Source organism: Corynebacterium sp. 239_CJEI, from assembly GCF_001055995.1.
Lineage (GTDB): Bacteria > Actinomycetota > Actinomycetes > Mycobacteriales > Mycobacteriaceae > Corynebacterium > Corynebacterium jeikeium_D.
In genome coordinates, this window is the sequence record NZ_JVOW01000006.1 from 57,672 (window position 1) to 115,342 (window position 57,671).

Below are 57,671 nucleotides of genomic sequence, written 5' to 3' on the forward strand. Positions count from 1 at the left end.
CCGAGCAGCATGCGCGGGTAAATCCGCTTGAAGCGCAGGTGAATACCGTAGAGGGACGGCTCGGAGATACCACCGAAGAGACCGGCAGCGAGTGCCCCCGTTGCAGTTTGGCGCATCTGAGTGTCGTGGTCGCGCATGGAAAGAACCAGCACACCGGCAGTTGCTCCGAAGCAGGCGAAGTTCCAGGCACCCATCGGGCCTTGGATGAAGTCGTAGCCGAGAGTCTGGATATTGACCAGCATCAGCGCATTCAGTGGCCAGTGCAGGCCAAGCGGTACGAGGAACGGGTAGAGCATCGGGATGAGAATTGCGAACACAAACGGTGCGTTCGAGTTCATCCATGCCAGGCCGGAGCCGATGCCGTTACCAAGCCAGATGCCCAGCGGGCCGATGAGGAAGGCCGTTAGCGGAATCATGATCAGCATGGAGATAAACGGCACGAAGACCATCTGCACATTCTCCGGGAAGATCTTCTTCAAACCGTGGTAGACCACTGCCAGGATGGCGACCATGATCAGCGGTACAAAGACCTGTCCGCCGTAGTCATTGAGCTGCATTGGCAGGCCGAAGATGTTGGCGGTGAAAGTTTCGGTACCGAGTTCCTCGTTGACTGTCTTGATGGTGTCCGAGAAGCGATCGGTATCCTGCAGACTCATAAACTCCGGCGTCATTAGGGCAGCCATGATGGCTGCGCCCAGCCATGGATCTACCCGCAGCTTCTTCGCTGCGTTGTAGGCGACCATGATTGGCAGGAAGTAGAAGACGCTGCGCCACATGGCATCGACGAAAATCCAGGTGGCGGACTTATCCTCAGCGCGGAAGTCGACGATGTTCAGGCCGTCGAGTACAGCCGCAATCGCGATAATCAGCGATGCACCCAACAGCACGCCCAGGATTGGGCGGAAGGAATCCGAGAGGTACTCGAAGAAATTGTCCAGCCAGGAGTACTTGCCGCGTGCCTTCGAGCGAGCTTCTGCCTTAACGTCTGCGTCGGACTTAGTGGCGACTGCGCCGGCACCCTTCATTTCCGGTAGGTGCTTAATGGCCGTGTACATCGATTCGACGCCACCGCCACAGATGACCTGGTAGCGGTTATCGCCCTGGTGAACGACACCGAGTACGCCCGGCACCTTGTCAATCTTGTCCTCGTTGATCTTGGAGACATCACCGAGTTCAAAACGCAGACGCGTCGCACAGTGCGTCATGCTTGTGATGTTTCCGGGTCCACCGAGGTTTTCAACTATTGCCCTCGCGCTGGAATCTTTTGACGACCCCATCGTGACCTTCCTTCACAGTAAGCAGGGCCGTTAAACGCAAAAAGACCCGAGGCGCCACAAACTGTGGGCCTCAGGTCTTGCCTCAAAAGAGTAACAACCCTGGGTTGATATCTATTAATTTCGACCCTACTCCGCTTTACATAGTTTTGACAAGGTAGTAATTCAAGCTCAAATTTCACATTTGGGGATAGCCTGGATTGCCTGTGGACAACCGCATGCAACCTATTTCGCGCTCAGTGCGGAAGTCGTAAGGTGGCAGCTATGAGGATTGGAGTTTTAGGTGTAGGAGCTGTCGGCGGCTGGTTTGGCGGTCGCCTCGTGCAAGCGGGTTATGATGTCGTCTTTCTCGCCCGCGGCGAGACCCTGACACGTCTTCGTGAGGTGGGGCTCACGCTTATCGACGAGCACGGGGAACGCAGCATTATCCCCGTCAAAGCAGCCGACAATTGGGGTGAACTCACTGCCGATGGCGTCGACGTCGATGTTGTGATTGCGGCAACCAAGGCGCTGCCGGGCAACGATCCTTTCCCGCAAGTTCCGGCTGGTGCAGCAGTGGTGACCACCCATAACTCGGTGGAAATCCCTTATTTGGCAGCGGGGCGGTTCGGTGAGGACAAGGTGTTCCCGGGTGTTATCCGCGGTTTCTTTATCCACACTGGCCCGGCAGAAGTCACCTTCCGACCAGGACCGATGAGCCTGAACATCGGCACATTCGATGACTCCACTAATGACCTGGTCGGGGCAGTTATCGAGGCATTGCACATGGCTGGGCTCGGTGGCGAACAGCTCCCGGATATCTGGGTCGATATCTGGGCAAAAGCGATGTTCGTGGCTAACCTCGGTGCCCTAGGTGCCCTGGCTGATAGTCCGATTGGTTACTTGCGTTCGGAAATGCGCGACAGCTTGACGCGGATGTTTGAAGAAACCGAGGCAGTCGGTCGAGCCTGCGGCGTTGCGCTGCCAGAGGACATCGTGTCGCGGACCTTGGCCTTTACTGATGATCAAGGGTACGACAACACCTCGTCGATGCAGCGCGACTACACCGCGGGACTTACCAATGAGCTCGATGCCCAGATTGGCGCAATCCGCCGGATGGGGCAGAAGGCGAAAGTGGAAACGCCGACGCTGGATCTGGTGTATGGCGCTCTGGTTGGGCGTCAACACAAGCATAAGAATTAAGAGCTGCGGTGCTCAGCTAAGTCAAACCGGAATTGGGGGATTGGAAAGACTGATGAAAATTGGATCGGACTACACGGAAAACAATGGGCTCATCATCGGTGAGGATGGATTGGCTCGACCGGCATGGGCTGCTCACAGTGAGCTGCTGAGAGAGTACTACGACACCGAGTGGGGGATGCCGGTGCGCGATGAGCAAGGACTATTCGAACGGCTCAGCCTGGAGGTATTTCAGGCGGGGTTGTCGTGGGAGACAGTGCTGAAGAAGCGGCCCGCGTTTCAGGAAGCCTTCGCGAACTTCGACCCCGATGCGGTTGCTGATTTCGATGACGAAGATGTCGAAAGATTGATGAATGATGAACGAATCATTCGGAATCACAGGAAGATTACCGCGGTAATCAATAACGCCGTGGCGACGATTGCTCTGCGTGAAAACGGCGGCTTAGCCGAGTTGATGTGGTCGTTTAAACCGGAGAAGTCTCCCGAGCCACGTTCAATCGAAGAGGTGCCCAGCTACTCCGAGGAGTCCAAGGCGCTTGCCAAGGCATTGAAGAAAGCTGGTTTTAAGTTCGTAGGCCCCACCACGGTCTTTGCATCAATGGCTGCCGTGGGGATTGTCGATATCAACATTGTTGGCGCACATCGGCGCGGTGCCTCTGGCGTTTTTGACTAGGGGAAAGGGGGATTTAACTAGCTAGGGGGAAAGAAAAAGAGCGTGCCACCCGGCACGCTCAAAATCTTTCGGTTCGTGTAGAACTACTTGTTCTCGTAGGAGTCGGAGTAGTTCTGGCCGTCCTCAGAGGTCCACTTCATGGTGTCCTTAGTGAACGGCTGCTCCCAGCCGTTTTCAATCTCCGACTCCGGTGCGGTCGGCAGACCAATCTCGTTTTCCAGTGCACCGTTGGCAACCCAGGTCTCGCGAATCTTACCGATCAGCGGCTGTGCACCATTAGTCTCTGGGGACTCAACGAAGGTGACGTTCTCGTATTCAGCGGCAACCGCGTCGCCGACCTTCTTAGCGGACTTGAACTCGCCAGCCTCAGAATCGTACGGGGAGGTGAAGGAAGAAGCTGCCTCGGTGATGGACTCAGGCAGGTCAGCCTCTGCCACATCCTCGCCAGCAGCGTCGCCCAGCCCCAGACCGTTCATAGCCTCGCCAGCCTTGTCCTTAGCGCCATCAGCAGCCTCGCCGGCCTTGTCCTTAGCGCCGTCCATAGCGTCGCCAGCCTTATCAGTGGCGTCGGTTGCTACCTGGCCAGCCTGATCCTTGGCGTTGTTAGCAGCATCCTGTGCATCATCGGAAGAACATGCAGCCAGGCCGCCGAGTAGGGCGGCGGAGCCGACGATTGCGGTAGCGATACGGGTCATCTTCTTGTTCTGCATTTCAAAACCACTTTCTTGAGAGCTAACTAAGTTACCTATTCAATTATTGGCATCTTCCACTATTCGCCAGAATTAAATTCAAAGAGAAATTGACAATTCTTTTGAATATCAGGCATTGGAAGAGGGCGTGGCTTTAAAGCCGTACAGAAGGAACACTAGGTAATTCTGAGGCTTGCGCAAGTCAAATAGCGTGAATCTGTGCACTCTATGCACTATTTGTTACCGAATTTGCGTGATTGCGAAATTGGAATAGTGCTGGTGAGGGCGTTGCGAGTAACGGAAAGGTATCAATCTTATTAAGCTTGACGTTTATTGCTTATTTTCTTTCCCTGCGGGGTTGGAGCCGCGAGCATCGTCGTCAAGCGTGTACTCGCCATCTGGCAGGACGAACCAGGCCAAGAGGTAAAGAGCTAGGAACCCAGCGCCAATCTTCCAGCCAATCATCGATCCAACGCAGGGAAGGATGATGTAGACCATTCGTGTGAAAGTGATATCCCAGCCTTGGCTTTCCGCGATTCCTGCGAGGACGCCACCGAGGAGGCGGTCATTACGCGAGCGGTAAGTTTTCTTGGTGGACTTTTCGGGAGCGGCGTCGCTCATCAGATAAAAACTCCAAGGTATGGCTATTTAGGCATTTTTCGGTCGACCGCGCTTATACGTAAGTTTCCTTCGGCATGATAATCCATGCTGCGAGGTAGAGAAGAAACTGCGGACCAGGCATCAGGAAAGACGCGACAAATATAACGCGCAGCAAAGTCGCATCCCAGTTGAAATACTCAGCGAATCCACCGAGCACACCTGCAACCATTTTGTTATTGGTGGAACGGGTCAGTGACATGTTGTTCATAACAATCAAGGGTAGCCCCAATCCGTTTAGTTCGCAGTGGTGCTAGCTCTACTAAATGTGCCGACTAAAAACAGCGTGTCCCAGCTAAAAACACCGCTACCCCAATACGGTTAGGTGGGGTAGCGGTGTGGGCGTCGTCAAGCGAGCTTTACGGGGCGAATGCTAGCAGTCGTAGTAGAGCTCGAACTCCTGCGTCGTCGGGCGCAGACGTGCCGGCATAATCTCCTGATCGAACTTGTAGCGGATATGCGCGTCGATGAGATCCTGTGTGAAGACATCGCCGGCGAGCAGGAACTCGTGGTCCTCCTCCAGCGCCTTCAGCGCACCCTCCAGCGAATGCGGGACGGTAGGGACGTCCTTGAGTTCCTCTGGTGGCAGCTCGTAGAGATCCTTGTCAATCGGCTTGCCAGGCTCGATACGGTTCTTGATGCCGTCGAGACCAGCCATCATTGCGGCGGTGAAAGCCAAGTACGGGTTGCCCGACGGGTCCGGAGCGCGGAACTCGATGCGCTTGGCCTTCGGGTTTGCGCCGGTAATCGGGATTCGGATGGCGGCCGAGCGGTTCTCCTGGCTGTAGACCAAGTTGACGGGAGCCTCGAATCCCGGAACCAGGCGGTGGTAGCTGTTCATCGTCGGGTTGGTGAAAGCCAGGACTGCACCGGCGTGCTTCAGGATGCCGCCAATGTAGTAGCGCGCCATGTCGGACAGGCCACCGTAGCCGTTCTCATCGTGGAATAGTGGCTTGCCATCCTTCCACAGTGACTGGTGGATGTGCATACCAGAGCCGCCATCGCCGGCCAACGGTTTCGGCATGAAGGTAGCGGACTTCTGGTTGAACTTGGCGGTGTTCTTCACCACGTACTTGAAAGTCTGCATGTCATCGGCGGCGTGCAGCAGAGTATTGAAACGATAGTTAATCTCCTGCTGACCGCCCGAACCCATCTCGTGGTGGGAGCGCTCAACATGGAAGCCAACATCCTGCAGGTGCTCGCCGATTTCGTCACGAAGATCCTGCATGTGGTCATACGGAGCAGTAGGGAAGTAGCCGCCCTTGGTACGCACCTTGTGGCCGAGGTTGCGCGATCCGTCCGGGTTTACCTTCACCCCGGAGTTCCACCAGCCCTCAACCGAATCCACCTCGTGGAATGACTTGTTTGAACTGGAGTCGTAGCGGACGGAGTCGAAGATGTAGAACTCTGCCTCAGCGCCAAAATTACAGGTATCGGCGAAGCCCAGTTCGTTCAGGTAGTTCTCGGCCTTACGGGCAATATTGCGCGGGTCGCGACTAAACGGCTCGCGGGTGTGCGGGTCATGGACGAAGAACTTCATGTTCAGCGTCTTCGACTTACGGAACGGGTCGATGAAAGCCGTGTCCAGGTCGGGCAGCAGCATCATGTCGGAGTTATCCACCGAGGTGTAACCCGCAATGGACGATCCGTCGAAGGCGAGGCCCTCATAGGCTGAGTCCTCATCAAACTCGGATACCGGAACGGTTAGGTGCTGTTCGATGCCGGGAACGTCGGTGAACTGGACGTCTACCCAGCGAATGTCATTGTCCCGGATGTATCGTTGGATTCCTTCCGGAGTTGTCTGGTCACTGCTGGGTTTGAACTTACCCATTGGTAAAACTCGCCTACTTCGCGTCTAGCTTGTTGAGCTTACTAATCGTGTTATCGAACTTGCTGGTCACTACTACTTCAGCAGCGGAACATCCCACAGGTTCAGCTTGGTGCCGATGCCCTTTGCCAGGGCGTTGTCGTAGACATCGGTGGCCCAGGCGACGTCCTCGACTGGCATGCCTCCGATGGAGTAGCAGAAGATTTCCTCGTCGTTCTGGCGACCCGGGGCCTTACCGGAAGCGATATCGCCGATGTTGACAAGCTTCTCGGCGGGAAGAGTGCCCTCTTCCTTCATATCCCACCAGCGGTTACCCGGAATACCGAGCAAGCGCTCATAGGTCACGTCTGGGCCGTTCTCGTTGAACCACTCTTCGTACAGGCCGGTGTAGTCAACGACGAGGTTGCAGTCGTCGGAACGCACGAAGTCGTCGTCGAGGCGTGCAGCGGCCGGCATGAGCAGCAGCGCGCCGGGCTTCAGATACTCCTTCTTGAAGTACGGGAAACCGGACGGGCCATCGGAGGAAGTCGAGGTGCCGGCGATGAGGATGTCGGAGTCGCGGATGGCCTCTTCTTCGGTCTCGACGATACGGACCTCTTCCAGCTGCGGGAACTCGTTCTTAATCCAATCCACAGCCTTCTGGGTCGAAGCCTGGGAGCGGCCCTTGACCTTAACCTTCTTAATGCTCGGACGCTGCGACATAGCGGAGCCGAGAATGGTGCGGCTCATAACACCCGGGCCAATGATGCCAACGACCTCGGCGTCTTCGACGGCCAGGTGCTTGACGCCGACACCCGGAACAGCGCCAGTGCGGTAGGCCGACAGGAGGTTTGCCGACATGACAGCCTTCGGGGCACCCGTAATTGCATCGTTGAGAATGAACAGGTGGATCGAACGTGGCAGGTCGTTCTGGCGGTTATCGGCATTGGAGCCGTACCACTTCACACCTGCGCCGTTGAAGCGACCACCGAGGTAAGCGGGCATTGCCATGAAACGACGGTCAGGGCCATTTGCCGGCATACCCTCATGGATTGGGTTATCCGGGAAGTTGATCTGGGCACCGTGGGAGTTAGCGGAAGCGCCGGCCATCCGGTAGTCGCCGTCGGCCAGCAGAATCAGGGTTTCTTCCATGGTCTCAACACACTTGGCGAAATCCGTGACACCAGCTTCAACCATGTCAGGTTCGCTGAGGTAGAGAAAATCAATGCGAGTTGAGTTTTCTGGGTTGGCAGCGTTTTCGTTAGTCAAGAATGCTCAAATCCTTCTTAATGTTCATCGGCCACCCTATGCGGCGGCTGGGCTTAAGTTATTCCAGATGCATGCTCTCCAGAATCAATCAAATCGCCTCGGCGTGGGCTCTCGAGTCGCCATTTCCGAGGGGTATGGCGTACCACCATACGGAAAAACCACAGCGTAGGGGCGTTTACGCAGTTTTCAGCACGACATTCCCGCTTTACGACGGTCACAGCGACAGAGCCCAACTTCCGTCAATAAGTTGCCCGTAATAACTACTTCGACATGCACAATTGATACTTTTTGAGAACGATTACAGATGAGTGAATTATCCTCCCACGCATCAATGTTTATGAACTTTGTCACATGTCATTAAGTTGCGACACATTTCTGGTTCAACGGGCGTGATTGCCTGGCGTCCTACCTTCGCAGCATGCCCCATCCGCTCTTGGTGTCCGCCCCCTTGCGGTGTCCCTCGCATCCGTCCCTCGTGTTGTCCCTAGCGCCCCTCGCACTTATGGCCAGTTTTCTGGCACTATCGATGATTTTCCTTGACTTATCGACGATTTTTCGTCACTTATCGACGGCTGTCCGGCACTTATGCGCACGGTATCCTCCCCACCCTGTCACTTGTCGATGCGCTGTTCACTTATGGCCACGCTATAGCGCATCGACAAGTGAATATTGCATCGATAAGACTGGGGCGGAGAGTGTGCAACTCTACTCGTGCAGGGGTCGCGGCCCTTTTGTGGTGGTGTATGACCCTGTTCAGGGGAGTGGCCCGGAACCGCGCACAAATTCGTGCTCACATACGCGCGCGTATGCGGGCCCAGGCGCCCGCAGCCAGCATGACCGCAATGAAAAACCGCCTGACCACATTAACTGTGGTCAGGCGGCATCTAACAAGCTCGTTGGGCGGCCATGAGGAGCAATGGGGGGGGTGCTTGCTGTGGCCGTCGTGAAGCGAAAACTTTAGCAGTCGTAGTACATTTCGTATTCCTGCGGAGTCGGGCGCAGGCGAACCGGTTCGATCTCGTTTTCGTACTTGTAGTCGATGTAGGTCTGGATGAGGTCCTCGGTGAAGACATCGCCCTCGAGCAGGAACTCGTGGTCATTGCGCAGGGCCTCGAGTGCGGCCTCGAGAGAGGTCGGAGCCTGCGGGATGTCGGCAGCTTCCTCCGGCGGGAGCTCGTAGAGATCCTTGTCGACCGGAGCGTGCGGCTCGATGCGGTTCTTCACGCCGTCCAGTCCGGCCATCATCATGGCAGCGAAGCCAAGGTACGGGTTGCCCGACGGGTCCGGGGCGCGGAACTCGATGCGCTTTGCCTTCGGGTTGGAGCCGGTGATCGGAATGCGAACAGCGGCAGAGCGATTGCGCTGCGAGTAGACCAGGTTAATCGGAGCCTCGAAGCCCTTGACCAGGCGGTGGTAGGAGTTCAGGGTCGGGTTGGTGAAGGCCAGTACCGCACCTGCGTGGTGAAGGATACCGCCGATGTACCAGCGAGCGATGTCCGACAGACCTGCGTAACCGGCCTCATCGTGGAACAGCGGCTTGCCGTCCTTCCACAGCGACTGGTGAGCGTGCATGCCCGAGCCGTTGTCGCCAGCCAGCGGCTTCGGCATAAAGGTGACGGACTTGCCCTCTTCCCAGGCGGTGTTCTTGATGATGTACTTGAAGGTCTGCAGGTCGTCTGCAGCGTGCAACATCGTGTTGAACTTGTAGTTGATCTCCTGCTGGCCACCAGTGCCGACCTCGTGGTGGGCGCGCTCCAGGTCGAAGCCGGCGTCAGCGAGCTTCAGGCACATCTTGTCGCGGAGGTCCTGGTAGTGGTCGTACGGAGCGGTAGGGAAGTAGCCGCCCTTCAGACGGGTCTTGTAACCCAGGTTTGCAGAGCCGTCCGGGTTCTGGTCCTTGCCGCGGTTCCACCAGCCTTCGATGGAATCAACTTCGTAGAAGCCGCGGTTGGTGTCGGTCTCGAACTTGACGTTGTCGAAGATGTAAAACTCCGCCTCAGCGCCGAAGAAGCAGGTGTCGGCGATGCCGGTAGAGATGAGGTATTCCTCCGCCTTCTTCGCGACGTTACGTGGGTCGCGGGAGAACGGCTCGAGGGTAAACGGATCGTGGACGAAGAACTTTACGTTCAGAGTCTTTGCCTTGCGGAACGGGTCAATGCGCGCGGTGCTCAGGTCGGGCAGCAGTGCCATGTCGGACTCGTCGATGGAAGTGAAACCACGAATCGAGGAACCGTCGAATGCCAGGCCTTCGGCCATCGCGTCCTCGTCAAATGCGGATGCCGGGATGGTGAAGTGCTGCTCGATGCCGGGAACATCCGTGAAGCGGACGTCTACGAACTCGACGCCCTCTTCCTTGATATACGCGACTACTTCCTCGGGAGTTTTGAAGGACATGTGCGGTCTCCTTAGTTGGCCTTGTTTAGTACGCAGCAGGGAATTCTTGCACGCTGTTTCGTGCACCTGCCGCGCTGTCAAGGACTGGCCGGTTGACGCCTTCAAGCTTAACGAACCACGCATTCATTCTGGAATTAGAACCACGAATTTCTGGCATGGCGCGTGAGGAATTCGCCAATACGGAATGGGTTACGCAAATAGGGAGCGGATTATCTGTTTATGGAAACACGGCAATATACTGCGCATTCATGTCACACACGCTTTACGACGAGCCTTTAGCTCCCATGCTGATAAGAAAATGGAAAAGGCGACGCAACATCGCCCCCGGATTACCCCCGCACGCGCTGAATGGCTGTCCCAGCCCGTGATTTGATAGCCGGATTGCTGCACTAGACTATGAACCCATGGAAGAAAAGCACAGTTGGCTAGATGGCCCTCAGATTCCGGGAGAGTTCGATAATCCGGACAAGCTCTCGGACTATCCCGGCCAGGCATTGGGTCTTGCCCCCGATGGCCCAGGATCGCAAGCGACGTTGATGCGTCGCGTCGGCGGCATTCTCATTGACTGGATTATTTCCTTGATGATTGCCGGCGCTTTTTCGATGTTCTTCGGCCCGAGCGAGGCGCAGATTGACCAGTTCGGGGATTCGTTTATCGCCTGGCAGTCATTCCTTGCGACCTATTCGCCAGTTGTCTTCCTCATTATTGGCACGGTGTCGGTTTGGCTGTTCGCCCGCACTCCGGGCCAGTGGATGATGAAGATGGGTGTCGCTCGCGTGGACAAGCCCGGCGAGCGAGTTGGCTTTGTTCGTGCCTTCTTCCGCAGCTTGCTTACTCTTTTCTTGCTGCCGCCAGCAATCACCGACTCGGATATGCGCGGCATGCACGACCGTGCCACTGGCACGGCCGTCATTTTGGGTTAGCGCTATAGCACCAACACGACCAGGACCTGGGCGAGAATAATCTTCATGATCATGGCCATTGGATACACCGTTGTGTATCCCATTGCCGGCAACTCGTTCTTGGCCTGGTCGTTGACGTATGAGAGCACTGCCGGGTGAGTCTGCAAGCCCGAGAGGATACCCGCAGTTTGGCCGAATGGAATCTTCAGCACACGGTGACCGACAATGAGGGTCAACAGTGCGGAGCTAAACGCGATGATGGCGGCAAGACCCAGAACTGTCAGTGATGCCGGGTCAGACAACGCAGCCTGGAATCCCTTACCGGCAGTGGTGCCGATACCAGCCAGGAACAGTGCTAGACCCATGGTGCGGAACGCCAGGTTGGCCGAGTAGGGGATAGGCCAAACCAACGGGCCAGTGCGACCGACAGCACCCAGAATCAGCGCCACAACCAGTGGACCACCAGCGGATCCCAGGGCTAGCGAGCTGCCGCCCGGAAGCGGAATCTTGATGAGACCCACCAAGACACCCAGCGTAAGCCCAAGGGTGAGCGGCAAGAGGTTGACGTCGGAAAGCTTCTTGTAAGAGTCGCCGAAGAACTTTGTTGCGTCCTTGATTTTCTCTGGCGGTGCAACTACGCGGACGCGATCACCAAGCTCTAGGCGCATGTTTGGTTCCGCGACGATGTCGTGGTCGCCGCGGCGAATACGCGTAATGATCATGCCGTCCATGCGAGTCTGAAGTTCCGCAATGGGGACACCGACCACGTCAGATGCAGAGACGAAGATGCGACGGAAGTCCAGGCGACCGTCGTGTGTCGGATCGCCTGGCATAAGCTCGCCAAGGTACTCGGCGGCACGAGCAATTTCTTCCTCTGTACCGACGACGGAAATAATATCGCCGACGGAGACAGTGTCACCCGGTGATGGAATGTAGAGGTGGCCCTTGTACTCAATGCGTGAAACCGTAATGTCCAAACCGAACTTCGACGGAAGGTCAGTGATGGAAGGCAGGTCGTCCTTGAGAATCTTGATGTCCCGAGTATGCAGCGGAAGCGCGGCAACACCTGCGTCAATAGCTTCCTGGTCGTGATCGACGCGGAAGACCTTCGACATAATACCGATAGAAGCAATCACTGCCAGCACGCCGATTGGGTAGGCCAGGGAGTAACCAATCACCGGCATATCGTGCGCAGCGGCCAGCTCGCCCTTATCCGAAATGAGGCTAGGAAGAGCATCGACGATTGCTGCCATAGCCGGGGTGTTGGTCAGGGCGCCTGTGAAGGCGCCTGCGCCTTCCACCGGATCGATAGGCAAAAACTTGATCAGCAGGAAAGACTCGATGGTGACAACTGCGAGCACACCAATGCCGAACAGGTTGTGCTTGATGCCGCGCGAGCGTAACGAGCTGAAGAACTCGGGGCCCGCCTCCAACCCGATGGTGTAGACGAATAATGCCAGGCCCACGATGTAAATCAACGGGGAGATTTGAATTTCCGGCTCAATAGTCGCGAGGATAAGGCCGACGAAGAGGACGGCAGCCACGCCAAGCTTGAAGCCGAAGATCTTGATCTGGCCAATTGCCAGGCCAAGAAACAAAATCACTAGAAGCGCTAAGAGTTCATTTTCAGCCAAGAGTTGCACATATCCCATGGTGGCACAACTAGCAGTAATCTTCATTAAGCATTGTTTCCAGCAAGGATACGACCTTTGCTGACAGCGTGATAAGTGAGAGCAATCACTTCAACAAGACATCAATAACTGTGTGTGAAGACATGGCTTTAGGCATCGTTTTAAAGCTTTAAAGCACAAAAAAGGGGGCCCGAAAGCCCCTTTTTTCTGCTTCAACCTAGATTGCCCCTCGGCGGGTTGCCCGAGCAACCGACCCTGGTGAAACCTAGCTAAAACCTCTAGTGCTTCTTGCCGCGATTGGCGGCACGGCGCGCACGACGGTTCATGCCGGCCTGTGGGTTAGCGCCCTTCGGCATTGGACCCTTGGGCATGTTCGCGCGCGCATCGCGAATACGGTCCATCGACTGGATGCGCTCATTCAGAGCGTTGGCCTGATCCTTATTCAGGTTGCGCGGCAAACGCATGAGTTCGCGCTGCAGCTTCTTCGGCGGGACCTGGCCCTCGTCGCTACCAGCAATCATGTCGTAAATCGGCGCTTCGCCCGCAATGCGTGCCAGCGACTTCTTCTCACGAGCAATCATCTGCTTGACGCGGTTCGGATCACCTTCACCGACCAGCACAACACCGGCGTTACCAATAACACGGTGAACAGCATCCATGTGCTGATTAGCGACAACACCGGTCTTGACGTGCCAGACATAGCCAACGCCCTGACGCATATTGTCCAGCGTCCACGCTGCAGCGCCGGCCTGGCCTTCCGCCTCTGTGTAGAAGGACGCCTCAAGACGCTTAGAGAAGATGTACATCGCGACCATAAAGCCGATCGAGATACCAATAATCGTCAGAATCCAGGGCCAGACTCCACCAATGAGCAGACCAATCAGTAACAGCAGGATGATCGGACCGAAGAAGCCCAGTGCCATGTAAGGCACGAGCTTGTTGTCCCGCGAGCGCTGCAGCTTAAACGCCTGCCACATCTGGCTACGAGTCTGCTTACGCTGAGCGCGCTTGGCGGCGCGGTTCGCCTTCTTCATTTCTTTCGCATCATTGGTCGCCATAATCACCAACTTTAGGGCATGCGATGTAGTTTTAGGCAATAGACCGCGCCGTAGCGCCGTTTCGCTTTACGACGGCGCTGCGGCCGTCAGCCTCTAGGAAGCCGGAATAGCCGAAGTGACTGGCGTATCCTCCGATGCGCCATAGCGGTCAAGCAGAGTCGAGGCTTCCTGAAGTGCGAGGTTGTTGTCGTTTTCGTCGGCAAGCGCGGACAGATGCGCAGGCAGCTCCTGACCGCGGTGCGCCAGTGCGCGGGCGTAGAGCCGTCCAGCGCGGTAGGAAGAGCGGACCAGCGGGCCGGACATGACGCCGGCAAAGCCCATCTCTTCAGCGGTCTTGGAGAGCTTGACGAACTCCTCTGGCTTAACCCAACGTTCAATTGGATGGTGCAGTGGAGTGGGGCGGAGGTATTGAGTAATCGTCAGAATATCGCAGCCGGCATCGTGCAAATCCTGCATAGCGGAGATGATCTCGTCATAGGTTTCGCCCATGCCCAGGATGAGGTTGGACTTGGTAACTAGCCCAGCTTCGCGAGCGCGAGTGATGAGTTCCAAGGAACGCTCGTAGCGGAATGCGGGGCGGATGCGCTTGAAGATACGCGGCACCGTTTCCAAGTTGTGGGCGAAAACCTCGGGCTTGGCGTCGAATACCTGCTGTGCTGCAGATTCGTCGCCACGGAAGTCATCGACAAGGAGCTCGACTCCGGTATTCGGGTTGAGTTCGTGGATCTGGCGGCAGGTCTCAGCGTAGAGCCAGGATGCACCGTCGGGCAGATCGTCGCGGGCGACACCGGTGATAGTGGCGTAACGAAGACCCATCTCGCGGACGGATTCCGCAACACGACGCGGCTCATCCTTATCCAATGGGTCGGGCTTGGCTGAGTTAATCTGGCAGAAGTCGCAGCGGCGGGTGCACTTATCGCCGCCGATGAGGAAGGTGGCCTCGCGGTCTTCCCAACATTCGTGAATGTTCGGGCAGCCAGCCTCCTGACAGACCGTGTGCAAAGAGGCACCCGAGACACGGTTTTTCATGTCCTTGTAGCTGGGGCCCGGACGAACCTGGTTGCGAATCCACCGGGGCTTGTTCTCGATAGGGGTCTCGGCATTTCGTGCCTCGACGCGCAGTAACTTACGTCCTTCTGGCTTAACAGTCACAGTTTCATCCTACTCTTTTGTTGATGAGTACTCGAATATGCCGGTGGTGGAGTTGTGCTTCACCCGGTGTGGCAGGTCCTTCGTGGGGTCGGGCGCGGAGCCGAAGGAATGGTCGGCAACGGTCAAACGGCCTTCCAAAGCATCTTGCAAATCTGCCAGAAGCGGCTCTGTCATCTCTGACACGCTAACATTTCGGTCAAGCTCCCGGGATAGGGTGGTCACTCCAGCATCGGAGATGCCACACGGGATGATGTAGTTGTAGAACTCCATAGAGTTGTCGCAGTTCAGACTGAGTCCGTGCATGGTTACACCATGGGTCACGCGGATTCCCAGTGCCGCAATCTTTCGGTCGCTCAGTCCGTTTGATGCGGGAACCCATACCCCCGAGCGGCCATCGATGCGGCCAGCAGCCGCGATGCCGGCTCGGCGAACGGTTTGAATGAGGGCTTCTTCCAGTCTGCGGACGTAGTCCACCACATCGACCGGCTGAGCGAGCTTGATGATGGGATACATCACAAGCTGGCCCGGGCCGTGCCAGGTGATGCGGCCACCGCGGTCGACATCGACGACCGGCAACCCATTGGTAGGACGGTCCTCCGGCTGGGTGCGCTTTCCTGCTGTGTAAAGACTCGGGTGCTCAAGCACGAGAACCTGATCTGGAATTAGGTCTTTCGCACGCTTGGCAGCAAGGTCTGCCTGTAGGTGCCAGGTCTCTTCGTAGTCGACAAGGCCGAGATGTTGAATCTCGATGTCGGAGCTTGATTCCCGAATGGATTTATCTGCGCGAGTAAAAGGTTTTCTTGGGGCAGTCATGGTGGCCTATAGGATACGCCGAAATTCTGTAGGCCTCAGATTACTTGTTACTTGGATAGCGCCAAACTTACTTGGATAGCGCCAGACGTAAAAATACCCCGGTGGTCACTAGAAAGTGACCGCCGGGGTAAAAGTGGCGTGCTTTTGTGGGCTTAGCCGAAGACGACGCGGAGGATGGAAACGGTGATTGCCGAGATACCTGCAGCGGCCGGAAGGGTAATAACCCAGGCCAAACCAATCGGCTTCATCAGGTTCCAGTTAGCGGCACGGTTAACGATACCGACACCGAGAACGGCACCAATCAGAATGTGGGTGGAGGAAACCGGCAGACCCAGCAGGGAAGCAATCATAACGACCACAGCAGCGGAAAGCTCTGCGGCAAAACCCGATGCTGGGTGGATCTCAGTCAGGCCGGATCCGACGGTCTTGATAACGAAGCGGCCGATAAACCACAGACCGGAGATGAGAGCGACACCCATGGTGGTCATGACTGCCAGCGGGACGCCGGACTCGGAAGAGATCTCGTTGGTACGGAGAACATCCAGAATTGCCACGAACGGGCCAAGCGCGTTAGCGATGTCGTTCGAGCCGTGGGAGAAAGCGAACGCAGCAGCGGTGAAGACCTGCATCCAGCTGAACAGCAGGAAGGTGGAACGATCCAAATCCTGACGCTTCAAAGTACGCGCGAAGATGTAAACGGCAAGCCACACTGCGGTGGCGATCATGCCCATAATCAGGAAGTTGTCCAGGCTGGAAAGCCCTAGGTGAAGGTTCTTCAGACCCTTGAACAGCATCATCGCGGAGATGACAATAGAGCCCAGGGCTGCTAGACCCGGAACCCAAGCTTCCAGCGCACGGTGAGCGCGGACATCATCAACCTTGGATTCGATGTGGACGAGCTTGCGGAAGTACTCAGACTCCAGGTCATCCGGGGTCCAGTCATTGTCACGCATCGTCGTAGCGTCGCGAAGCATCGCGTTGGTGTACGAGATCTGATCGTGCTCAGGGAGCTTTTCGAAGTCGTCGCGGTGCTGCGCCTTGAGGTCCGCCTTTTCCTGGTGGATGGCCTGCAGCTGCTTGGAAGCCTTGTCGTTGTAGACGAGAATCGAGTTCTTAATACCGCTGAACAGAAGGAACGCAACCAAACCGCCGAGGAGCGGAGAGAGGACCCAGGAAACGGCGATCTGACCAATCTGATCCCACTGGACCATGCTCCAGCCACCCTTGCCGGTGATGAAACCGACCGTCAGTGCGGCACCGACGATACCGCCGACGATGGAGTGGGTAGTGGAGACTGGCCAACCCATGCGGGTGGCAACGAGGAGCCACACTGCCGCGCCGAGAAGCGCGGACATCATGATGAAGGCGAACTCCATCGGGTCCAAACCGTGGATTGCGTTCAGGTCCACAATGCCGGAACGGACGGTGTCAGTAACCTCGCCACCAGCGAGGACGGCGCCCGAAACCTCAAAGACTGAAGCGACAACAAGCGCCTGCTTCATGCTCAGGGTGCCGGCACCGACTGAAGTACCGAAGGAGTTAGCAACGTCGTTACCGCCGATGTTGAACGCCATGAAGACGGCGAACGCGATGGTAATCAGAAGGATTGCCGTATTTGCCTGCGGGCCCACAAAGTCATAAGCCCAGAAGACAAAAATTACGATGTTGATTGCGAGAAGCCCGCCGAAGAAGAGGTGCCACCACTTATCTGAGGAGCTCGATTGCTCAGATGATGTGGTCCCGGTCGACGAACTAGTATTCGCTGGAGCCGAGGACATGCTCCACCTTTCTAAGTTACGTACAGAGAGCAAAAATAGGCACGCCAAAGAAGCCTGCTGTCTAATGATTTCTTAGATTGGTAAAGGCTAATTGCTAACTAGGTGACGGCGAGGTTAACAAATAATGAATTTAATTATCGCTATCTTCAGCTCTCGTCGGTGTAGCTGAAAGCGATAGCCGGAACTGTGTGCGGGGGTGTGTGGTGTTCTCGCATTTCGGCAGGACAAAAAGTATGCGCATTTGCTACTTGCAGCTTTGCTTTCGGTTCGACCCTCCCGCTGTCTGCTAATGGCTTAACGGCGCAATAACAGCACGTTAATTCTTTGTGCCGATGGAGCCTTTGCTAGCTATGTGTGGCTACGTGAAATCTGAGCACTAGCCAAGAATAGGGGGCCTGCGCATTTGAAGGAATCGCTGATTAGGTTCAACTGCGGGACGAATGCGGCAAAAGAAATACCCGCGTCAGCCGCAAAGTGCGACTAACGCGGGCAGGGAAGAGGCAGAACCTCCTGCTAGCAAGCCAGCTAGATTCCCGCGGCGCTACTACCCCAGGAGGGGAGCAAGCTGCTTAGAGCTGCAGATCCGATTCGAAGTTAGCAACCTCGAGGCGGTCAACAACGGTCGTCATGAAGCGACCTGCATCAGCGCCGTCGATCAGGCGGTGATCGTAGGTAATTGGCAGGAAGACCATGGCGCGAATACCAATGGCATCTGCCTCATTCTCGGTGACGACTACTGCGCGCTTCTTAATCGCGCCGGTGCCGACCATTGCGGCCTGCGGCGGAACCAGAATCGGAGTGTCGGTCAGAGCGCCCTCGGAGCCGATGTTGGTAATGGTGAAGGTGCCGCCGGACAGGTCGTTCGGGGTCAGCTTGTTGTTGCGAGCGCGGTCTGCGATGTCCGCAATAGCAGCAGCCAGCTCCGGCAGGGACATATCCTGAGCGTTGTGGATGACCGGGGAGAGCAAACCACGCTCGGTATCGACAGCGATACCCAGGTTGACCTGCTCGTGGTAGGTAATCTCCTTGGTCTCTTCGTTCCAGGAAGCGTTGACGTTCGGGTGGCTGACCAGAGCCTCAACGATTGCCTTTGCAAAGAATGGCAGGAAGGTCAGCTTTGCGCCGTGCTTCTTCTCGAACTCAGCCTTCTTAGTAGCGCGCAAATCCCAGATGGCAGTCATATCGGCCTCGTGGACCTGGGTCAGCTGTGCGGAAGTCTGCAGAGACTCGAGGGTCTTGGCAGCGGTGATCTCGCGGATGCGGTTGACACGCTGGGTGGTGCCGCGCAGCTCAGCGAGCTCAGGGCGAACGCCCTTGGTGGACCAGTTGGAGCCGGACTCAGCAGTAGTCTCCTGGCCGCCCTCGGCAGCGCGCAGAACATCCTGCTTACGAATGCGGCCGCCGATTCCAGAGCCCTCGACCTTAGTCAGGTCAACGCCGTGCTTGTCAGCCAGCTTGCGGACCAGCGGGGTGACGTAAGGAACGTCCTTGTTAGCGGAAGGCTTGGATTCAGCCTTCGGAGCCTCAGCCTTCGGAGTCTCCTTCTTCGGCTCTTCCTTCTTTGGCTCCGGCTTGGACTCTGCCTTTGGAGCTTCCTTCTTTGGCTCCGGCTTGGATTCAGCCTTTGGAGCTTCCTTCTTCGGTGCAGCCTTCTTTGGCTGGCCACTGCCAACGCGAGCGATGACCTCGCCGACGTCAACGGTGTCGTCTTCGTCGTAGAGGACCTCGAGCAGGGTGCCTGCGACTGGGGAAGGAATTTCGGTGTCGACCTTGTCGGTGGAAACCTCGAGCAGTGGCTCGTCGACCTCGACGGTGTCGCCGACCTTCTTCAGCCAGGTGGTGATGGTGCCTTCGGTGACGGATTCGCCGAGCTCCGGCATCTCAACGTCAGTTGCGTCGCCAGCGTCAACGTCGGTGGAGTCTTCCTCAGTCTCCTCGTTAGCCTTTACTGGCTCCTCGTCCTTCTCGACTGCGGCAGATGCCTCCTCGGCCTCTTCCTTGGCGGCCGGAGCAGTGTCTGCATCGCCAACGCGAGCGATGACCTCGCCGACGTCAACGGTGTCGTCTTCATCGTAGAGGACCTCGAGCAGGGTACCTGCGACCGGGGAAGGAATTTCGGTGTCGACCTTGTCGGTGGAAACCTCGAGCAACGGCTCGTCGACCTCGACGGTGTCGCCGACCTTCTTCAGCCAGGTGGTGATGGTTCCTTCGGTGACGGACTCGCCGAGCTCCGGCATCTCAACGTCAGTAGCGGAACCGGAGGCAGCCTTCGGTGCTTCCTTCTTTGGCTCTTCAGCGTCTTCCTTCGGAGCCTCTTCCTCGGTCTCCTCAGCGCCTTCCGGCTCTTCGCCCGGCTCGCCGACCTTTGCGATGACCTCGCCAACATCGACGGTGTCGTCTTCTTCAAAGAGAATCTCGGTGAGAACACCGGCGACCGGAGATGGAATTTCGGTGTCGACCTTGTCGGTGGAAACCTCGAGCAACGGTTCGTCGACCTCGACGGTGTCGCCGACCTTCTTCAGCCAGGTGGTAATGGTGCCTTCGGTAACTGATTCACCGAGCTCCGGCATCTCAATAGAGGTCGCCATGTTTGTGCACTCCTCGAAAAGTTAAGAAATCTCGTTTTAAGACGGTTATTACAAATTAGCTTACAGGTTGAAAACTCTGCTTGCCCCGTGGGCTGCGCCCGCTTTCGACTGGTGCGTGGAATAGCTCATTCCAGCCAGGATTCCAGCCGGGCGGGGCGCAGTCGGATGACCGGCTACTTCGTTGCCAAATCCTCAATCACAGAGAACATCGTCCGAACCGGAACACCAGTGCCCCGCTTCGGGGTATAACCATACTCCCCGGTGGTGTTGAAGGCCGGACCGGCAACGTCGATGTGAACCCATTCAACATCCTCGCCAACGAATTCGCGCAGGTATGCAGCTGCAACGCTCATGCCACCAAAGCGAGAGTTCGTGACATTCCGCAGGTCAGCCACCGGCGACTTCAGGGCCTCTGCTAGCTCAACTGGAATCGGCATTGCCCAACCATTTTCACCAATGCTCTGAGACAGCTCTGCAACACGGTCACGGAACTCGTCGTTACCCAGGACGCCCGGGGTGCGCTCGCCAAGAGCGACCAGCTGCGCACCGGTCAGGGTAGCGGTGTCAATCAGGTGAGTCGGCTTGTCTTCGCAGGCGCGGACAATGGCGTCTGCGAGTACGAGGCGGCCCTCAGCATCGGTATTCAGAATCTCAATGGTCTTACCGCCGTACTGCGTAATGACGTCGCCCGGACGGTACGCCTTACCACCCGGCATGTTCTCCGCCATTGGAACAGTTGCGGTCACCGGGGTGGATACACCTAGGCGAGCAGCCAGGACGACTGTGGCAATAACAGCCGCAGCGCCGCCCATATCGGAGATCATGTTCTCCATGCTGGCGCCCGGCTTCAGCGAAATACCGCCAGTATCAAAGGTGATGCCCTTACCGACCAGGCCCAGCGAATTCTCTGCCGACTCATCGCCCTTCCAGATCAGGCGCACCAGGCGCGGCCCGCGCGAGGATCCACCACCCACGGCATTGAGGCCTCCGAAACCGCCGGCGCGCAGAGCGTCGTCGTCAAGCACCTCGACCTCGAGCCCCGCGTCACGGCCCAGCGCTGCAGCAGCGTCAGCAAACGTCTCGGGGTAGAGGTGCGACGATGCTGTATTGACGAAGTCACGCGCGGTGGCAACGGCATCTACAATTGCCGAAGCGCGCTTTACGACGTCGTCATCAGCGCCCAACACAACCACCTTCTGGGTGGCCTCGTTGCTTTCTTCGTCGCTCTTCTGACCGGAGTAAGCGTAAGCGCCCAGCGCAAAGCCCTCGGCTGCAGCCTGCGGATCGATGGCGCCGAGAGTGTTAAAGACCACCTTGGCCTTGGTCATACGGCGCGCAGCGGCGCCGCAGGCACGGCGGATGTCCTCGGCATCCAGGTCCTCAGAACCCACGCCAACGCCCGTGACACTGTCGACATCCAAGCCAGCAGGAGCCGGGATGGTGGTCACGGACTCGGCCTTAGCGCTGGCGGAGACTGCCTCAAAGGAGGCGAGCAGCTGCTCTGCAACCGAACCGATGGCCTCGGGTGCGACCAGCTCGAGGCCATCCTCGCCGTCGATAAGCGCGACGAGGACCGCGTCGGCGTCCGCGGGCAGAGAGTTGTCGGCAGCGATGACCACGCGAGTGCCGATAGCCGGCAGGTAATTGGACAAAACAGCGGCGTTGCGAGAGGCACCGAGCTGTGCCGAATCATTGTTAGCGGGGACTGACATGTAGTTGCATCTCCTTGTAGTCGTACTATGTGGTACACCACCGTATCCCTATTTGCCGGTTCGTGTCCTTCACCCCTGGACAGCCGACTGACGAGCCAGCGCCACGACTATTGGAATGTACCCGCGCCTAGTGCCCGCGACGCTGACATTGCCCTGACTAACACGGTCTTTCGGGGGCGAGTATTGATACGACTCGATCCTCGACGGTTTAGGATGAAAGACATGTCTGCTTTGGAATTTGCAATCGAACGTAACCCGAATCCACTCTCTGATGCCGAGCGCGAGGAGATTTTGGCCAACCCTGGTTTCGGTAAGCACTTCACCGACCACATGGTCCGAATTGACTGGACTGCAGACAAAGGCTGGCATGGCGCCAAGCTGCAGGCATACGGTTCGATTGAAATGCAGCCGTCTTCTTCGGTCCTGCATTACGGGCAGTCGATTTTTGAGGGCCTGAAGGCGTATCGCATGCCGGATGGTTCCATTGTTACTTTCCGCCCGGAGCAGAACGCCCGTCGCTTCCAGCGCTCCGCTGACCGCATTGCAATGCCGCAGCTGCCGGAGGAGACCTTCCTCGAGGCAATCCGCCTGCTGGTTGAAGCCGATGCAGCATGGGTGCCGCCAGCTGGTGGCGAAGAATCCCTGTACCTGCGTCCAATCATGTTCTCCACCGAGAGCACCCTGGGCGTGCACCCGTCGAACTCTTACACCTTCCTGCTCATCGCTTCACCTGCCGGCGCGTACTTCTCCGGTGGCATTAACCCGGTGACCGTGTGGATCTCCCACGAGTACGTGCGTGCCGCGCCGGGCGGCACCGGTGCTGCGAAGTTCGCAGGTAACTACGCAGCTTCGCTGGCGGCTCAGCAGCAGGCAGAGGAAAAGGGCTGCGACCAGGTTGTGTGGCTGGACGCTGTCGAGCGCAAGTACATCGAGGAGATGGGCGGCATGAACCTGGCGTTCATCTACCCGGATGAGACTGCTGACGCTGGTGTTCGGCTGGTGACTCCAGAGCTGTCTGGTTCGCTGCTGCCGGGCATTACTCGGGCATCGCTGCTGCAGGCTGCTCAGGATCTGGGCATGAATGTCGAGGAGCGTCGCATTTCCACCGAGGAATGGAAGAATGATGCCACCTCCGGTGTTATGGGCGAGGCATTCGCCTGCGGTACTGCTGCAGTCATCACCCCGGTCGGGTTTGTGAAGTCCGCTGAGGGCGAGTTCGAGATCAACGGCGGCGAGACCGGTGAGTGGACCATGAAGCTGCGCGAGCGGCTGACCGGTATCCAGCACGGCGAGGTTGAGGACACCCACGGTTGGATTTACAAGCTCGTTGAGGCTTAGTTTCGGCGTAGGTCGGCTAAGAAAAATTTAATAGTGGTTACTAGAATTAGTACTTTCGCAGCCCCTGGTCAGTATTCGCTGGTCAGGGGCTGCGTTTTTGCTTTGCTGGCTCCCCAACGGCTGTGCGGTTTTCTGATGGTTCATGAATTGTTCAGACGGCATTTGTTTAGCCGTTAAAAACACCTCTAGCGTGACCGGGGTCACTGTGAAAAACTACCAACACGATTGATTTTTGTAGTTGGGAAAACAGTTTGAGGCGCTGTGATGGTGGTAGTTCAAGACTTTTTTAAAGATAGTTTTTCGTCAAGTAGTTCAAAGCGCCTAAGGGTAACCATCGTCGTCACTCTGTTGTTGGCTGCGTGGACGATTGGGTTTAGTGCGATTCCGGCTCCGGTGGCGGCAGCCCAAGATTCGCCTTCGCCGTCCGGGGTGGAACAGCCCGCTCCTACGGGCGAAGGGGGTACGGGCGAAGCAAAAGCAGAGCTAATCATGGATCTGTCTGGTTCGATGCTTGCCGACGACGCCGGAGGCACCCGCCTCGATGCGGCAAAGCGCGCATCCACGGAGCTGATTGACTCCCTCCCGGATGATGCGCTGCTTGGCATGCTGGTTTATGGCCAGCGCGAATCCAGTGATGAATCCAACCGCGAACGTGGTTGCCAGGACATCGAGGTGCTGTCGCCTGTCCAAAAGGTCGACAAAGAAGGCCTGAAGAGCAGGATTGCCGGGTTGGAAGCTCAGGGCTACACGCCGATCGGCAATGCACTGCGTAAGGCGGCTGATGAGCTTGGCCCAGACGGTGAGCGGTCAATTATTTTGGTCTCTGACGGTATCGACACCTGCGCGCCGCCACCGGTGTGTGAGGTTGCGAAGGAACTGGCAGGGCAGGGTGTTGGCCTGACGATTCACACAGTGGGCTTCAAGGTCGATGAAGAAGCTCGCGCTGAGCTGGAGTGTGTTGCGCAGGTATCCGGTGGACAGAGCATGACTGCGGACGATGCTACCCAGCTTGCAGACCGCATGAAGTTCTTGACTCAGCGGTCAGTGCAGGGCTACGAAACCACGGGTACTCCTTTCGAGTTCTCCGAGACTAAGGAAGGCGCGAAATGGCTCGGCGAGGGCAAGTACCAGACGACGCTGGTGCCAGAGGTTGCTCAACACGATCGCACCCCGCTCTACTACCGAATCGCAGTGCCGAAGGGACACAACGCGATTGTTACCTCAAAGGTGTTAGCGAATATCGATGCTGAGGGTAAGGGCCAGCAGGATGTCCGAACTGAAGTTGACGAAATCATCAATGAAACTGGCGGAAAATGCCAGGACGACGGTCGTATGGGGTCGCTGACTGGCGCCGAAGCTAGTGCCGATTCGTGGACTCCAACTTCGGCTGATGCAAGCATTCTTGCATGGGATAGTGACCGCATCGAATCCAGTTGCGATCAAACCAAGTGGCTCGTCGCAAATAACGTGTGGGTCTATGACGGTGATTCAGTAGCGGACTATCGTGATGAACCGGTGAAGGTCGAGGTTAGCGTCCAGTTTGAGCCAGTGCTGAAGAAGCAGGATGCTGACAAACTAAATGAGGGGCGGTCTTCTTCGACCGGCGACAAAGCCTACAAAAAGGCCACTTTTGGAGAGGCCAAGCCCGTAAACGGTGGCAATAACGCAGCCCAAGCGCCGGAAGTTAAATCTGGGGATACCATCTCTGACACAATCGTGCCCGGTGAACAGAAGTTCTACAAGATCCCTGTGGAGTGGGGTCAGCGACCAGTGATTGCTGCCCGCACTGGAAATTCGGAGCGCGATAATGCCGATTCCATGGGAGTTGCCCTGCTGAATCCGTTCGAGGTTTCCGTTGCGGATGGAACAATGCACTTTTATCAGGATTCCGAGGACCTGAACTTGTCAACAGATCGTCCGGTCGAATACAACAACCGAGAATCTAATGTTGGAGGACGACCTGTAGCCAACGCCGGCTACTACTACGCGACTGTCCGAATGGCTAACTATCGCCCGGATGAAGAGGTCAGTGGCATCGATCAGCCGTTCCAGCTCGCATTCCTCCTGGACAACAAGCCAACTAAGGGGCCTGACTGGCGACCGACTGACAAGAACGGCCCGACTCCATCCGATAAGCCGATTCTGGCCAAGGGAGAGTCGGAACAGGAAACGTCAAAGGACTCGTCAGAAGATGCGTCGAATAAATCTGACTCCTCGGATACGGATTCTCAGGCATCCGCATCCTCGTCGGACATGGAAGATGAGGGCATGAGCCCGTTGGTCATTGGCACCGTTGTAGCAGTGGTCGCCGTGTTTATCGGCATTGCCGGCGCAATCGTCTACCAGAACAAGAAGCGCAAGGAGTAGACAAACCGTAAGATCAGGAAGTTCCTGAGCAGGGGGGGGCAGGGTGGGGAAGGCAGCAAAATTGTGTCCGCTTGGCGTATCGCTGGCGGGCACATTTTGTGCTACTTAGCCGCAAGAACTGACAACTCCAAGAATTATGGGCTGCAGATGTGAAACTGTGTGAGTTTATGACACTTTCAAGCCATTTTTCGGACCATTTTTGACATAAACGCAGTCAGTAACTCGCATTGGCCCGCCGTCGCTAACATAACCGCAGTCACTAGCCCCACTGAACCCAAACCCCACTGAACCCAAACCTGGGAGTGCCACCCCAACAAAGAAAAGCGCGTCCCGTGCATCGCTGCGGCGGGACGCGCTTTTTTAATTAGCTGGGAGGCTAGAAGGTGTGCTCGTTCTTGGCGCCCCGGCAAACGGTCGGCGCAAAATAATTTGGGCGAGCCCCGAAACGAGCCTCCTGTACTCCGCCTTCCCGGCGGTGTGCCCTCAGAATACGTCCGCGTCAAAGCGACCGTCAATAGTTCTTTTTAAAGAAAACCCCAACGGGGGCAATGCGCGCATTTTCCCTGCTAGAACCCTATGGCAAGTGCCACGGCACAGACAGCGCACGCTATCTCAATGACTGCACCAAACACGTCGCCGTTGACTCCGCCAAACCTCTTCACGCAATGCCGCGTCAGCAGCAGTGTAACGCCAAAGCTCAGTGCACAAGCGACTACGCCCACGAGCCCAACCACCCAGCCCGACACAGCGAGCAGCAGTATCCACCAGCAGGTCACCGTGACTGTGGACTGAGTACCGGCAGTCAGAGAGCCGAAGCCGCTGTTCGAAAAAGGCGGAAAGCCGCGCCAGCAGGCAGTCGTTGCTGCCGCGCGAGAGGCTACAAAAGGCAAGCACAGCGCAACCACACCAGGCCACATCTGACCAGCAGACCACTGCGACAGCACACTAGCCACAATCACGGCAAAAGCAGTCGTCGTCGTCAACATCGTCAGCACGATGGAGCCCACGCCCATTGGGCCGGTGCTCGGATCGCGCAGCACCTCCCGCGCCCCCTCCGGCGGCTTATACGAGCCGAGGGCATCCGCCACATCCGCCAGCCCATCCAGGTGCATCGCGCGGGTCAACATCTGTGCCGCCACCATAATCAGGGTGCCGCCGAGGATCGGGGTGACGTCGTAAAGCGTGGGCGTGCCTGACGACGACGTTGCGAACAGCGCCGCCGTGATGAGAACTGCACCCGCGGCAGGAACGAGCCCAGCTACTGGCAGTGCAGCGATGGCGCGGCGGCCGGTGATGCGGTCGAACACGCTCGCGCCTTTGAAAGGCAGGACAGTGAGCCAGGACAGGGCAGTGGTGATGGCCTCAGCGACGGCATTGCCGTGAGCGGAGGGATCACCGTCGAGGTTGTCCTGGTGAGACGGGCCGGCTTTGTCGGACAAGTCGATTAGTCCTTGGTGCTTACGCCTGCGTCGGCGAAGGTAGCCATGTTGCGCAGGACGGATACGCCGGACTTGACCAGCGGTAGGGCAGCGACGGCGCCGGAGCCTTCGCCAAGACGCATCCCGTATTCGAGAAGTGGTTCCTTATCCAGGTGTCGAAGGGCAAGCGCGTGCGCGGGCTCTGCCGACTTGTGGCCGGCGACCCACCAATCGCGGGCGCCCGGAGCGAGCTGGTCAGCCAGCAGAGCAGCGGATGTGACAACCACGCCGTCCAAAATCACAGGAGTGCGACGCACCGCTGCCTGAGCCAAGAATGCGGCCATCACAGTCATATCCGGCGAGGAAATACGACGGAGCACCTCAACCGGGTCATTGCGCAGGCGACGCACGCGGAACATGGCATCGCGCACGGCAGCGACCTTGAGCTTCCAGCCCTCGTCATCAATACCAGTGCCTCGGCCGACGACGACAACTGGTTCGGAGTTGGTCACGGCACCAATCAGCGCTGCGGCTGGAGTAGTGTTTCCGATGCCCAGGTCGCCGGCAATGAGCAGGTCAGCGCCTTCATCAACGGCGGCGTCGGCAATAGCGACGCCCGTGCGGATGGCCTTATCGACCTCCTCCTCGCTCATCGCATCCTCGCGGTCGATAGAACCGCAGCTGCGACGGATACGGTATGGCCCTTCGGCATCGTGGTCGAGGGAAATGTCTACACCGGTAACTGTGGCTCCCGCGATGTCAGCGATAGCGTTCACGCCGGCACCCTTTTCCTCGATGTTGGCAAGCATCTGGATAGACACCTCGGACGGGTACGCGGACACCCCGCCCTGGGCAATACCGTGGTCACCAGCGAAGACATAAACACGACAATCGTCCAGGTCATGCGGAGGGCATTCTCCCTGGCACGCCGAAATCCAAATGCCGAGTTCTTCCAACCGGCCGAGTGAGCCTGCGGGTTTAGTCAACTGCTCATGGCGCGCGCGGGCGGCCTGTTCAGTCTCTTCGTCAGGGCGCGCTACCGGTCCAAAATAATCCGCGTTCATACTCTCAAACGCTACCCGAAAATGATTTGTGTACCGACCATTGGTACACAGTTATTCGCATTGCTGGGAAGACTGTCATAGGAGGAGGGGCGTGGAGTGAATCTAGCTCGCCGCCTTGACTTCCATAGGGCAGCCCGCCACAACTAAGACAACACGATCACAGACAGCTGCGAGCTGCTGGTTGAGAAGGCCAATTTCATCACGGAAAAGCCGCCCTGAGCGGTGCTCGGGAATGACACCGAAGCCCACTTCGGGTGACACAATGAACAGGTCGGAATCTGCGGGGAAGTTGCGCACGGCGTCGACAAGCGAGTGCGTCCACGGCGCGACGCTGCCCCTCGGTGCCTCCCACAGCCCCTGCGCATCGATGATGTGCGTCAGCCAGGTGCCGACATCGTCGAGCAACATGCGCCGCCCCGGCCCAGCGAGTGCATCCACCGCATCGACGTCATCAACCGTGTGCCAGGCCACTCCGTGCTCTTGTGCCTGTGCTTGACGACGAATGCGGTGCTCCTCGACCCTGGAGTGAAAGTCACTATCACCGGGGAAAGGCCGTGCAGTTGCGATGTAGTGCAACACTGCTGAGGCTGCGGCATCTGAGGCACCGTCGGTCGAGACTGCGGCGGTGGCCAGCAGCTCGTGCTCAGCCCATGAGGACTTGCCTGAGCGGGCGCCACCGAGAACCAGAGTGCGCATGGCAGATGGAGGCTACTTGATCTCGTCGCCGATGTTGACCTGCGGACGCGGAGTACGCAGACGACGCGGCTGAGAAGCGCGGGAGTAAGCGTAGAAGCCCAGCCCCCAGGCTCCCTCGGTGGTCTTCGGGAAGCGCTCACGCGTCAGCTTGATGGCGCGGCGGCCGATGTAGATACCCTCGATAATCAGGGCGATGATGAGAACCATCGCGATGAGAGATGCGATGTTGGCCAGCTTTGGCAGGGAAGTGCCAATCATCATAATCAGCAGCAGAATCAGCGCGAACGGGAGGAACACGTTAGCGAGGAAGCGACGGGAATCAACCCAGTCGCGGACAAACTTGCGCTCAGCGCCCTGGTCACGCGGCAGCATGTAGCGCGGATCGCCGGCGGCCATACGCTCGTCGGCAATGCGACGCTGCTCACGTCGCTCTGCTCGCTCGCGTGCCTTGGCGGCCTTGAGCTCTTCCTTGGACATGGAGGCCTTAAGTTCCTTGCGGCGTTGGCGAGCTTCCTTAGCGGTCAGCGGTGCCTCGACCGGGCCACGGCGGATGCCGCGTTCGCGCTCAACCTCGTTGCGCTTCGGGGTGGGGCGCCCCTTCTTCGGAGTAAAAGCACCGCTGTGCTTCTTCTCGGGCTGCTGAGACTCCGAAGCGGTGCCCTTGGCGCCGCTGGATGCGGTCGCGTCGGTGGCTACGTCTCCGGCGTTGGTTGCGTCAGCTTTAGTTGCGTCAGCTGCCTTGGACTTTTTGTCATTCTTTTTCCACGGTAGATTCACGACCCCAGATTATAAGGTCTCCAAGGTGCTTCCCTAATTAGGTTGCAGGTTGAGGGCCAGGGTTCCGGGGCAAGGGCGTGGTTTTTGGGGTGGCCGCAGCGTGGGGTGGGAGGGGAGAGAGTGCGGTTGTGGCGTGGGAAGCCGTGGTGCGGTTGCGAGGTGGCGGCAAGAAGAGACTTCAGAAAAAGAGAAAGAAAAAGAGAACCCAGAATTGGGAATTAAAGACTGGTCGGTAAGGTTGTGATAAATAATGACGTAGCCGACCTTGGGGTCGACTCGCATACTTAAACACTTCAACAAGGAGGACACGCGCTATGACTACTGCTCAGAGCACTGGCGTTACCCTGACCGAAGCTGCGGCTGCCAAGGCAAAGGCACTTCTGGACCAAGAAGGTGCTACCGACCTGGCACTGCGTATTTCCGTGGCTCCGGGCGGCTGCGCCGGCCTGCGCTACCAGCTCTACTTCGATGACCGCAGCCTCGACGGCGATGTCGCCGAGGTTTTCGGTGGTGTCAAGCTGGTTGTTGATCGCCAGTCGGTTCCGTACCTGTCCGGTGCCACTATCGACTTCGCTGACACCATTGAGCAGCAGGGCTTCACCATCGATAATCCGAATGCCACCGGCTCCTGTGCTTGCGGTGACTCCTTCAACTAAGTCATTAGCTGAGCAGAGCTGTTAGTAGACGCTGTGAAAAGCGTCGGATAGTAAAAGGCTCGGACCTCACTCTTGTTAACTGAGTGAGGTCCGAGCCTTTTCTATTGGTTGCCCCAGCGATGGTGACAGCCTGCCGGGGCAGGATGGGGCTGAATCGCGGAGACCGTCGTAAAGCGAGCTAGAGCTCGACGGGGTAGTCGCGCTGCTCGATGTCCGGAGTAATGCGGTCTTCGATGAAGAGGCCGTGCCAGACCATGAAGGCAAGGATGGTCCAGAGGCGGCGGGAGTGGTCGCGCTCGGTTGGGTGGTGCTCGGCGAGCATCTTGAGCACGGCGTCCTTATTAATGAACTCTTCGGTCTGGGACTCGCGGATGATGTCCTCGGCCCAGCCGTGCAACTCGTCGCCTGCCAGCCAGTGGCGAATCGGCACCGGGAAGCCCAGTTTGCGGCGGTTGAGCACGTGCTCCGGAACAATCTGCTCCATGGCGCGACGCAGTGCGTACTTGGTGGTGCCGTGAGAAACACGCATGTCCACCGGCAGCGTCTGTGCAACGTCGAAGACCACACGGTCGAGGAACGGCACGCGCAGCTCCAGGGAGTTAGCCATGGTGATCTTGTCCGCCTTGACCAGAATGTCGCCACGCAACCAGGTGAACAGATCCAAGTGCTGCATCCGAGTCACCGGGTCCCAGCCTTCAGACTGCGCGTAAAACGGCGCAGTGACATCGCTGTGGTCCCATTCCTTCTTGGCCCACGGCAGCACTTCCTGCAGCTGCTCAAAGTTAAAGGAACGAGCATTGCCGTAGTAGCGCTGTTCCAGCGGAGTAGTGCCTCGCTGCAGGAGCGACTTGCCGCGCATGCCCTCTGGCAGAGCTTCGCCGACCTTAGCCAGACCGCGCAGCAGGGGAGATGGAACCTTGTCGAACGGCTTCAGCGACAGCGGCTCCTTATAAATGGTGTAACCACCAAAGAGCTCGTCTGCGCCCTCACCGGACAGTACGACCTTAACGTGCTTACGAGCCTCTGCGGCCACGAAGTACAGCGGCACCAGTGCAGGGTCAGCTACCGGGTCATCGAGGTACCACATAATCTTCGGAATCGCCCCGGCGAACTCCTCCGGCGAGACGACCTTCACAATGTGCTCGACGCCAATGGCGGCGGCGGACTCGGCAGCCACATCGACCTCTGAGAAGCCCTCGCGCTCGAAGCCAGTGGTAAACGTCAGCAGGTTCGGGTTGTGGCGCTTAGCCAAAGTTGCAATCGCAGTGGAGTCGATACCGCCCGACAGGAACGAGCCCACCGTGACGTCGGCACGCATATGCTTCTCGACGCTGTCCTCCAGCGCACGGGCAATGCGGTCAAAAACGTCCTGCTCAGCGCCCTTAGCGACTGGCTGAATCGGGAAACTAGGCTTGAAGTAGCGGGTCTGCTTAACTTCGCCACCAGGCGTAACGATGGCAGTGCAGCCCGACTCCAGGCGGACGATGTCAGTGTGCAGAGACTCCGGTTCCGGCACGTACTGCAGGTCGACGTAGTGCTCCAGTGCACGCTTATTCAGCTTTTTCGCATCGATGCCCATCTCCGGCGCGGCCTCCAGCAGGGACTTCTTCTCAGAACCGAAAATCGTGCCGCGCTCGGTGGTGGCGTAGTAGAGAGGCTTAATGCCGAACGGATCGCGCGCCAGGAAAAGCTTGCGCTCGACGCTGTCCCAAATAGCAATGCCGAACATGCCGCGCAAGTGCTTTACGACGTCGGCTCCCCAGTGGTGGAACCCAACGACGATAGGTTCGCCATCGCCGGAGGTATTAAAGGCGTAACCTTCCTTCTCCAGCTGCTCGCGAAGTTCGACGAAATTGTAGATTTCGCCGTTGAAGGTCATGGAGTACCGATTCGGCTGATTTTCTGGTCCCCACTGCAGCGGCTGGTGGCTGTGAGCAATATCAATAATGGATAGGCGGTTGAAGCCGAAAACTGCGTCCTCATCGTGCCACGTGCCTGCATCGTCAGGACCGCGGTGCCGCATGCAGGGCAGAGCCCTTTCGACAACGGGAACGAGCTCCGCTGCGTCAGAATTTGCAGTCAGGATTCCGAGAAGACCACACATGCTTCGTGCGCGCACCTTTCACTTAGTGTCACTTAGTGGGTTTTTACGGCTTCGTAGCTAGAGGATCAGCGCGACTGACTGTCGTCTGAACCGGTGGCCATGAAGAACCGCCGCGTGGCTGAGTAATTGGGTTGAACCCCAGATTGGCGCCACATAGAAATGCTGCACCTACTTTAATGCCTTTTGGGGAAAAGGGAGAATGTCTTAGCTCGCCGTGTCTGGCCTCGGCGCGGGGTTATGCGGAACGGTGTGGGCGTCAGCTCGTGGCGCAAACACTAAAAAATTCATAGACTTGGGAGCGGCAACAGGGTGTAACTGGTGAGAATGCCACCCCCGATAGGCGGGTCTTTCTCAGTATTTTATTAGGGCAGATATACTCAAAGGCACCCCACAGCCATATTTATTGTGGAGAAAGCTTAAGAATCGACTACTCTGCTTGGGTAGGACGAAACCTTAATCGGTTATCGAAAATTGTGTGGATCAGGAAGGCAGACACACGTGAATCAGCGTAGAAAGTTCGGAGTCGCCCGTAAGCTCGGCGTCCTCGGCGTTGCCGCCGGTAGCGCAGCCTTGCTTGCCGGCTGTGATGTTAATCCTCCGGAGAACGGCTTCTTCAAGCTGCTCCGCTTTGGTTGGCCGGAAGGTGTTACCCCGGAAGCGCAGTCCATGGGTAACTTCTGGGTTTGGACCTGGGTTGCAGCTTGGATTATCGGCATCATTGTTTGGGGTTTCACCTTTTACTCGATGGCAAACTTCACAGCCAAGAAGGCTGAGAAGAAGGGCAAGGGCGAGTTCCCGCGCCAGACTGCATACAACGTTCCGGTTGAGTTGTCTCTGACTATTCTGCCGATTCTGATCGTGATGGCTCTGTTCTTCTTCACCGTTCAGACGCAGGACAAGGTGACTGCCCTGGATAAGGATCCGGAGGTCACTGTCGACGTCACCGGTTTCCAGTGGAACTGGAAGTTCGGTTACGCCAACATTTCCGCTGACCTGATGGGCGGCGAGGAATACAACGGCCGTATTGAGAAGCCGGCTGATGAGCAGTTCTTCACCGAGGGCGGCCACGAGGTTCCGTCCGCTGAGGATCGCGCAAAGCAGAAGGAGTACCCGGTTCACGGTCGCTCCAAGGAGAGCCTCGACTACCTCCACTATGACGAGATTGAGACCCTCGGTACCACCGAAGAGGTTCCGGTCCTCGTTGTTCCGGAAGACACTGCAATCCAGTTCGACCTCGCGTCCGCTGACGTGATTCACTCCTTCTGGGTTCCGGAGTTCCTCTTCAAGCGTGACGTGTTCCCGCACCCGGAGGCCAACAAGTCCAACCGTATCTTCCAGATTGAGAAGATCGACTCGGAGAAGATGGCTAACCGCCCGGAGGACAACCCGAGCGACAAGGTCAAGAACGCATTCGTCGGCCGTTGTGCTGAGATGTGTGGTACTTACCACGCAATGATGAACTTCGAGATTCGTGCTGTCTCCCGCGAGGCATTCACCGAGTACATCAAGTTCCGCCAGGAGAACCCAGAAGCTACTAACGCTGATGCTCTGAAGCACATCGGTGAGCCGGCATTCGCAGTCTCCACTTCGCCGTTCAACTCCGGTCGTGTCGACACCCGCGACATGGGTGACCGTGGTGCTAACACCATTGACCTGAACGCGACCGCCAAGTAAACCCAGCAAGATTCTTACCTAAAGGAAGTTCTCAAATGAAGTCTGCAGCAAAGCTCTTCTACGGACTTACCGTGTTCCTGGGGGTCATGGCTGTCGTCTACATCTTCGGCACTCAGTACCTTCAGGACACCGGTAACGTCATCAACGAAAGCCATGGTCGCCTCGAGTGGGCTGGCGCAACCGGCCTGGTCCTCGCAGCTCTGATGACTCTGATGCTCGGTGGATACTTCCACTTCACTGAGCGCCGCTCCGACATCACCCCGGCTGACTTCGAAGAGGCAGAGATTGCCGACGGTGCAGGTACCCTCGGTTTCTTCTCCGCTAGCTCGATCTGGCCGTTCGTGATGACCATGGGCATCCTGCTCATGGGCTACGGCATCGCATTCATGGCCTACTGGCTGATTGTCCTTGGCGCGGTAATCCTGATCGTCTCCAGCACCAAGCTCAACACTCAGTACATCACTCCGCCGGAGAAGCACTAGTCCGAGTGCAATCAGACTGAACCACAGTCGTAGATAACCGAAAAGTCTCTCCCACTAACAACGGTGTTAGTGGGAGAGACTTTTTTGTTTGGACGAGTTGGGGATCCTAACTGGTGTTACCTCGCCGGTTAGGATCTTTAGTCAATATATGATTCCGCATCAGGCGAATTCGATGGGTTTCTGCCCCTTAGGTAGTTCGATGACCTCACCGTCAGTCACCTGCAGATGACGCGCTTCGAGCGAGTTGATCATGCGGTGATCGTGGGTAATCACAATAATTGTGCCCTCTGCAGATGCGATCGCGTCTTGGACCTGCTCGATTAGATCCACACTCAGATGGTTCGTAGGCTCGTCGAGCAGCAAGATCTCCGGTGGGTTGGCTACGACCAACGCTAACGCCACCCGTCGCTGTTGGCCGATGGAGAGGCTTCCTACCGGGCGATTGGCATCCTCGGGGCTAAGCAACCCAAAGTCGTCGAGAGGCACGCGGGCATTGGGCGCAAGGTCGTACAACTCACGGGCGGACTTCTTTGGGTTTTCCCAGTCTTGTTCCTGGGCCAGCATGGCTACTCGACAGTTCTCGCCGATACGCACCTCGCCAGCCTGCGTCTCAACTTGCCCCATGATCGTCTTAAACAAAGTAGATTTGCCGGCCCCATTAGGGCCGGTGATCACGACCTTGTCGCCGGGACGAATAGTCAGTGAACCAACCCGAATTCGATCTGGGACGACCACACCGCGCATCTTGATGTGAAAATCTTCATCGCTGCCCGAAGCAGCGCGCTTGGTCGGTAAGGGGGCGGTCAACGGGGCATCAAAGCCCAGTAGTGCCGGTGGACGCTCCACACCTTCCTCAATGAGTTCCTCCAGCCGTTGCTTAGCCGAACGCACGCGGCGGGCGATTTGCCGCTCTACACGACCGCCACGGCGGTCATAAGCCATCTTGTTATTGTCCGTCATTTCCCGACCCGGTGAGACCTCACGAGCGCCATTCTCGATGGTGTCTTCCAACCGATTGCGTTCATGCTCCTCCGAGCGCCACTGGTGCTCCCATAGCTCACGCTGGTGGCGACGGTGCTTCGCGTAGTCGGAGTAATTACCACGGAACAGCCCAATACCAGGGCGCCCCGGCACCAAGTCTCCAATTACAGTACAAACGGCATCCAGGAAGTCGCGGTCATGTGTTGCCACCACAACCACTCCAGGGTGGTTCTGGATGGTGTCAATCACGAGCTGGCGACCGCGTTCATCGAGATGGTTGGTGGGCTCGTCGAGAAGCAAAATCTCTGGCTTTCGAATGAGCGTAATCGCGAGCCCCAACCGCGCCCGCTGCCCGCCGGAAATCTCCGTGGTTAGTTGCTCTGTCAGGGGAGCGCCGTCCGGAGCAGAACCGGTCAGGCCGAGATGGTCGAGCACAATCTCCGCATTATGTTCGGCGTTCCAGTCATCGTGAGCCATGACGTCCGAGAAGGCCTTCGAATACGCCTTCTCTGCCGCCTTAGACTCATCTGGGGTCTCTGCTAAGGCCATCGCCTCAGCTGCCTCTTCTAACTCCGCTAAACGACGTTTCGAGGGGCCGAGGGCTTCATCGATAAGCATTTGCACCGTGGAGTCGAAAGGAGCTTCCAGTTCCTGAGAGCCGAGTACACGCGTGCCAATATGAGTCACCGTACCGCTCGTGGGCCGACGACGACCCGACAGCAGCCAAAGAAGAGTGGACTTGCCGGCTCCGTTGTCTCCAACCAGACCGAGGACATCGCCGTCGGAAAGCGTGAGCGAGACATCGCGCAAAACAGGCGTGGCCTCGTAGTCGAAGTTGACACCGTTGGCGACAAGCTGTGTGGCGTTGCTCGAAAGATCGGTGGTGGGGGAGGGACTGGTAGACATATGTCCATTTTAGTACTGGTAAACAGCAGATTTGGTATCCGACATATGTGGGGTCAAGGCGAAATCGGAAGAATCTGGGTAACAAAAACCACCCCGGTCGACATCCGAAGTGGATGCGGACCGGGGTGGTCTTATTTGAGCGCAGTAGAAAACCTACCGCGGAATTTTACTGCTCGAGCTGGCGACGCTCTTCAGCGTTCTGAGCTTCGAGGTCACGGAACATCTGAGCCTGCTGCTCGTGGTTCTCGTGCTCGATACGAGCTGCCTCTTCGGCGATCTCCGGGGAGTCCGGGCTGAAGAAGCTACCGCGACCCGGGCTACCAGCGGCACCCAGTTCGTTCATGGTCTTCGGGACGTAAGCACCCTGGTACTCGAGCGGAACGGCGTGGCCGTGCTCGTCGACCGGACCCAGTGGCTGATGGACCTCGATGAAGGAACCATCAGGCAGCTGGTTGATGATGCCCGTCTCGATGCCGTGCTCCAGGACAGCGCGGTCAGAGCGCTGCAGGCCGATGCAGATTCGGTAAGTGACGAAGTAAGCGATCGGAGGCAGGATAATCAGACCGATACGGCCAACCCAGGTCATCACGTTCAGCGAGATCTGGAAGTGGTATGCGATCAGGTCGTTACCACCGGACAGAGTCAGCAGGGTGTAGAAGACCAAAGCCATGGCACCCAGGCCGGAGCGAACCGGCACGTCGCGCGGACGCTGCAGCAGGTTGTGGTGGGCGTTGTCGCCGGTGATCTTCGCCTCGATGAACGGGTAAGCGAAGAGCAGGACAACCAGAACACCACAGAGCAGGGCGACCCAGAAGACTGCCGGGATCGTGTAAGAGCCCAAGTAGAGCTCCCACGGCGGCATGACACGGGCAGCACCGTCAGTCCACAGCATGTAGATATCCGGCTGGGAACCAGCGGAAACCTGCGCCGGGTTGTACGGGCCAAGGTTCCAAATTGCGTTGATCTGGAAGATACCAGCGAATAGCGCCAGGAAGCCGAACGTAATCAGGCCGAAGGAAACGGACTTGACTGCGAAGATCGGGAGAATACGAACGCCGACGACGTTGTTCTCGGTACGACCTGCGCCAGGGAACTGGGTGTGCTTCTGGTACCAGACCAGAGCCAGGTGAGCGGCAATCAGACCCAGCAGCAGGGCCGGGAGAATCAGCACGTGTGCAATGTACAGGCGCGGGATAATCATGTCACCCGGGAAGTCGCCGTTGAACATCATCCAGTGCAGCCAGGTGCCGATAATCGGCAGACCGATGATGATTGCGGACATAATACGCAGACCAACACCGGATAGCAGGTCGTCCGGCAGGGAGTAACCCATGAAGCCCTCTGCCACGGACAGCAGCAGGAGGATGGAACCGATGACCCAGTTAGCCTCACGCGGCTTGCGGAATGCGCCGGTGAAGAAGATGCGGAACATGTGCGCCATGATGGACACGGCGAACAGCAGAGCACCCCAGTGGTGAATCTGGCGAATGAACAGGCCACCGCGAACCTCGAAGGAGATCTGCAGGGCGGTCTCGTAGGCGCGAGACATCTCGACACCGTTGAGCGGCGCGTAGGCACCGTCGTAAATGACCTTCGACATCGACGGGTCGAAGAACAGAGTCAGGTAAACACCCGAGAAAAGCAGGACTACGAAGGAGTAGAGTGCAATCTCGCCCAGCAGGAAGGACCAGTGGGTAGGGAATACCTTATTGAGCTGCTTACGCATGCCGCCAGACAGGGTGTAGCGGTCATCCATATTCTTAGCAGCGGTTGCTAGTTTCGTTGGATTACTCATGACTGACGCTCCCAGAATGCCGGACCGACGGGCTCAATGAAGTTGCCCTCTGCGTACATGTAGCCTTCTTCGTCAACGCTGATCGGCAGCTCTGGAAGAGCGCGAGCAGCTGGACCGAAGACTGGCTTGCCGTAGTGCAGTGCATCGAACTGCGACTGGTGGCATGGGCAGAGAATACGGTTCGTCTGCTGTTCGTACAGAGAAGTCGGGCAACCGATGTGTGTACAAATCTTCGAGTAGGCGAAGTAGTCGCCGTAGTGGAAGTCTTCCTGACCCTTGCGCAGGATTGCCTTTTCAGCGTCCTGGGAACGCAGACGGATCAGCATGACCGAGTTGCGGGAGCCGTGAATCGAGTGCATGTGTGCCTCGTAGACATCAGCATCCTTGGAGTACTTGTCGCCGTCGTTGACGTCCTCCTCCGGAAGAGGGAAGACGGTCTCCATGGAACCTGCGGACAGGTCCTCTGGGCGGAGGCGAACCAGGCGGGAAACGCCCTTAGTGGTGTAGCCGTGTACGCCCTCTTCAGCGATAGCGCCGGTGTCGCGACCCAGGTAAACCTTGTGGCCCTTCTCGACGAGAGTCCAGCCGGTGGTCCACAGGGTGCCGTCACCAGTGACGTCAACGTCGTGGCGTGGCTTCCACGGGTTCTTAATCATGCCGCCAAGCGGAAGGATCATGCCGATACCAGCCAGGACGGCGCCGGTACCAAGGAGGCCCTTGATAGCGGAGCGACGACCCAGGGTGGAGGTCTGCCAAGAATCGTTCAGCAGGGCAACGATGGTCTTCTGGTCTACCTCTTCGGACGGACCATCGTGGCGGCGCTGAACCGAAATTTCTTCCGGAATGAAGCGCTTGGTGAACTTAACTGCACCAATACCCAGGGTGACGATGCAGCCACCGATGGTGATACCCAGCAGCGGGGTGTACATGGTGTACAACCACAGACCCTCTTCGCCGTGACCCTTGTAGTGCCACGGGTAGAACAGGTAGATGGCGATGAATGCCAGGCCAAGAATGACCGACAGTGCCAGCCAGATGGTGACACCACGAGCCGCGCGCTTTTCAGCCGGGTCGTTGGCAATCGGGAAGCGTTCCTTGCGGTAAGCAATGGTCACGTCATCGAGTTCAGCACCCAGACGAGCGAGATCCGCATTGCTCATCTTCGACAGCTCTTCGGAGCTGTACTTCTTGTTTTCGTTATTACTCATCGGCGGGATCCAATCCAAAGAGCGGCCGCTACGAGAGCGACAATGCCTACAATCCACATGACAAGGCCCTCAGCAACTGGGCCGATGCCACCAATGCCCCAACCACCCGGGGTCGGAGTTTCCTTGGCGTTCTTGATGTAGGCGATGATGTCCTTCTTCTCGTCAGCAGACAGCTGGCGGTCAGAGAACTTCGGCATATTCTGCGGGCCGGTCAGCATTGCCTGGTAGATTTCCTGCTCATTTGCAGGATCCAGGACCGGTGCGTACTTACCGCTGGACAGTGCGCCGCCACGACCGGTGAAGTTGTGGCAGGATGCACAGTTCAGGCGGAACAGCTCGGAACCGCGAGCAACGTCAGCCTTGTCAAGCTCACCGTTCGGGCCGGCGTTCTTACCGCGCAGCGACTCCATAGCGATGGAGCCGTCCTCGTCGCGGACGATGCCGGCGCCGCCACCATTAGCCTGGACGTAGGCTGCGATAGCCAGCGTCTGCTCTTCGGAGTAACGCGGGGTCTTACGTGCTGCCTGAGCCTCGTTGCGGAGCATCGGCATACGACCGGAGTGAACCTGGAAGTAAACCGAGCCTTCGCCGACGCCAATCAGCGACTTGCCGCGGTCCTTAACGCCCTGAAGGTTGGCGCCGTGACAAGTAATACAAGCAACGTCGTAAAGCTCCTTGCCCTGCTGAATCATTGCGGCTTCATCCTGCTGAGCAGTAGCCGTCTGTGCATCAGGGGTCAGAGCATTAGCGAGGAAGCCCGCGCCGGTGAGGGCGAGAGCCATAGCCATAATGCCGGAGGCAGTACGGCGCATCTTGCGGCGGCCCTTTGACTTCGGGGCCGCAGCCAAGGACGTGGTGTCCTTGGTTTCGGAGGTAGTGTTTTCCATCTTTTTCCCTTTAAGACTGTTCGTGGAAAGTGGATGGGCTGTAGGCCGTACTAAACAAAGGACGGCCAATACGGCCTACTGGATGAAGTAGATGGTGATGAACAGGCCAATCCACACGACGTCGACGAAGTGCCAGTAGTACGAGACCACGATGGCAGCAGTGGCCTGTGCCGGGGTGAACTTCGCCTTGGAGGTACGGATAAGCACCACAACGAAAGCCAGCACACCCGCGAGGACGTGGGCTGCGTGGAATCCGGTGGTGATGAAGAAGACCGAACCGTAAATGGAGTTCTGAATGGTCAGACCGTGGCTAACCAGGGTGAAGTACTCGTAAGCCTGGCCGACGAGGAAGATTGCACCCAGGGCGGTAGACAGTGCGTACCACTTACGGAGTGCGAAAACGTCGCCACGCTCGGCCGCGAACACGCCCCACTGGGCAGTGAACGAAGACGACACTAGGATCACGGTGATCAATAGTGCGTACGGGACATTGAGGTGGCCGGTACCCCAATCCCACGAATCGCCCTGGCCGTTCGCGCGTGACACGAAGTACATCGCGAACAGACCGGCGAAGAACATTAATTCCTGAGACAGGAACACAATCGTGCCGACACTGACCATATTCGGTCGGTTCAGTGTCGCAGCACGACGTGGTGCTGTCATACCTTGATTTTCAACTGCGCTCGTCACAACTAACAGTATGTACTGTTCTTAAGGAGTAGTCACGTTGCAACCCCCGTTTTTGTATAAAAATTCCTAAAATCCCAGGTCGCGAGAAAAGGTTTCTGAGAATTTCACTAATTTTTCCCCCTGTTGGGAACTTTCCAGTGTCCTTATCCGACGCGGGTGAATTCGAGGGCTTTGTTGTGCCGAGGTGCGCGGTGTCCATCCCCCTGGACTGCCAGGTTCACTTCCGGTGAACCTGGGTTTGCGATACTGCGGCATCAGCTGTCGGTTAGTTTATCGCAGGTTCGGCTCTATTTAATATCGTATTTTTCCAGTTGCCCCAATGGGGGTGAGATTTTCGGCGAACGCAAAAGGTGGACCTGGTGATGCGCTGGATATATGGGGGAGGTATCTTGTCTTATTACGTACATCACGGTGGGATTTTTCAAAAGCCCTGTGATGTGGTGCACCTGGTGGACCGGATAACCAGTAGTACCTAGGTGCAGTTGTATTAATACTGTACGGGTACAGACTTGACTATCTAGTGGAAGGGAGTGGCGATGAGCGAGATCGGCGATAAGAGGGCGGTCGAGAACTGGCGCCATGTTCTCTCCACGATTGGCGCTGGCCGCGAAGTTTCCGGTGAGGGCATTCGATTCGCCATGGATCAGATCATGTCTGGTGCTTCCGGAGACGTGCAGACCGCAACGTTTGCTTTCGGTCTCCTCGCCAAGGGGATTACGGCTGCCGAGCTCGATGCTGCGGCTGAAGGCATGCTTTCATTTGCCCGCCCAGTTCATGATCCACAGCTCGCCGGTGTTATTGAGCGTGGAGCAGTCGATATCGTCGGCACCGGTGGTGATGGCGCAAATACCGTCAACATCTCCACGATGTCCATGATTGTTATCGCTGCCAGTGGTGTGCCGGTGCTCAAGCACGGTAACCGCGCGGCTTCTTCGAAGTCGGGCGGAGCTGACATGCTGGAGGCCTTTGGCATCGACATTGAGAACGGTCTCGTTACTTCTCCGGAACATCCGGATTTCTACGTGCGCTTCCTCTTTGCCGCTCGCTTTCATCCGGCCATGCGCTTCGCTGGACCGGTGCGTAAGGAGCTAGCGGTTCCGACAGTCTTCAACCTGTTGGGGCCGCTGACGAATCCAGCACGCCCGCAGGCGAGCTTGATTGGCTGTGCCTTCGAAGATCAGATGGAGACGATGGCGGACACCTTCGCCCGCCGTGGTCAGCGCGCTTTGGTGGTTCGCGGAAGCGATGGTCTCGACGAGATTACCGTTACTGGTCCCACCAAGGTCTTTATTGTGGAAAACGGAGAAGTTGCCGAAGATGTCATCGATCCACATGACTATGGCATGGAGTACTCCGAAATTGACGCGCTGCGTGGCGGTGACCCCGCTTACAACGCTGATGTTGCACGTCGCATTTGGGCTGGCGAACTCGAAGGTCCGATTCGCGATGCAGTCATCCTTAACTCCGCTGCCGCGATCGCCATTTCGCGTGGTCTGAGTGGCCGTCCACTAAAGGAAGCTATGGCCGACTCCATTGAAGAGGTCAAGGAAACGCTCCAGTCGGGGCTGTGCCTGGACATCCTTACCGCGGCGATGAAGGGTTAAGGTTCACGTCGCGCTTCACGACGTGCTTGCTGCGCGTCAATTGCCCACTGAAGGTATTTTCCTGCGCCTAACCTAGGGTAGGAATACTCGCCTCCGGTGGGCTTTATTCGTACCTCCGGGCGCTGCAGCCATTTCCAGATAATACTGAGTTCATCAATCGATGCTCCTTTATATAAGGAATCATCTGGAGTGACTGTTTGGGCTGAACTCTCCATGAGCTCGATGATGTAGTTCATTTCCGCGCCACGTGGTGCGGTGCTGGCGCCGGCCAACCTGCCGTAGCGAATTTCCGCTAGATGCCAGCCGCCATTGCCATCGGGGAAAGCGGCTTGCAGAGATGGGATGGCTGCAAGCATGCTCAGGCGCTGCTGCTTGTCCAAGCTGATAATGAACTCCGCGGCGCGGTCACGTTGCACTGCCGCGCGTTGGAAGCGGTGTGCTTCGGCAAGTGCTGATATCTCTGCAATCATGTCTGCGATCTCGTCTGCGCCGGTGGTGGAGATCTGAGCGGTTGTTATCGCAAAGTCGTCGTTAAGCGCGGAGAACCTGTCGCGGATGGCAGTAGCGGTGTCGCGCGTGCGGAAAGGACCTAGGCTGCGGGCGTCGGTGACTGCCCGGCTAATCTTGGCAGGCCGACCGGGGCTAGTGGGGACGATGTACCAGCCGCGGGTTGGTTCGGTGCGTTGTCGGTTGTAGGGCGGACGGAGTGCAGAGATCAGACGAGCCTCGCGAATTTCTGCAGCGAAGCCGTGCGGGCACTCGATGATCTCGACGCGTTCGGCTAGAGAGACCATTTCCGTAATCTTGCGACGAGAATCAGTACCGTTGAAATACTGCAGAAGTCTACGTCGCAAATCGAGAGCTGTACCTATATATAAGGGGTCGTCATTTCTTGACCGAAAAACATAGACACCAGGGGTGTGCGGAGCTCCATCGGCAAGGTGCCGTTTAGCACGAACCTCTGGAGCGACGGTGGGCGAGTAGTGCACTAGCTCGGACGCTGTTTGTACTTCATCGCCAGCTAGTCTCTCCACGAGGTAGTGAAGGACGTCGACGGTTGCGATTGCGTCGTCAAGCGCCCGGTGGGTGGGGCGATTCGGAGAACCGACGTACCGTGCGAGCTGTGAGAGCTTGAAACTGCCAACTTGTGAGCGGTCGAGGACGCGACGCGCCAACGTGAGGGTGTCTACGACACTGGGGCTCGGCCAATCTAGGCCCAAATCTGTGCAAGCCTGGCGGAGGAATCCAATATCGAACTTGGCATTATGCGCAACCCAGACGCTTCCCCGGGCAAATTCGAGGAACTGAGTAATAACTGTGCCGAGCTGTGGGGCGGTTTCAACATCGGCGGTAGTGATGCCGGTCAGAGATGTGATGTGGTCAGGGATCTCCATACCGGGGTCGATGAAGCTGGAAAAGGTGCCAATTGTCTTACCGCCACGGGTTTTGATGGCCCCAATTTCAATGATGTGGTCGTTTTTGGCCTTCAATCCGGTCGTTTCCAGGTCTACGACGACAAAGGTGGTGTTGAAAAGAGAATCATCGACGGTGCCTTCGAGAGGGAAGTGCTGTTGTCCTGAATCCACGTCAATAATCCTATTCTGAGCGCTCCTAGTGGTGTTAAAACTGTGAAACTTGAGCAAATTGAGCTGTTGCAAGCTGGGGTGTGACATAAAACACGTTTTGAGCCCGCGATAAAAATGTGTCGACTTTAAGGCATTAAGTGTAAAGTTCTCGGCGGACTTCAAAATGCCAGGTAGTGACACGTTTATCAAACTGTTATTATTCCGCTATAGGGGGAGTGTTTAGTTGTAACAGCTTGGTAACGGTTTAGTTCTATCGATGGTAACAACCGGGCCTCGAGCGGTTTTCTGGACAAACGGCTAGACAAAACTTGATGCCATTTCGTAACCTTATCGAGACATTGAAACGGGGCCACTGAGTTGGTGCCGGTCATTGATAAGAAAACACAGAGCCTTATCGAAGGTCCTGAGGGTCTAAGTAGTGAGAGCCTCAGGGGATTCGAGCCGGGGACCCACCTCGAACCATGGGGTGAATCCCAAAGGGAAATCCCGGAGGGTAGGAAGTCTTCCATTCTTCCGAACCCGTCAGCTAACCCGGTCGGCTAAACAGGAAGATTTTGGAGTTTCAAAACAATGGGCAAGCACCACCGCCGTTCTAACTTTGCACGCAACGCAGTCGCATTTGGCGCAACTGTCGCCGGCGTTACCGCTCTCGCAGTTCCGACCGCTAACGCTAACCCGCTGAACGACATCCAGGGCGCACTGAACGGCTTCGATACCCCGCAGGTTGCAGGTATGCAGGATGTTGTTGGCAAGTTCAACGACATCGCAGGTGAGGTTACCTCCGGCAGCGTTGCAAACGTTGCAGCACCGTCCACTGGTTCGGCTATCGTCTCCGCTGCACGTTCCAAGATCGGTTCCCCGTATGTGTGGGGCGCTACCGGTCCGAACTCTTTCGACTGCTCCGGTCTGACCTCCTGGGCATACCAGCAGGTCGGTAAGTCGATCCCGCGTACCTCCCAGGCGCAGGCTTCCCAGGGTACCGCGGTCTCCAGCCCGGCACTGGGTGACATCGTTTCCTTCTACTCTGGCGCTACCCACGTCGGCATCTTCTCCGGCAACGGCAACGTGATTCACGCTCCGCAGTCCGGCGATGTCGTCAAGGAAGCTCCGATGAACTACATGCCGGTTCACAACTTCGTCCGCTTCTAATCTGTTTGAACGGATGACAACCTGCGGGGCCTTGATGCCCCGCAGAGCCTTGACTCTCTTTTTACCGAGGGGGCACTGAGGCGAGCGCCCGGGTGCTGACGCTATGCGCGTCGTAAAGCACTATAGGGGCACTCGCCTCATTTTTTGTTTTTCTACTGCGGTTACGCAATGCGTGGAGTCGAAGGGCTATCCTGGTTACTCCCTTTGGATACCCCTTTGTGCTGGCGGTTTGTCGGTGTGTTGTTCCGCGGCAAGGCTGCTACAATTTGCTCGAATGCGTCAAGTGGTTTGATGTTTTGTTTTTCGGGGAAGAAATTTGAATACACAACTTGAAAAGGGTTTGGATTTGTCGCGTCACCGTGCCTCTCGCCGTCGCCGCAACTCTCGTCGCGGTGTAGTCGGGCTTACGGTCGTGACTGGGCTAACCTTTGGCTCCGTAGGTTTGGCGCCGATTGCCTCTGCGCAGGATGAACAGCCAGCCCCGGATCTGGCTACTGCAGACGGCATTATTGCAGAGCTGGAGAAGATTTCTCGGGATACCGAAGCGGTTTCTGAGGAAGTTACCGAGCTGGATTCTCAGGTTCAGGCCAAGGAAGAGGAACTCCGGCACGCCGAAGGGGAACTGAAGCACTCTGAGGATCAGGTTCTCCGAGCACAGGATAATCTCAAGGCGCTCTCTGGTGAGATTTCCTACTTCGCGAAGAAGCGGATGCGTGGTGAAATCGTCGACCCATTGTCGGCCGCCCTGGGATCTTCCAGTGCTCAGGACGCTATCGACCGTGCCGGCTACATCAACAAGATGTTCCGCGACAACGATGAAGTCGTCAGCCGTGCGGTGCAAGCCCGCAAGGATGCCGAGGATGGCAAGGCCAATGCGCTGCGTCTGCAGGGCGATATCCGCAAGCAGCTCGATGACCTGGCCAAGCGCCGCGATGATTTGGACAAGCGCAGCGCCGAATTTGATGAGCGCGCCGAGCATGTCAAGTCCATGGTTGAATCGCTGAGCCCCGAACAGCGGGAAATCTGGATTTCCAAGAACAACCCAATTACCGAAGGGTTGGACAAACTGCTCGGATCTTCCGCCGCAGTTGATGCCGCGATGTCGAAGCTGGGTTCCCCGTACTCGTGGGGAGCTGCTGGTCCCTCCGCATTCGACTGCTCCGGCCTGATGTACTGGGCGTACCAGCAGATTGGTAAGTCCATCCCGCGGACCTCGCAGGCACAGCTCGCCGGTGGTACTCCGGTGAGCCGCGACCAGCTGCAGCCCGGCGACATCATCGGTTACTACCCGGGAATCACGCACGTGGGCATGTACATCGGCAATGGTCAGATTGTCCATGCTTCCGACTACGGTATTCCAGTCCAGGTCGTTTCCATCGACCAAGGTGGCCCGTACCAAGGCGCTGTCCGCTTCTAACTAGCGGCAGGTGACCTCGCGTCCTTTTAGTCAAGGTAGATAAACTCGGCTCCATGTCTGCGCGCGTACTGCTCATTACGAATGACTTCCCGCCTCGCGATGGTGGAATCGAGTCCTACCTGCGTGATTTCTGTGCTCGTTTGGATCCGGAGAACCTCGTAGTCCTCGCGTCCTCGCGAGCCCCCGAAGAAAAGCTCCGCGCCTACGACGAGTCGCTACCGTACCGTGTTTATCGCATGCGTGATTCCGTGCTGCTGCCACTGCCGCACGTAGCTCGTCGCGCCGCTCAGATTATTCGCACCGAACGCATTGACACCGTATGGTTTGGTGCCGCCGCGCCACTTGGTTTGCTTGCCGACGCATGCCGTCGCGCAGGTGCCACCCGCATCGTTGCTACCACTCACGGACATGAAGTGGGCTGGTCGATGCTGCCATTGGCCCGCCAGATGCTGAGGCGCATTGGTAAGAGCTCCGATGTTGTGACCTATATTTCCCGCTACACCCGTGGTCGATTTGCGGCAGCCTTTGGTCCGCAAACAGCATTTGAACGCCTGCCTTCCGGTGTCGATATCGAGCGATTTTCCCCGGACCCCGAGGCGGGACAGAAGATCCGGCAGCACCACGGAATCGGTGAGTCCCAGCCGCTTATCGTCTGTATTTCTCGGCTAGTGCGCCGAAAAGGCCAAGATATGCTGATTCGCAGCATGCCTAAGGTTCTTGAGCAGCACCCGGATGCCAGGTTGCTGATCGTGGGCGTTGGTCCGTTGAACCGAGAATTGAAAAAGCTGGCAGTAAAGCTCGGGGTCTCCGAGCAGGTTATTTTTGCCGGAAAGGTCTCTTATGATGACCTCCCCGCTTATTACAATGCGGCCAGCGTCTTCGCCATGCCCGCCCGAACCCGCGGACGTGGCCTCGATGTAGAAGGCCTCGGCATTGTCTACTTGGAAGCACAGGCCTGCGGTGTCCCTGTCATAGCTGGCAAGTCCGGTGGTGCTCCGGAGACAGTTATCGATGGCGAAACTGGCATCGTTGTCGACGGGGCCTCGAAGCGCAGCGTCGCCACCGGGCTGGTTGAGGTTTTGGATGATCCGGAGCGCGCGGCGGCGATGGGGGCCTGTGGTCGGGAGCATGTTGTGCAGTCGTGGACCTGGGAGGTCATGGCTGCTCGGGCTCGCCGAATTCTCCGAACCTGCGCAATCCCTTTATAATCAACTGTTATGTCCACCGATATTCCGATTCATCCGAACTCAGACGAGTCCGACGCCGCTGATCGCCCGGCTATCGGTTTTGATATTGGTGGAACAAACCTGCGCGCTGCAGTGGTCAGCGCTGATGGGCAGGTGTTGTATCGAGTTCAGACCAGTTCTGATGGCAGTGTGGATGCCATTGAACGTGGCATTGTCCAGACATCCGAGCGCTTGGTTGAACGCTTTCCAGATGTCAGCGCCATCGGTTTAGCTGTAGCTGGTTTTTTGGATTCTGACCGCCAGACGGTTCGTTTCGCCCCGCATCTGCCGTGGCGCGATGCGAACGTCGTCAAGCGTTTATCCTTGCTTCTCCCATGTCCGCTGCAGCTTGAGCACGATGCCAACTCGGCCGCCTGGGGTGAGTATCGCTTTGGTGCGGCTCGCGGTGCGGATAATTGGGTGCTGTTTGCGCTGGGTACGGGAATCGGCGGCGCGATGATGCAGGGTGGTGAGATTTACCGTGGCGCGTACGGCACGGCGCCGGAATTCGGCCACCTCACCGTTGTGCCGGATGGTCGTCCCTGCTCCTGCGGAAAGCGTGGTTGCTTGGAGCGTTACTGCTCGGGTACGGCGTTGGTTACCACCGCTCAGGAACTCTCTGAATCCGGTCGCTACTTCTCGCGGCTTACCGACGGGCTCGTGGCCGGCTCGGTAACTGGTACCGATGTCGTCTCGGCTGCTCGCCAGGGGGATGAATTGGCTCTAGCTGCGATTGATGACTTTGCTACCTGGCTGGGGCGTGGCCTGTCGATGGTGGGCGATGTCTTTGATCCGGAATTGATTGTTATCGGTGGCGGTGTTGCCTCGGCGTCTGATCTATACCTGGACAAGGCCAAGGCCGAGTTTGCCCGCAATCTCACCGGCGCTGGCTATCGTCCGGTAGCGGATGTGCGGGTCGCTGAACTAGGTGCGGATGCTGGGTTGATTGGTGCGGCGGATATTGCGCGCAGCGTTGTGGCTGCCGAGGGTGCGACATCGTCGTAAAGCGTCAATTTGGGGATTGCAGGGGAATTCGCCCGCGAAAAGGTGGGGGAATGGCTGCGGAGATGGATCGTCGGACCAACTGAACCTGTATAGTTTTAAACTGTGAATAATCGCTGGTACAAGTTCTTTAAGTACATCCTCATTGGCCCTTGGCTGCGGATCTATAATCGCCCGTACTACATCGGTGGTGAGAAGATTCCTCAGGAAGGTCCAGCGCTGATGGCGTCGAACCACCTTGCTGTGATGGATCACTTTTTCTTCCCACTGGTCTGCCGTCGTCAGCTGACGTTCCTGGCGAAGGCGGAGTACTTCACCACGCCGGGCTTTGTCGGCGGTATCCAGAAGTTCTTCTTCTCCTCGGTGGGGCAGGTGCCGATTGACCGTACCTCTGGTGATGCAGCTCGCGATGCGCTGAACGCCGGCTTGAAGGTGCTGTCACGCGGTGACCTGCTGGGCATTTCCTTGGAAGGCACCCGTAGTCCCGATGGTCGACTGTACCGCGGTAAAACCGGTGCGGCACGTGTCGCGCTGGAGGCCGGTGTGCCGGTGTTCCCAATGGCGATGATTGATACGGAGAAAGCCAACCCGATTGGTTCGTGGATTCCTCGTCCGGTGAAGGTCGGCACGATTATCGGCGATCCGATTGATCCGTCGGAGTACAAAGCCAAGTACAGCGATGAGTATGAAGCGGCCAGGGCACTGACGGATGACCTGATTAAGGAAATTCAGAAGCTTTCTGGTCAGGAATATGTCGATGCTTACGCGACTGATGTGAAGAAGTCCTTGGAGGCCGGCACCGGCTATCCAGCGGGAACCGAACCGGGTGGAGAGCTCACTACTCCGGCTCCGGGGCCGAAGCCGACCCCTCGTCGCTGGTTCCGACGCGCTCGCTAGAATAATTAGGCGCAGATAGTTTTCGCGACAGTGGGGCTGCACACTTCCTATGGCGATTCGGTGCATGGGTAAGATTTGCTCGGTAGGGCTCCACGGTCTTTTGGTCGCGAGGTAGCCGACGCGAGGCCGAGGCTGGAGAGGATTCCACACCGTGCGTTATTTTTATGACACCGAGTTTATTGAAGACGGCAAGACTATTGATCTTGTCTCCATCGGTGTCGTAGCTGAGGACGGCCGCGAATACTACGCGGTGTCTACCGAGTTCAATGAGAGCAAGGCCGGCCCGTGGGTGCGGGCCAACGTGCTCAATCAGCTGCCCAACCCCTCATCTCCGCTGTGGAAGAACCGGGACACGATCCGCGAGGAACTGCTGGCATTTTTCACCGAACCCGGTACGGGCAGCCCAGAGCTGTGGGCTTGGGTAGGCGCCTACGACCACATTGCGTTGGTGCAGCTTTGGGGCGATATGACCAAGTTGCCGCAGTTTATGCCGCGCTATACCCGTGAACTCAAGCAGTACTGGGAGATGGCGGGTAAGCCACGGTTGCCAAAACAGACTGCAGGTAAGCACGACGCGCTGGCAGATGCCCAGCACAATCTGCTGAAGTTTCAAAAGATTGCACAGAAATTGCCGCTCGATTAAGCAGCGGAATTCGAATATTTGGTGACCTGACTAACACCCTTCTGGCAGGGGCACTACAATGAACTTCTGTGAGTTGGACTATTGATCTCCCTGTAGATGACCTGCCCGATCTGCCACCGCTTCCCGGAGACATGGCTGAGCGCTTTGCTGATGTCGTATCCCGCCAAGCCCTACAGCAGCCAAGCTGGGATGCCCGCGCCGCTGCAAACGTGCGTCGCATTCTCGAATCGGTGCCGCCAATTGTGGTCGCGCCTGAGGTTCGTAAGCTTCGTCAGGAGCTTGCCGACGTCGCTAATGGTAAGGCCTTCCTGTTGCAGGGCGGTGATTGTGCGGAGACCTTTGAGTCCAATACTGAGCCGCACATCCGCGCCAATGTGAAGACCTTGCTGCAGATGGCCGTTGTGCTGACCTACGGCGCATCCACCCCGGTCGTAAAGATGGCTCGTATCGCTGGTCAGTACGCCAAGCCGCGCTCGAAGGACATCGACGGCGACGGTTTGCTCAGCTACCGCGGTGACATGGTCAACGGCGTTGAGCCGACCGAAGAAGCTCGAGTTCACGACCCAGCTCGAATGGTGCGTGCCTACGCCAATGCCTCCGCGGCGATGAACCTGGTACGTGCACTGACAGGTTCGGGCACCGCTGACCTGCACCGTCTGCACGAGTGGAACCGTGAGTTCGTCAGCAACTCGCCGGCTGGCGCCCGCTACGAGGACCTGGCACGCGAGATTGACCACGCACTGCAGTTCATGGCTGCCTGTGGTGTTGCGGACTCGAACCTGCAGACCGCGCAGATTTACTGCTCGCATGAGGCGCTGGTTGTTGACTACGAGCGCGCTATGCTGCGCCTTTCTGAAAACGATGGCAGCCAGGAGCTGTTCAACCTCTCCGCGCATCAGCTGTGGATTGGTGAGCGCACCCGTGGCATTGAGGATTTCCACATCAACCTGGCTGCCATGATTGGCAACCCCGTCGGTGTGAAGATTGGCCCGACCACCACGCCGGAGGAGGCTGTCGCTTACGCCGACAAGCTCGACCCGTTCTTCCAGCCTGGTCGCCTGACCCTGACTTCGCGTCTGGGCAATGACAAGGTTCGCTCCGTGCTGCCTCCCATCGTTGAGGCTGTGGAAGCTTCTGGTCACAAGGTCATTTGGCAGTGCGACCCGATGCACGGCAACACTTACTCGGCCTCCAATGGTTACAAGACCCGCCATTTCGACCGCATTGTCGACGAGGTTCAGGGCTTCTTCGAGGTGCACCGCTCGATCGGTTCGCACCCGGGCGGTATCCACGTGGAGCTGACCGGCGAAGATGTCACTGAGTGCCTCGGTGGCGCGCAGGACATTTCCGATGTCGACCTGCCAGGCCGTTACGCATCCGCTTGTGACCCGCGTTTGAACACTCAGCAGTCGCTGGAGCTGGCCTTCCTGGTTGCCGAGATGCTGCGCAACTAGTTGCATCCAGCTCAGCTAGGTACAACTAGCCCAGCTAGTGCACCGCCGCACTCATTAGCGCGCCGCACTTTTTACAGAGTGCTGACCGAAATGCTGTCACCCGCCGTGGCCTTAGCGCCCGGTCGGGGTGACTGCAATACGATGCGATCGTCCTCGTTCGCAGAGCCGTCGATGTCGAGCTGAAGATGCTGTTTCTCCGCTTCACGACGTGCCTGTGCAACAGTTTTACCCAGCAGCTGCGGAACCTTCACTGCTCTGGATACGGTCAGCGTGACAGTCGCATCATTGGGGTTAACCAGACGACCCGCACTCGGTGAGACTGCGTCGACACGGCCGTAGTCGCGCGAGGAGGAGGACGCGTCCTTTACTTCGCTTACCTCAATGCCCTCGCGCTGCAGAATTTGGCGAGCAGTATCCTCCGACTTGCCCACTACATTGGGCACTTCGATGCCGTTGTTAATGGTCAACGTCACAGAACTACCGCGTTCGAGGCCAGTGCCTTCCTCAGGAGACACGGAAAGAACCTCTTCCGGCTCAGCAGAGGAGGAGAACTCCGCCGATACTTCTCGGACCTCCAGCCCGGCCTTGCTCAACAGCTCACGAGCTTCATCCTCTTGAAGCCCCACGATCTTTGGCACCTTCACCGGTGCTGGCCCCTTGGAGTAATGCACAGTCACAACTGAGCCAACTTCGACGGTCTGTCCTGGAGCAGGAACCGCATATACCAAGCCGCCGGTGGAGACATCATCGGAAAAGACGGGGTCTCCGACCTCTTCTTTCAACGTCCGCTTAGCTAGGGCAGCACTGAACACTTCCTTTGAGTGGTTCGCGGGATATGCGGGCACAGTCGGGCGGCCGAGACTGACCAGTACGCGAACATCATCACCGCGGACAACCCGCGCTCCAGCCAGGGGGTCCGAGCCAATAATCTGGGACACTGCGACATCGTTGTCGTAGCGCTCATCAACCACCGGTTCAAAGCCCGCCTCACTGATTGCGGTCATCGCCTGTGGTTGCGACAGCCCAGTGATAGAGGGCACTTCGCCATAACGGCCAGAGCCCAGCCACCACGCGCCAAGCCCCATGCCCAACGTGGCAACCAGGGCGATAATCAGCCACAATGCACATCCACGGCGCGTCCGCTGTCGGGTAGCTCGACGGCTCTTAGGCGTCTGAGTCTGAGCAGATCGCGGCTGCGGATGCTGTGGGTGCTGTGGCCCCTGAGTGTCCGGCGGCAGCGGATATTCCGGAGCGCCTGGAACGTCGGCTGGTACGAGAGCTCCACCAGACGGCTCCGGGGATTCCCAGCCAGTGGGGTTGTACTCGTCATAGCGATCGAAAGTGCGTGTCCGCCCCGCATCCGGGTCGTCGAAATCATCGAAAACGTTTGGTGGTCCCGGTGGTCGGGAAGAAACGGGGCTACCGGGTGCGTCCGTCGAGAAGCCATAGCCGTCGTGACCGAAGCGCTCGGGTGCCGTCTCTGCGGTGCCGTGTCTGTCATCGAAATGGTCGTTGCCCGGTCGGTGGAAGTCCTCTGTGAGCCCCTCCATGGCGGCAGCGTTGGCGGCTGCTGAATTGACGGGCGATGGCACGCGGAATGGTGGCAGCGCGAGTTTGTCCGCAATGTCTTCGAGTGCGTCACCGAATTCCTCGGCCGTCTCAAACCGATCCTCCGGCCTGCGGGAACAAGCGCGGGCGACCAACTCGTCGAACTCCTCGGGAACGCCGTCGATGAGCTCCGAGGGTGGCGGGACATCTTCGTTCAATCGCTTCATGGCAACGCCGAGCGAAGAATCGGCGATGAATGGCGTGGTGCCGGTAAGCAGCTCAAAGAGCAAAATACCCGCCGCATACACATCGGAGGCAGGGGAGATGGATTCACCCGTGACCTGCTCCGGAGCCAGATAAGCGACGGTGCCGACGATGACCGAGTTAGAGGTCACCTTGGCATCAGCGGCCGCGCGCACTAGACCGAAGTCCGCCAGCTTCACTCGCCCGTCCGAGGCAATCAGCACATTTTCCGGCTTGATATCTCGGTGCACCATGCCGCGGGAATGCGCCACCGATAGGGCGCGCAAAACCGAGCGCATTACGACGGCAGCTGCATGTGGAGGCATCGGACCGCGCTGACGGAGCAGCTCGCGGAGGGTCCCACCGTCGACGAATTCCATAATGAGGAAAACATGCCCCGCCGGGTCCGTGCCCTGGTCGTAGACGTTGACGAGCGACTCGTCATTGAGGTGCGCGACCGCGCGGGCCTCACGTTCGAAGCGGATGCGGAAAGACTCGTCGTCGACAAAACGCGGATCCATGACCTTTGCGGCCACCCTGCGATCGAGCCGCAAATCGGTGGCGCAGTACACGGTGCTCATGCCACCGTGTGCGATGGTGGCTCCGATGCGGTAGCGACCATCGAGAATCTGCCCCTCGACAAGCTGCGACATAAACCAGCCTTCCCTGTTCCAATCAGTTGCTTCTAATAAGTATATGGGGACGTACCTACTGCAAGGCCAACGCGCTAAAGTGACCAGTGTGAGAAAGATTCCAACTTGCCACGATGTCCTGAGCGCCGACGAACCCACTCTTGCGCTGCCCGATGCCGCTGACCTCATTGGCGTCACCGTCACCCGAATTCACGCGTTGCTGCAGGAGGGTCGCCTTATTGCAGTCCACCGCGACGGCATTGCACAAATTCCCGCCCGCTTCTTTGAAGATGATGAGGTCGCGCGTTTTGTACCTGGCGCACTCGCATTGCTTGCCGACGGCGGCTACACGCGAGAAGAAACGCTGGAGTGGCTATTCACCGAAGATGAATCTCTGCCTGGACGTCCGGTGGACGCCCTGCACGGTCACCTTGCACGCGAAGTAATGCGCCGCGCACAGGCTATGGCGTTGTAAAGACCCGGACGGCGTCCTACGCCCGCCGTCCTACGCCCGCGATAGCTCCTGTCGTAATCGCCCGGCCACTGCTGTGAAAAGCAGCGGGAGGGCGATTTTTGCTTTTCGAGCGCGTCCCACTTGAGCGCGTTGCGCAAAGACGTTGTAGTTCATGCGCTCAATTTCGCCGAGAATGTCTGAGTAGAGAATCTCCGCGGCACGGATAGCCTGACGCCCTGGCACCTCTAACATGTCCACGCCGCTGCTGGCTTCGGCATAGAGTGCGCGGTTGCGAGCGATGAAGAAGGCCAATGCCTGACGTACCGCCGGGGTCGTCTGTCCCGTGGCGGCACAGTAGCCGATCTCCTCGGTACCCACTCCGAAGGCCTCCCACTCATTCAGTGGTAGGTAAATACGGCCACGGCGAAAATCCTCGGCGATGTCGCGGAGGAAATTCGTCACCTGAAAGGCTTTTCCCAGGAGCTCTGCGTAGGGAGTGGCTTCCTCCCGGGAGACCCCTGTGCGGGTGCCTAGGATGGGCATCATCTCAAGGCCGATGACTGCTGCGGAGCCCCACATATACGAGTCGAGTTGCTCCCATGTTTCAAAATGCGCAATGTGGCACGATGTGTCGGGCACATCCATCAACATGGAGTGAACAAAGTCCGCAGAGAGCTGTGGATCGATGTCGTAGTCGCGAAAAGTCTGTGCGGCCGCCGAGATGACGGCACGGTCGCGGTCGCGGTGGACGTCGTCAAGCGAACCGATGACGACAGCTGAGTGGAAAAGCTCGCTTAAACGTGTGACCGTGGCTTCGATGTGCGTGGGGGAGCGGTCGGCGTCGGCGGGGCAGTCGACGTAGTCATCGACGATGCGTGCCCAGGCGTAGAGAGACCACACCGCACGCTGTTGGCGGGGTGCCAATAGTCGCGTGGCCAGGGAATACGTGCGACCGTGGGAGGCCATAATATCGCGGCAGAGCTCGTAGGACTGTGGCAGCGCGATGGTCGAGAGGGGCTGTGGGGTGGGCATGGACAACTATGCGACCTCGGTCGACCGCGACAGGGGCGCCACCGTGGAATCCGTGTCTGCGGCGGTTTTATCGTCGCGCCACGGGTACTTCCAGCTGAATTTTCCAGTGGTCAGCCAGCCGACGGCCAGCCAGCCGAGAACGGTAATGATAACCATCCAGGGCACGTCGTAGAAGCGGTGATTGCCGCCGCCGGCGAAGGACAGCGACAGGATGAATGTGAACAACACGGTGCCTTGAACCACCCATCGTGGCGGGCGAATCGTTCCCATGGGAGTCAATAAGCTGGCGTAGTACCAGGGAAGTGCCACGGCATTAAATACGCAGGCCACCACGTAAGCGGCAATCATGCCAGCGACATTGTTACGAGGGGTGGCTCGGAAGTAGAACCAGGAGATCACGAGTCCCACCAGCATGATGATAGAGGAGACCACGCGTGTGTGGCTGACGATGACATTGAAACCGATGTCGTCGTTGAACCACGCCATGACGCCCGAGATCACACCAGCGACCGCTGACGGTGCTGCCAGGGGGTTAATCACCTTGGTATTGCCGCTGATCTCGGAGATCCAGCCCCAGCTCGAGCCGGTCAGCCAGGTCACCACTGCAAGCGTGCCGACGCAGACTGCGACCAACACGATGCCCACACCGGCAATCGCCGGAATCTTGCGCAGCATCTCTTGAACCGTGGCGATGGGCTGGCGCCTGGTCAACACAATCCACACGACGAAGGGCAGCGCCAGGACAGCGGTGGCTTTCAGCGCGACGCCGATTCCGATGAGGACAGCAGCGACCAGGCCACCCCGCATGTGCTCCATGTGCAGTGCGGCGACTAGTGCCAGGCTGACCAATCCGACCATCAGTGCCTCGTTGTGCATACCCGCAATCAGATGCAGTAGCACCAGTGGATTGAGCACACCGAGCCACTGTGCGAAAGCCGGATTTGCTCCAAGCTCCCGGGCGATTCGCGGGATCGACCAGACAATGGCGGCGAAGCCCAGCAGACACACAATGCGGTAGAGAATCACGCCGACGGTGATGTTGTCGCCGACAATCCGCGTGATGACCTCGCCAATTCCCAGATGCAGCGGGCCATACGGGGTGGTGGTATTCCGCCAATCTGCGGATACCTCCAGCAGCATCGGCCCTGGATTGGCTGCAGCTCCCTCAGTGTAGGGATCAAACCCATCGCGGACCATCGCGCCCTGCATGAGATACGAATAGACATCGCGAGAGAACAGCGGTGCTGCCAGCGCGAGGGGAATTGCCCAGGCCATCAGGATTGAATTGAACCGACGCAACGTGGACTCATCGCCGCCAGCGTTCGCTGGAACCGCAGCGTCTGCTGCGTCGCCATCATGGGCAGAACCGGCCACAATGTCCCGGATGGTCCCCTTCGAGAACAGCAGTTCCCGCCCGATGCGCAGCCACGAGATAAGCAGCAGGGCGATACCTACCCAAATCACAATCTCACAGAAAATCTGACCGTGACCGTAGGTGATCCAGTCGAGTCCCAGAGCGTGGACAAGGCCGCCACGGTAGCGATTCGCACCGGAACCGTAGGAGCCCAGAGCAATGAGGATGCCACCGTAGACACCCAGCTGAGCACTCCGCGATAAATTCATGTCAACCTAAACAATCGATACATTGCTGATGCATTAATCCTAGTTGGTCAGTGACCACCGGCAGACATCCGGGAGACATTCATGAGCTAAGGCGTTTCAAACCGCTGTGCCGCAAGTCGTCCCGAAATCATGACCGTCGGCACGCCAACCCCCGGCACCGTCGTCGATCCCGCCAGCGTCAGATTCTTTGGCATCTTCGGAGAGAAGTTGCGGGGACGGAACGGCCCCGTCTGTCGGAACAGATGCGCCAGCCCAAACGGCGAGCCAACGCCCATGTCGCGTTCTTGCCACTGCTGAGGGGTATCGATCCGACCGACTCGCCACTTCGTAGAAATCCCGGTCAGTCCGCGCCGCTCCAGCTCAGCGGTTATTTTCGCAACGTAGTCCCCACCGATTCGTGACCAGATCAGATTGGCCGACTGCAAGTTGGGGCACGGCGCGAGCACACTGACGGGCTCCCACTGCACGCCGTTCGCATCTGTGACAATACGCTCCGGCGCGCTCACCGCAGGCCGGGTGACCAGCAATGATGGGTCCGACAT

Annotated in this window: 46 protein-coding genes and 1 riboswitch (2 of these 47 cut by a window edge); of the genes, 17 read left to right on the forward strand and 29 right to left on the reverse strand. The window is 57.8% G+C overall.

What is annotated here, in order from left to right:
• On the reverse strand, positions 1 to 1,277 hold the 5' portion of the coding sequence (locus ADB08_RS01360) for a glucose PTS transporter subunit IIA (protein ID WP_016423055.1). The gene continues 844 nt to the left of window position 1, outside the view; the window shows 1,277 of its 2,121 coding nt (coding positions 1-1,277); the start codon lies at positions 1,275 to 1,277; its stop codon lies beyond the left edge, outside the window.
• Between the two features lie 261 nt (positions 1,278 to 1,538).
• Here ADB08_RS01360 and ADB08_RS01365 point away from each other — a divergent pair, with 261 nt between their 5' ends.
• Positions 1,539 to 2,456 carry a 2-dehydropantoate 2-reductase gene (locus ADB08_RS01365; RefSeq protein WP_048732590.1) on the forward strand — a complete coding sequence of 306 codons (918 nt, stop codon included), beginning with the start codon at positions 1,539 to 1,541 and terminating at the stop codon, positions 2,454 to 2,456.
• A 52-nt stretch (positions 2,457 to 2,508) separates the two neighbouring features.
• Entirely contained in the window at positions 2,509 to 3,126 is a 618-nt protein-coding gene (locus tag ADB08_RS01370; protein WP_049170196.1) for a DNA-3-methyladenine glycosylase I, read from the forward strand.
• An 83-nt stretch (positions 3,127 to 3,209) separates the two neighbouring features.
• Here ADB08_RS01370 and ADB08_RS01375 read toward each other — a convergent pair whose 3' ends face one another.
• The 6 genes from ADB08_RS01375 to glnA (ADB08_RS01400) all read right to left on the reverse strand — a co-directional run bounded on the left by ADB08_RS01375 (position 3,210) and on the right by glnA (ADB08_RS01400) (position 9,942).
• A complete protein-coding gene (locus ADB08_RS01375; RefSeq protein WP_049170198.1) occupies positions 3,210 to 3,836 on the reverse strand; it encodes a hypothetical protein in 627 nt (208 codons plus the stop codon).
• A gap of 309 nt (positions 3,837 to 4,145) precedes the next feature.
• Positions 4,146 to 4,436: a PspC domain-containing protein gene (locus ADB08_RS01380; protein WP_049170200.1), complete on the reverse strand. Its 291-nt coding sequence runs from the start codon at positions 4,434 to 4,436 to the stop codon at positions 4,146 to 4,148.
• Positions 4,437 to 4,488: 52 nt separating this feature from the next.
• Positions 4,489 to 4,683 (reverse strand): PspC domain-containing protein, encoded by a 195-nt coding sequence (locus ADB08_RS01385; protein ID WP_049170202.1) that lies wholly within the window; start codon positions 4,681 to 4,683, stop codon positions 4,489 to 4,491.
• Positions 4,684 to 4,845: 162 nt separating this feature from the next.
• The gene (glnA, locus tag ADB08_RS01390; RefSeq protein WP_049170204.1) at positions 4,846 to 6,303 is read right to left on the reverse strand and encodes a type I glutamate--ammonia ligase; all 1,458 of its coding nucleotides are present in this window, start codon (positions 6,301 to 6,303) and stop codon (positions 4,846 to 4,848) included.
• Between the two features lie 72 nt (positions 6,304 to 6,375).
• A complete protein-coding gene (locus tag ADB08_RS01395; protein ID WP_049170206.1) occupies positions 6,376 to 7,548 on the reverse strand; it encodes a tyramine oxidase subunit B in 1,173 nt (390 codons plus the stop codon).
• 957 nt (positions 7,549 to 8,505) lie between these two features.
• A complete protein-coding gene (gene glnA, locus ADB08_RS01400; protein WP_048732575.1) occupies positions 8,506 to 9,942 on the reverse strand; it encodes a type I glutamate--ammonia ligase in 1,437 nt (478 codons plus the stop codon).
• A 404-nt stretch (positions 9,943 to 10,346) separates the two neighbouring features.
• Between glnA (ADB08_RS01400) and ADB08_RS01405 the strand changes: the two genes are divergently transcribed.
• Positions 10,347 to 10,865, forward strand: a complete 519-nt coding sequence (locus ADB08_RS01405; RefSeq protein WP_016423046.1) for an RDD family protein — start codon at positions 10,347 to 10,349, stop codon at positions 10,863 to 10,865.
• 2 nt (positions 10,866 to 10,867) lie between these two features.
• Here ADB08_RS01405 and ADB08_RS01410 read toward each other — a convergent pair whose 3' ends face one another.
• The 7 genes from ADB08_RS01410 to ADB08_RS01440 all read right to left on the reverse strand — a co-directional run bounded on the left by ADB08_RS01410 (position 10,868) and on the right by ADB08_RS01440 (position 21,576).
• Entirely contained in the window at positions 10,868 to 12,487 is a 1,620-nt protein-coding gene (locus ADB08_RS01410; RefSeq protein WP_180802898.1) for an aspartate:alanine exchanger family transporter, read from the reverse strand.
• 266 nt (positions 12,488 to 12,753) lie between these two features.
• Positions 12,754 to 13,533, reverse strand: a complete 780-nt coding sequence (locus ADB08_RS01415; protein ID WP_049170211.1) for a DUF4191 domain-containing protein — start codon at positions 13,531 to 13,533, stop codon at positions 12,754 to 12,756.
• A gap of 93 nt (positions 13,534 to 13,626) precedes the next feature.
• Positions 13,627 to 14,685 carry a lipoyl synthase gene (lipA, locus tag ADB08_RS01420; protein ID WP_049170213.1) on the reverse strand — a complete coding sequence of 353 codons (1,059 nt, stop codon included), beginning with the start codon at positions 14,683 to 14,685 and terminating at the stop codon, positions 13,627 to 13,629.
• 9 nt (positions 14,686 to 14,694) lie between these two features.
• Positions 14,695 to 15,498 (reverse strand): lipoyl(octanoyl) transferase LipB, encoded by an 804-nt coding sequence (lipB, locus tag ADB08_RS01425; protein WP_049170215.1) that lies wholly within the window; start codon positions 15,496 to 15,498, stop codon positions 14,695 to 14,697.
• A gap of 152 nt (positions 15,499 to 15,650) precedes the next feature.
• A complete protein-coding gene (locus tag ADB08_RS01430) occupies positions 15,651 to 17,276 on the reverse strand; it encodes an inorganic phosphate transporter (RefSeq protein WP_049170217.1) in 1,626 nt (541 codons plus the stop codon).
• 569 nt (positions 17,277 to 17,845) lie between these two features.
• Complete coding sequence (sucB, locus tag ADB08_RS01435) at positions 17,846 to 19,864, reverse strand: 2-oxoglutarate dehydrogenase, E2 component, dihydrolipoamide succinyltransferase (protein WP_049170219.1); 2,019 nt, start codon at positions 19,862 to 19,864, stop codon at positions 17,846 to 17,848.
• A 173-nt stretch (positions 19,865 to 20,037) separates the two neighbouring features.
• Positions 20,038 to 21,576: a leucyl aminopeptidase gene (locus ADB08_RS01440; RefSeq protein ID WP_080969608.1), complete on the reverse strand. Its 1,539-nt coding sequence runs from the start codon at positions 21,574 to 21,576 to the stop codon at positions 20,038 to 20,040.
• Positions 21,577 to 21,798: 222 nt separating this feature from the next.
• On the opposite strand from ADB08_RS01440, the gene ADB08_RS01445 reads away from it, so the two are divergent.
• Positions 21,799 to 22,914, forward strand: coding sequence for a branched-chain amino acid aminotransferase (locus tag ADB08_RS01445; protein WP_049170221.1), 1,116 nt, complete (start codon positions 21,799 to 21,801; stop codon positions 22,912 to 22,914).
• Positions 22,915 to 23,403: 489 nt separating this feature from the next.
• Positions 23,404 to 25,281, forward strand: a complete 1,878-nt coding sequence (locus tag ADB08_RS01450) for a vWA domain-containing protein (RefSeq protein ID WP_049170222.1) — start codon at positions 23,404 to 23,406, stop codon at positions 25,279 to 25,281.
• A gap of 566 nt (positions 25,282 to 25,847) precedes the next feature.
• Here ADB08_RS01450 and ADB08_RS01455 read toward each other — a convergent pair.
• From ADB08_RS01455 to ADB08_RS01470, 4 genes are all read right to left on the reverse strand, one after another.
• Positions 25,848 to 26,720 (reverse strand): adenosylcobinamide-GDP ribazoletransferase, encoded by an 873-nt coding sequence (locus ADB08_RS01455; RefSeq protein ID WP_049170224.1) that lies wholly within the window; start codon positions 26,718 to 26,720, stop codon positions 25,848 to 25,850.
• A 5-nt stretch (positions 26,721 to 26,725) separates the two neighbouring features.
• Entirely contained in the window at positions 26,726 to 27,763 is a 1,038-nt protein-coding gene (cobT, locus tag ADB08_RS01460; protein WP_049170226.1) for a nicotinate-nucleotide--dimethylbenzimidazole phosphoribosyltransferase, read from the reverse strand.
• Between the two features lie 102 nt (positions 27,764 to 27,865).
• Positions 27,866 to 28,459 carry a bifunctional adenosylcobinamide kinase/adenosylcobinamide-phosphate guanylyltransferase gene (locus ADB08_RS01465; protein ID WP_049170228.1) on the reverse strand — a complete coding sequence of 198 codons (594 nt, stop codon included), beginning with the start codon at positions 28,457 to 28,459 and terminating at the stop codon, positions 27,866 to 27,868.
• A 12-nt stretch (positions 28,460 to 28,471) separates the two neighbouring features.
• Entirely contained in the window at positions 28,472 to 29,236 is a 765-nt protein-coding gene (locus ADB08_RS01470; RefSeq protein ID WP_049170231.1) for a DUF3043 domain-containing protein, read from the reverse strand.
• 314 nt (positions 29,237 to 29,550) lie between these two features.
• Between ADB08_RS01470 and ADB08_RS01475 the strand changes: the two genes are divergently transcribed.
• A complete protein-coding gene (locus ADB08_RS01475; protein WP_005512007.1) occupies positions 29,551 to 29,892 on the forward strand; it encodes a HesB/IscA family protein in 342 nt (113 codons plus the stop codon).
• A gap of 178 nt (positions 29,893 to 30,070) precedes the next feature.
• On the opposite strand, the gene asnB is transcribed toward ADB08_RS01475, so the two are convergent.
• On the reverse strand, positions 30,071 to 31,996 hold the full coding sequence (asnB, locus tag ADB08_RS01480; RefSeq protein ID WP_049170233.1) for an asparagine synthase (glutamine-hydrolyzing): 1,926 nt from the start codon (positions 31,994 to 31,996) through the stop codon (positions 30,071 to 30,073).
• A gap of 498 nt (positions 31,997 to 32,494) precedes the next feature.
• On the opposite strand from asnB, the gene ADB08_RS01485 reads away from it, so the two are divergent.
• Together ADB08_RS01485 and ADB08_RS01490 are read left to right on the forward strand one after the other, a co-directional pair.
• Positions 32,495 to 33,670 carry a cytochrome c oxidase subunit II gene (locus ADB08_RS01485; RefSeq protein WP_049170235.1) on the forward strand — a complete coding sequence of 392 codons (1,176 nt, stop codon included), beginning with the start codon at positions 32,495 to 32,497 and terminating at the stop codon, positions 33,668 to 33,670.
• Between the two features lie 35 nt (positions 33,671 to 33,705).
• The gene (locus ADB08_RS01490) at positions 33,706 to 34,152 is read left to right on the forward strand and encodes a cytochrome c oxidase subunit 4 (protein WP_049170236.1); all 447 of its coding nucleotides are present in this window, start codon (positions 33,706 to 33,708) and stop codon (positions 34,150 to 34,152) included.
• Between the two features lie 159 nt (positions 34,153 to 34,311).
• Here the strand turns inward: ADB08_RS01490 and ADB08_RS01495 are convergent, their stop codons facing one another.
• From ADB08_RS01495 to ADB08_RS01515, 5 genes are all read right to left on the reverse strand, one after another.
• Positions 34,312 to 36,039, reverse strand: coding sequence for an ABC-F family ATP-binding cassette domain-containing protein (locus tag ADB08_RS01495; RefSeq protein ID WP_049170239.1), 1,728 nt, complete (start codon positions 36,037 to 36,039; stop codon positions 34,312 to 34,314).
• Positions 36,040 to 36,205: 166 nt separating this feature from the next.
• Complete coding sequence (locus ADB08_RS01500) at positions 36,206 to 37,834, reverse strand: cytochrome b (RefSeq protein WP_016423029.1); 1,629 nt, start codon at positions 37,832 to 37,834, stop codon at positions 36,206 to 36,208.
• Positions 37,831 to 39,042: a ubiquinol-cytochrome c reductase iron-sulfur subunit gene (locus ADB08_RS01505; protein ID WP_049170241.1), complete on the reverse strand. Its 1,212-nt coding sequence runs from the start codon at positions 39,040 to 39,042 to the stop codon at positions 37,831 to 37,833. The genes ADB08_RS01500 and ADB08_RS01505 overlap by 4 nt, the downstream gene beginning before the upstream one ends.
• Positions 39,039 to 39,929: a c-type cytochrome gene (locus ADB08_RS01510; RefSeq protein ID WP_016423027.1), complete on the reverse strand. Its 891-nt coding sequence runs from the start codon at positions 39,927 to 39,929 to the stop codon at positions 39,039 to 39,041. Before ADB08_RS01510 ends, ADB08_RS01505 begins: the two co-directional genes overlap by 4 nt.
• 75 nt (positions 39,930 to 40,004) lie before the next feature.
• Entirely contained in the window at positions 40,005 to 40,619 is a 615-nt protein-coding gene (locus tag ADB08_RS01515; RefSeq protein ID WP_088611596.1) for a cytochrome c oxidase subunit 3, read from the reverse strand.
• A 536-nt stretch (positions 40,620 to 41,155) separates the two neighbouring features.
• Between ADB08_RS01515 and trpD the strand changes: the two genes are divergently transcribed.
• Complete coding sequence (trpD, locus tag ADB08_RS01520) at positions 41,156 to 42,223, forward strand: anthranilate phosphoribosyltransferase (RefSeq protein WP_049170243.1); 1,068 nt, start codon at positions 41,156 to 41,158, stop codon at positions 42,221 to 42,223.
• On the opposite strand, the gene ADB08_RS01525 is transcribed toward trpD, so the two are convergent.
• Positions 42,220 to 43,809 carry a DEDD exonuclease domain-containing protein gene (locus ADB08_RS01525; protein ID WP_049170245.1) on the reverse strand — a complete coding sequence of 530 codons (1,590 nt, stop codon included), beginning with the start codon at positions 43,807 to 43,809 and terminating at the stop codon, positions 42,220 to 42,222. The two genes, trpD and ADB08_RS01525, sit on opposite strands and share 4 nt — an antisense overlap.
• Before the next feature lie 413 nt (positions 43,810 to 44,222).
• A riboswitch (cyclic di-AMP (ydaO/yuaA leader) is annotated at positions 44,223 to 44,365 on the forward strand.
• Positions 44,366 to 44,379: 14 nt separating this feature from the next.
• Here ADB08_RS01525 and ADB08_RS01530 point away from each other — a divergent pair.
• The 7 genes from ADB08_RS01530 (at position 44,380) to ADB08_RS01560 (ending at position 51,597) form a co-directional block, all read left to right on the forward strand.
• Complete coding sequence (locus ADB08_RS01530; protein ID WP_048731217.1) at positions 44,380 to 44,958, forward strand: C40 family peptidase; 579 nt, start codon at positions 44,380 to 44,382, stop codon at positions 44,956 to 44,958.
• 316 nt (positions 44,959 to 45,274) lie between these two features.
• Positions 45,275 to 46,375 carry an NlpC/P60 family protein gene (locus ADB08_RS01535; protein WP_049170248.1) on the forward strand — a complete coding sequence of 367 codons (1,101 nt, stop codon included), beginning with the start codon at positions 45,275 to 45,277 and terminating at the stop codon, positions 46,373 to 46,375.
• 53 nt (positions 46,376 to 46,428) lie between these two features.
• The gene (locus ADB08_RS01540) at positions 46,429 to 47,583 is read left to right on the forward strand and encodes a glycosyltransferase family 4 protein (protein WP_049170249.1); all 1,155 of its coding nucleotides are present in this window, start codon (positions 46,429 to 46,431) and stop codon (positions 47,581 to 47,583) included.
• Between the two features lie 9 nt (positions 47,584 to 47,592).
• The gene (locus ADB08_RS01545) at positions 47,593 to 48,606 is read left to right on the forward strand and encodes an ROK family glucokinase (protein ID WP_049170251.1); all 1,014 of its coding nucleotides are present in this window, start codon (positions 47,593 to 47,595) and stop codon (positions 48,604 to 48,606) included.
• Between the two features lie 102 nt (positions 48,607 to 48,708).
• Positions 48,709 to 49,500: a lysophospholipid acyltransferase family protein gene (locus tag ADB08_RS01550; RefSeq protein WP_049170252.1), complete on the forward strand. Its 792-nt coding sequence runs from the start codon at positions 48,709 to 48,711 to the stop codon at positions 49,498 to 49,500.
• Between the two features lie 151 nt (positions 49,501 to 49,651).
• Positions 49,652 to 50,143: a polyadenylate-specific 3'-exoribonuclease AS gene (locus tag ADB08_RS01555; RefSeq protein ID WP_016423018.1), complete on the forward strand. Its 492-nt coding sequence runs from the start codon at positions 49,652 to 49,654 to the stop codon at positions 50,141 to 50,143.
• Between the two features lie 68 nt (positions 50,144 to 50,211).
• Positions 50,212 to 51,597: a class II 3-deoxy-7-phosphoheptulonate synthase gene (locus tag ADB08_RS01560; protein WP_049170253.1), complete on the forward strand. Its 1,386-nt coding sequence runs from the start codon at positions 50,212 to 50,214 to the stop codon at positions 51,595 to 51,597.
• 71 nt (positions 51,598 to 51,668) lie between these two features.
• Here the strand turns inward: ADB08_RS01560 and ADB08_RS01565 are convergent, their stop codons facing one another.
• Positions 51,669 to 54,041 (reverse strand): PASTA domain-containing protein, encoded by a 2,373-nt coding sequence (locus tag ADB08_RS01565; protein ID WP_049170254.1) that lies wholly within the window; start codon positions 54,039 to 54,041, stop codon positions 51,669 to 51,671.
• Positions 54,042 to 54,120: 79 nt separating this feature from the next.
• Here ADB08_RS01565 and ADB08_RS01570 point away from each other — a divergent pair, with 79 nt between their 5' ends.
• Entirely contained in the window at positions 54,121 to 54,495 is a 375-nt protein-coding gene (locus ADB08_RS01570) for an Rv2175c family DNA-binding protein (protein ID WP_005510311.1), read from the forward strand.
• 30 nt (positions 54,496 to 54,525) lie between these two features.
• On the opposite strand, the gene ADB08_RS01575 is transcribed toward ADB08_RS01570, so the two are convergent.
• The 3 genes from ADB08_RS01575 to crtI form a co-directional block, all read right to left on the reverse strand.
• A complete protein-coding gene (locus ADB08_RS01575; RefSeq protein WP_049170403.1) occupies positions 54,526 to 55,506 on the reverse strand; it encodes a phytoene/squalene synthase family protein in 981 nt (326 codons plus the stop codon).
• 6 nt (positions 55,507 to 55,512) lie between these two features.
• Positions 55,513 to 57,129 carry an alpha-(1->6)-mannopyranosyltransferase A gene (locus ADB08_RS01580; protein WP_049170255.1) on the reverse strand — a complete coding sequence of 539 codons (1,617 nt, stop codon included), beginning with the start codon at positions 57,127 to 57,129 and terminating at the stop codon, positions 55,513 to 55,515.
• 86 nt (positions 57,130 to 57,215) lie between these two features.
• Positions 57,216 to 57,671, reverse strand: the final stretch of a protein-coding gene (gene crtI / locus ADB08_RS01585) for a phytoene desaturase family protein (RefSeq protein ID WP_048731199.1). It continues 1,245 nt past the right edge of the window; 456 of the gene's 1,701 nt are visible here — the last part of the coding sequence; its start codon lies off the right edge, out of view; it ends in the stop codon at positions 57,216 to 57,218.

Excerpts from the sequence above, each read along its gene's own strand:
- ADB08_RS01365 (WP_048732590.1), top strand. The coding sequence starts at position 1,539 with ATGAGGATTGGAGTTTTAGGTGTAGGAGCTGTCGGCGGCTGGTTTGGC.
- ADB08_RS01370 (WP_049170196.1), top strand. The coding sequence starts at position 2,509 with ATGAAAATTGGATCGGACTACACGGAAAACAATGGGCTCATCATCGGT.
- ADB08_RS01375 (WP_049170198.1), bottom strand. The coding sequence starts at position 3,836 with ATGCAGAACAAGAAGATGACCCGTATCGCTACCGCAATCGTCGGCTCC.
- ADB08_RS01380 (WP_049170200.1), bottom strand. The coding sequence starts at position 4,436 with ATGAGCGACGCCGCTCCCGAAAAGTCCACCAAGAAAACTTACCGCTCG.
- ADB08_RS01385 (WP_049170202.1), bottom strand. The coding sequence starts at position 4,683 with ATGAACAACATGTCACTGACCCGTTCCACCAATAACAAAATGGTTGCA.
- glnA (WP_049170204.1), bottom strand. The coding sequence starts at position 6,303 with ATGGGTAAGTTCAAACCCAGCAGTGACCAGACAACTCCGGAAGGAATC.
- glnA (WP_048732575.1), bottom strand. The coding sequence starts at position 9,942 with ATGTCCTTCAAAACTCCCGAGGAAGTAGTCGCGTATATCAAGGAAGAG.
- ADB08_RS01405 (WP_016423046.1), top strand. The coding sequence starts at position 10,347 with ATGGAAGAAAAGCACAGTTGGCTAGATGGCCCTCAGATTCCGGGAGAG.
- ADB08_RS01415 (WP_049170211.1), bottom strand. The coding sequence starts at position 13,533 with ATGGCGACCAATGATGCGAAAGAAATGAAGAAGGCGAACCGCGCCGCC.
- lipB (WP_049170215.1), bottom strand. The coding sequence starts at position 15,498 with ATGACTGCCCCAAGAAAACCTTTTACTCGCGCAGATAAATCCATTCGG.
- ADB08_RS01430 (WP_049170217.1), bottom strand. The coding sequence starts at position 17,276 with ATGTCCTCGGCTCCAGCGAATACTAGTTCGTCGACCGGGACCACATCA.
- sucB (WP_049170219.1), bottom strand. The coding sequence starts at position 19,864 with ATGGCGACCTCTATTGAGATGCCGGAGCTCGGTGAATCAGTTACCGAA.
- ADB08_RS01440 (WP_080969608.1), bottom strand. The coding sequence starts at position 21,576 with ATGTCAGTCCCCGCTAACAATGATTCGGCACAGCTCGGTGCCTCTCGC.
- ADB08_RS01445 (WP_049170221.1), top strand. The coding sequence starts at position 21,799 with ATGTCTGCTTTGGAATTTGCAATCGAACGTAACCCGAATCCACTCTCT.
- ADB08_RS01450 (WP_049170222.1), top strand. The coding sequence starts at position 23,404 with ATGGATCTGTCTGGTTCGATGCTTGCCGACGACGCCGGAGGCACCCGC.
- cobT (WP_049170226.1), bottom strand. The coding sequence starts at position 27,763 with ATGAACGCGGATTATTTTGGACCGGTAGCGCGCCCTGACGAAGAGACT.
- ADB08_RS01465 (WP_049170228.1), bottom strand. The coding sequence starts at position 28,459 with ATGCGCACTCTGGTTCTCGGTGGCGCCCGCTCAGGCAAGTCCTCATGG.
- ADB08_RS01475 (WP_005512007.1), top strand. The coding sequence starts at position 29,551 with ATGACTACTGCTCAGAGCACTGGCGTTACCCTGACCGAAGCTGCGGCT.
- asnB (WP_049170233.1), bottom strand. The coding sequence starts at position 31,996 with ATGTGTGGTCTTCTCGGAATCCTGACTGCAAATTCTGACGCAGCGGAG.
- ADB08_RS01490 (WP_049170236.1), top strand. The coding sequence starts at position 33,706 with ATGAAGTCTGCAGCAAAGCTCTTCTACGGACTTACCGTGTTCCTGGGG.
- ADB08_RS01495 (WP_049170239.1), bottom strand. The coding sequence starts at position 36,039 with ATGTCTACCAGTCCCTCCCCCACCACCGATCTTTCGAGCAACGCCACA.
- ADB08_RS01500 (WP_016423029.1), bottom strand. The coding sequence starts at position 37,834 with ATGAGTAATCCAACGAAACTAGCAACCGCTGCTAAGAATATGGATGAC.
- ADB08_RS01505 (WP_049170241.1), bottom strand. The coding sequence starts at position 39,042 with ATGAGTAATAACGAAAACAAGAAGTACAGCTCCGAAGAGCTGTCGAAG.
- ADB08_RS01510 (WP_016423027.1), bottom strand. The coding sequence starts at position 39,929 with ATGGAAAACACTACCTCCGAAACCAAGGACACCACGTCCTTGGCTGCG.
- trpD (WP_049170243.1), top strand. The coding sequence starts at position 41,156 with ATGAGCGAGATCGGCGATAAGAGGGCGGTCGAGAACTGGCGCCATGTT.
- ADB08_RS01530 (WP_048731217.1), top strand. The coding sequence starts at position 44,380 with ATGGGCAAGCACCACCGCCGTTCTAACTTTGCACGCAACGCAGTCGCA.
- ADB08_RS01540 (WP_049170249.1), top strand. The coding sequence starts at position 46,429 with ATGTCTGCGCGCGTACTGCTCATTACGAATGACTTCCCGCCTCGCGAT.
- ADB08_RS01545 (WP_049170251.1), top strand. The coding sequence starts at position 47,593 with ATGTCCACCGATATTCCGATTCATCCGAACTCAGACGAGTCCGACGCC.
- ADB08_RS01565 (WP_049170254.1), bottom strand. The coding sequence starts at position 54,041 with ATGTCGCAGCTTGTCGAGGGGCAGATTCTCGATGGTCGCTACCGCATC.
- ADB08_RS01575 (WP_049170403.1), bottom strand. The coding sequence starts at position 55,506 with ATGCCCACCCCACAGCCCCTCTCGACCATCGCGCTGCCACAGTCCTAC.
- ADB08_RS01580 (WP_049170255.1), bottom strand. The coding sequence starts at position 57,129 with ATGAATTTATCGCGGAGTGCTCAGCTGGGTGTCTACGGTGGCATCCTC.